Origin of the sequence: Pseudomonas syringae, from assembly GCF_002157375.1 — a bacterium.
GTDB lineage: Bacteria > Pseudomonadota > Gammaproteobacteria > Pseudomonadales > Pseudomonadaceae > Aquipseudomonas > Aquipseudomonas syringae_T.
Map to the genome: position 1 here is coordinate 1 of NZ_MTSA01000003.1, position 57,671 is coordinate 57,671.

General features: G+C 62.0%; 17 protein-coding genes (1 of these 17 running past the window's edge). 8 read left to right on the plus strand and 9 right to left on the minus strand.

Annotated elements, in window-relative coordinates; genetic code table 11:
* On the minus strand, positions 1 to 8,041 hold an 8,041-nt coding region (locus tag BW686_RS03805), incomplete at its 3' end, for a non-ribosomal peptide synthetase (RefSeq protein ID WP_143514144.1).
* A 462-nt stretch (positions 8,042 to 8,503) separates the two neighbouring features.
* Between BW686_RS03805 and BW686_RS03810 the strand changes: the two genes are divergently transcribed.
* Positions 8,504 to 8,716 (plus strand): hypothetical protein, encoded by a 213-nt coding sequence (locus BW686_RS03810; RefSeq protein ID WP_084914338.1) that lies wholly within the window; start codon positions 8,504 to 8,506, stop codon positions 8,714 to 8,716.
* A 326-nt stretch (positions 8,717 to 9,042) separates the two neighbouring features.
* Here the strand turns inward: BW686_RS03810 and BW686_RS03815 are convergent, their stop codons facing one another.
* From BW686_RS03815 to BW686_RS03830, 4 genes are read right to left on the minus strand one after another with little or no spacing between them, the layout of a single operon-like run.
* Positions 9,043 to 9,645 (minus strand): LysE family translocator, encoded by a 603-nt coding sequence (locus BW686_RS03815; protein WP_084914341.1) that lies wholly within the window; start codon positions 9,643 to 9,645, stop codon positions 9,043 to 9,045.
* A gap of 50 nt (positions 9,646 to 9,695) precedes the next feature.
* Positions 9,696 to 12,758, minus strand: coding sequence for an efflux RND transporter permease subunit (locus BW686_RS03820; RefSeq protein ID WP_084914343.1), 3,063 nt, complete (start codon positions 12,756 to 12,758; stop codon positions 9,696 to 9,698).
* Positions 12,755 to 13,867 (minus strand): efflux RND transporter periplasmic adaptor subunit, encoded by a 1,113-nt coding sequence (locus BW686_RS03825; RefSeq protein WP_256898125.1) that lies wholly within the window; start codon positions 13,865 to 13,867, stop codon positions 12,755 to 12,757. Before BW686_RS03825 ends, BW686_RS03820 begins: the two co-directional genes overlap by 4 nt.
* Positions 13,864 to 15,297, minus strand: coding sequence for an efflux transporter outer membrane subunit (locus BW686_RS03830; protein ID WP_084914348.1), 1,434 nt, complete (start codon positions 15,295 to 15,297; stop codon positions 13,864 to 13,866). Before BW686_RS03830 ends, BW686_RS03825 begins: the two co-directional genes overlap by 4 nt.
* A gap of 221 nt (positions 15,298 to 15,518) precedes the next feature.
* Between BW686_RS03830 and BW686_RS03835 the strand changes: the two genes are divergently transcribed.
* Complete coding sequence (locus BW686_RS03835) at positions 15,519 to 16,835, plus strand: diaminobutyrate--2-oxoglutarate transaminase family protein (RefSeq protein WP_084914350.1); 1,317 nt, start codon at positions 15,519 to 15,521, stop codon at positions 16,833 to 16,835.
* Positions 16,836 to 17,246: 411 nt separating this feature from the next.
* Here BW686_RS03835 and BW686_RS03840 read toward each other — a convergent pair whose 3' ends face one another.
* Together BW686_RS03840 and BW686_RS03845 are read right to left on the minus strand one after the other, a co-directional pair.
* Positions 17,247 to 18,941 carry a cyclic peptide export ABC transporter gene (locus BW686_RS03840; RefSeq protein WP_084914353.1) on the minus strand — a complete coding sequence of 565 codons (1,695 nt, stop codon included), beginning with the start codon at positions 18,939 to 18,941 and terminating at the stop codon, positions 17,247 to 17,249.
* Positions 18,942 to 19,120: 179 nt separating this feature from the next.
* Positions 19,121 to 20,182 carry a TauD/TfdA family dioxygenase gene (locus tag BW686_RS03845; RefSeq protein ID WP_084914356.1) on the minus strand — a complete coding sequence of 354 codons (1,062 nt, stop codon included), beginning with the start codon at positions 20,180 to 20,182 and terminating at the stop codon, positions 19,121 to 19,123.
* Positions 20,183 to 20,538: 356 nt separating this feature from the next.
* Between BW686_RS03845 and BW686_RS03850 the strand changes: the two genes are divergently transcribed.
* From BW686_RS03850 to BW686_RS03860, 3 genes are read left to right on the plus strand one after another with little or no spacing between them, the layout of a single operon-like run.
* The gene (locus tag BW686_RS03850) at positions 20,539 to 22,389 is read left to right on the plus strand and encodes an amino acid adenylation domain-containing protein (protein ID WP_084914359.1); all 1,851 of its coding nucleotides are present in this window, start codon (positions 20,539 to 20,541) and stop codon (positions 22,387 to 22,389) included.
* Positions 22,390 to 22,406: 17 nt separating this feature from the next.
* The gene (syrB2, locus tag BW686_RS03855; RefSeq protein WP_084914363.1) at positions 22,407 to 23,348 is read left to right on the plus strand and encodes a syringomycin E biosynthesis L-threonyl-[L-threonyl-carrier protein] 4-chlorinase SyrB2; all 942 of its coding nucleotides are present in this window, start codon (positions 22,407 to 22,409) and stop codon (positions 23,346 to 23,348) included.
* A gap of 46 nt (positions 23,349 to 23,394) precedes the next feature.
* On the plus strand, positions 23,395 to 24,603 hold the full coding sequence (locus BW686_RS03860; protein ID WP_084914368.1) for an alpha/beta fold hydrolase: 1,209 nt from the start codon (positions 23,395 to 23,397) through the stop codon (positions 24,601 to 24,603).
* A gap of 87 nt (positions 24,604 to 24,690) precedes the next feature.
* Here the strand turns inward: BW686_RS03860 and BW686_RS03865 are convergent, their stop codons facing one another.
* On the minus strand, positions 24,691 to 25,308 hold the full coding sequence (locus BW686_RS03865) for an aspartyl/asparaginyl beta-hydroxylase domain-containing protein (protein WP_084914370.1): 618 nt from the start codon (positions 25,306 to 25,308) through the stop codon (positions 24,691 to 24,693).
* Positions 25,309 to 25,746: 438 nt separating this feature from the next.
* On the opposite strand from BW686_RS03865, the gene BW686_RS03870 reads away from it, so the two are divergent.
* The 3 genes from BW686_RS03870 (at position 25,747) to BW686_RS03880 (ending at position 56,907) form a co-directional block, all read left to right on the plus strand.
* The gene (locus tag BW686_RS03870) at positions 25,747 to 41,919 is read left to right on the plus strand and encodes a non-ribosomal peptide synthetase (protein WP_084914372.1); all 16,173 of its coding nucleotides are present in this window, start codon (positions 25,747 to 25,749) and stop codon (positions 41,917 to 41,919) included.
* Positions 41,912 to 55,528, plus strand: coding sequence for an amino acid adenylation domain-containing protein (locus BW686_RS03875; RefSeq protein WP_444860433.1), 13,617 nt, complete (start codon positions 41,912 to 41,914; stop codon positions 55,526 to 55,528). Before BW686_RS03870 ends, BW686_RS03875 begins: the two co-directional genes overlap by 8 nt.
* 254 nt (positions 55,529 to 55,782) lie before the next feature.
* Positions 55,783 to 56,907 carry a metallophosphoesterase gene (locus BW686_RS03880; protein ID WP_084914378.1) on the plus strand — a complete coding sequence of 375 codons (1,125 nt, stop codon included), beginning with the start codon at positions 55,783 to 55,785 and terminating at the stop codon, positions 56,905 to 56,907.
* A 317-nt stretch (positions 56,908 to 57,224) separates the two neighbouring features.
* Here BW686_RS03880 and BW686_RS03885 read toward each other — a convergent pair whose 3' ends face one another.
* Positions 57,225 to 57,671: the end of a zinc-dependent alcohol dehydrogenase family protein gene (locus tag BW686_RS03885; protein ID WP_084914381.1), read on the minus strand. Its footprint extends 576 nt past the window's final position; only the last 447 of its 1,023 coding nucleotides appear in the window; the start codon falls outside the window, past its right edge; the stop codon is at positions 57,225 to 57,227.

Below are 57,671 nucleotides of genomic sequence, written 5' to 3' on the forward strand. Positions count from 1 at the left end.
TCAGGCGTTCAGTGCCGTGGATCAACGCCAAGGCTTCAGGCGTGCGCTCGACCTGGGCTTCGAACAGGCCGTGAACGGTTTGCTCGAGCGGATACGGGGCCTGCGTGGCGTTGAAGCCCGAGAGCACCTCGTCCCGTTCGCTGGCGGGCAGAATGGCCAGGTGGTGCAGCGGACGGTCCGGTGCCGACTCCAGCGCATCAACCAGGCTTTCCAGTACGGTGTTCATGTAGCCGACCACGCGTTGCGGGGCAATCGCGGACACGGTCTGCACGCTGAGCAGGAAACCTTCGCCCAGATCGTCAACCGACAGCATGAACGGGTAGTTGGTCCGCTCCATCACTTCCAGTACTTCGGCCCCGCCCCAACGCTCTACGTGATCGTCGTTCTGGATCGGGCTGTGGCGGTAATTGAGCAGTGCGCTGAACAACGGCATCGAAGCCGGTACGCCGCTGCAACGCTGCGCCAGTGCCAGCGAGGCGTGTTCGTGGCCCAGCAACGCGGTGAGCCGCGCGTGGGTCTGGCGCACACCCTGACGAACACTCACCTCACCCAGCGTCACCCGCAACGGCAAGGTGTTGATGAACATGCCCAGTGCGCGTTCGGCGCCCGCGCCACTCTGCATACGGCCCAGCAGTACGGTGCCGAACACCACGTCGTGGCGTCCGGACAGGCTGCCCACGACCTGAGCCCACGCCAGGTGATGCATACTCGCCGGGCTGACGCCCAGTTGCCGCGACAGCACGCGCAGGCGGTTACTCAGCGCCGGGTCGAGCTGGAATTTGCATTCCTCGACGCCGCTACCGTCGCCCTGCACTTCCTTGAGGCCCAGCGGTAATGTCGGTTCTTCGACGTCGCCAAGCATGTCGCGGAAAAAGCCTTCGTGTTGTGTCTGGCTGACGGCCAGTCGTGCCTGGGCCACGTAGCGACGATAAGGCATTGGCGCTTCCAGCCCGGCAAACTCGCCGCGCAGGTACGACTGCATTTCGTGCTGCATCACTTCCAGCGCGGTGTGGTCGAGTGCGATGTGATGGAAAAGCAGGATCGCCACCCAGCGCTGCCGGGTCGTGTCCTCGGCGCAGGCCATGTGCATCAGCGGAGCGCGGTGCAAGTCCAGGCGGCAGTTACGCGGGTCATACAAAGCCTGCAACTGATGGGCAACATCGCCCTGCGTGGCATCCAGTTCGAGGGTTTCGACGTTCAGTCGGGCCTGACGCAGCACCACTTGCAGCGGCTGCTCCAGCCCTTCCCATACCAGCGCTGTGCGCAGAACGTCATGGCGATCGATGACGCCTTGCAGCGCGGCCACGAATGCGTCGAGCTGTTCACGGCTGTCCATCGCGAACGCAGCCTGAAGCAGGTACGGATCACCCTGCTCGGCGGCCATGTGGTGATAGAGAATGCCTTCCTGCAACGGCGCCAGCGGATAGATATCCTGCACATTGGCTGCCCCGCCCGGTACATCGGCGACGATCCGGTCAATGACCGGCTGCTGCAAGTCCACCAGCGTGAGCATGGCCGATGTGATGTGTTCGCAGCCCTCGGGGATCCCGTTGTCCGGAACATGCAGGTCCTGGGGTTCTCCACCGACAGCGGCTGCCAGCGCAGACAGCGTCGGCTGGCTGAACAACACCCGAACGTCGGCATTCAGGTCAAGCTGACGCATGCGTTCGATCAGCTTGACTGCCAGCAGCGAATGGCCGCCCAGTTCGAAAAAGTGATCATGCCGCCCGACCTGAGCGACGCCCAGCACTTGCGACCAGAGGCTGGCCAGGGTGATTTCCACCGGCCCTCTCGGCGCTTCATACGCTTGACTGGCGTAGGCCTGGGCATCCGGTGCCGGCAATGCGCGGCGGTCCAGCTTGCCGTTGGCCGAGACCGGCATCTTCTCCAGTTCGACATAGGCTGCCGGGATCATGTAATCCGGCAACAGCGCCTGCAAGTGCGAGCGCAGCATGTCTGCGGACGTCGACACCTGGCCGGCCTGAGGGGTGAAGTACGCCACCAGGCGCTTGTCACCCGGGCTGTCTTCGCGTGCCACAACGGCCGCGTCGCGTACCGCTGCGTGCTCCGCCAGCCGCGCTTCGATTTCACCCAGTTCGACCCGGAAACCGCGGATCTTGATCTGATCATCGTTACGGCCCAGGTACTCGATGACGCCGTCTGCGTCGTAGCGCCCCAGGTCACCGGTCTTGTACAGGCGCGCCGCACCTTCCATGACAAACGGGTCGCGCAGAAAGCGTTCGGCCGTCAGTTCGTCGCGGTTCAGGTAGCCCCGTGCGACGCAGGCACCGCCAATATAAATTTCCCCGGCAACGCCCACCGGTACCGGTTGCAGTTGCGCGTCCAGCAAGTAAATGCGGGTGTTGGCGACCGGACGGCCGATGGGCGGCAGGATCGGCCACTCGCAGACCCGCTCCGGCAAGGTGAACGAGGTGGTGACGTGCGACTCGGTCGGGCCGTAGTGGTTGTGCAGCCGGCAATCGCTCAAGTGTTCGAACAGCGCGCGAATGGGCGCAGTGATACGCAGCTGTTCACCCGCTGTGATGACCTCGCGCAGTGCGCAGGTCCGTTCGCGCAGGCTGGTATCCTCAAGCACGGCCTCGGCAAGGGCTTGCAAGGCAATGCACGGCAGATAAAGACGCTCGATGCGTGCGTCGCAGAGATGCAGGTACAGTTTGCGCAGGTCGAGTCGGGTATCGGCATGAATCAGCGACAGTGGCGCGCCGGCACACAACGTGCTGAAGACCTCCTGAAACGCCACGTCAAAGCCCAGCGCAGCGAATTGCAGGGTCGCCGGGGCCGGATGACCGCTGTTCACCCCTTCATCGAGCTGCCATTGCATCAGGTTGACCAGCGGCCCGTGAGGCATTGCCACCCCTTTGGGCTGGCCGGTGGAGCCGGAGGTGTAAATCAGGTAAGCCAGATGCGACGGCTGATGCCCTTGGGTGATCAAATCCGGATTGTGCGTCGCTTGAAGGCTGAGCTCATCCGTTTGCAGACCGTCGAGCATTACGCGCGGGACGTGGGAGTCGCCGAACACTGTCGCCAGCCCTGTCTGGGTCAGCAACACTTTCGGGGCGCTGTCTTCGAGCATATAGCTCAGGCGTTCTTCAGGGTAATCCGGGTCAAGCGGGACGTAGCCGGCACCCGCCTTGAGGATGCCCAGCAGCCCGGCAATCATCTCTGGACTACGGCGGCAGCAGATCGCGACACGATCATCGATCTTCACACCCAGTTCCAGCAGGCGATGAGCAATCTGGTTGGCCTGACGATTCAGTTCGCCGTAGCTCAGGTGTTGATCTTCATACGAGACCGCTCGCGCTTCAGGCTGGGCGTGAGCGCGTGCTTCGAACAACTGATGCACCAGCAGGCCGGGTTCGAATGCCTTTTCACAGGCATTGAAGCGGTGCAGCAGATGGTCGCGTTCTGCGTCCGGCATGAACGCCAGGTCTTGCAGCGCTACGTCCAGGTCCTGATCCAGCGCATCAGCCAGTTGCGCGAGCATCGCGTGCATGTAACCCACCACGCGTTGCGCACCGATACCCGGCGAGACTTGCACGGTGAGGCCGAAGTCGGTTCCAAGGTCATCGACCGAGAGGGACAGCGGGTAGTTGGTGCGCTCTTCACCGCCGAGCAGTTCGAAACCCGCCCAGCGCAGCCCAGCGTCGCTGCCTTGGCCTGGCTGCGCGGCGACGGCGGCATGCCGGTAATTGAGCAGCGCGCTGAACAACGGGGTTGGCGGTGCCACGCCGCTGCAGCGCTGGGCCAGTGACAGCGGAGCATGCTCGTGCCCGAGCAAGGCGGCCAGCCGGTCGTGGGTCTGCCGCGCCGCCGCTTTGACGCTCGGCCCGTGGGCGGCGACACGCAGCGGCAAGGTGTTGATGAACATGCCCAGCGCCCGCTCGGCATCCTGGCCGCCTTGCAGACGGCCCATCAGCACCGTGCCGAAGACCGCTTCTTCACGGCCGGACAAACGTGCGACCACCTGGCCCCAGGCCAGGTGATGCAGGCTGGCATTGCTGACGCCCAGGCGTCTGGCATGGGCGCGCAGCCGTTCGCACAGCGCTGTTTCCAGCGCGGCACTGGCTTCTTCGATAGCAGTACCGTCGCCCTGCACGTCCTGCAGGCCGAACGGCAACGTCGGTTCGTTCACGTCGCCCAAGGCGGTCTGGAAAAACGCCTCGTGCTCTTCGCGGCTGATGCCCAGACGCGACTGTGCAACGTAATTGCGGTACGGCACGGAAGCGGGAAGCTGTGCGGCGCGGCCCTCGACATGTGCCTGAATCTCGCGCCCCAGAATACCCAGCGAGGTGGCGTCGTCGATCAGGTGATGGAACAGCAGCACCGCGACCCAGCCGCCGTGGACACTGTCTTCGGCCAGGTGCAGTTCCATCAATGGCGCCTGGCGCAGATCGAAGCGCACGCGACGAGGATCGGCCAGCGCCTGCAACTGATCGGCGATGTCGCCCTTTTCGGGCAGAAGTGCATGCTCTTGGGTGCGCAGTGACGCTTGGCGCCAAACCACCTGAACCGGCTCGTCAAGGTTCTCCCAGGCAACCGACGTGCGCAGGATGTCATGCCGATCAATCACGGCCTGCAGTGCCTCAATGAAGACCTCGACGTGTGCCCGGCTCTCCATGCGCAGCGTGCCTTGCAGCAGGTAGGGGTCGCCCTCAGGATTCGCAAGGTGGTGATAAAGAATCCCCTCCTGCAACGGCACCAGCGCGTAGATGTCCTGAACGTTGGCCAGACCGCCGGGGATGGTCGCCACCAGCGTGTCAATCTGCTCCTGGTTCAAAGACGCCAGGGGCAGCATCTGCGGGGTGACGCGCGTCACGCACGGCTCGATGAGGTTGGCCGGAATCAGCACGTCCCTGCCAGCGCCGGCCGTCTTGGCCAGCGCCAGGAGTGTGGGCTGGCCGAACAACACGCGCACGTCGACTTTAAGCCCGGTATCACGCATACGTTCGATCAGTTTGACCGCCAGCAGAGAGTCGCCGCCCAGTTCAAAGAACTGGTCATGCCGACTGATGCGCTCTATGCCCAGCAGCTCGCTCCACAAACCGGCCAGGATCGGTTCCACCGGCCCTTGTGGTGCTTCATATTCTCGCCGCGCATAGGCGCTCGCATCGGGCGCTGGCAGTGCCTTGCGGTCGAGCTTGCCGTTGGTGGTCAGTGGCAGCGCCGACAGCAGCACGAAGGCGCTTGGCACCATGTAGTCGGCCAGATGTTCAAGCAATGTGGCGCGCAGATCGGCCGCGTCCGGGGACATGCCTGGCTGGGGCAGCACATAACCCACCAGCCGTTTTTCGCCCGGCTCGTCTTCACGCGCAATCACCACGGCTTCACGGACACCGGCGCAGGCGCTCAAACGGCTTTCGATTTCACCGAGTTCGATACGGAAACCACGGATCTTCACCTGATCATCGTTACGGCCCAGATAATGCAGACTGCCGTCGATTGTCCAGCGCGCCAGGTCGCCGGTTCGATACATCCGGGCATCTGGCGTCGGGGCAAACGGGTCGCTCAGAAAGCGTTCGGCGTTCAGCTCTGCACGGTTCAGATAACCCCGCGCCACGCCGGCACCGCCGACGTACAGCTCGCCGGTCACTCCCGGTGGCACCGGCTGCCCGTAGGCATCCAGCACGTAAAGGCGCAAATCCGGAATACGCTTACCAATCGGGCTGACGCCGCCGTTGACGTCGGCTTCGCTCAACGGGTAGCACGTAACGTGTACGGTGGTTTCAGTAATGCCGTACATGTTGAACAGTTGGGTGCCGGCATTGAGCTGGCGTGCATACCAGGGCTTGAGGATGCTGGTGTCCAGTGCTTCGCCACCGAAGATCACCTGGCGCAAGGCATGCGGGCGCGGGTTTTCGCCCTGGGCGTTGATCAGCTGGCGGAATGCGCTGGGAGTCTGGTTCAGTACCGTGACGCCGCTTTCACACAGCAGCTCGTAGCAGGCCTGGGGCGAGCGTGTTACGAGTTGCGGCACCAGCAGCAGCGTACCGCCGTGCAGCAAGGCGCCCCAGATTTCCCAGACGGAGAAGTCGAACGCGAAAGAGTGAAACAAGGCCCAGACGTCATCGGCACCGAACTCAAACCACTCACGGGTCGAGGCAAACAGCCGGGTGACGTTACCGTGTTCGACCATCACGCCTTTGGGCAGCCCGGTGGAACCGGAGGTGTAGATGATGTACGCCAGATGATGTGGCGAAAGCCCCGGGACTTCCGGGTTATCCGTGGGCTGTGCGCTGAAGCCCGCAACATCGGGCTGATCCAGAAGCAGAACCGGAATGTTCTCAACCGCCAAGTGCTGTACCTGCCCGGCTTGAGTGAGTAACGCCCGCGGAGCGCTGTCCTGCAGCATGAACGCCAGGCGCTCTTGTGGCGAAGCCGGGTCCATTGGCACGTAGCCGGCACCGGCCTTGAGGATACCCAGCAACCCGACGATCATGTGCGGGCCGCGCTCGACGCAGATGGCAACGCGGTCATCCGGCCCAATGCCCAGTTCGCGCAGGCGGTGCGCGACCTGATTGGCCTGTGCATTCAGTTGCGCGTAAGTAAGGCCTTGCCCGTCGTGCAGCAGTGCCACGGCCTCAGGCCGAGCCTGCGCCTGGGCCTCGAAGGCTGCGTGAAGGGTGCGGGTTGCCAGGGTTTCAGGCTGTGCGTCATTCCAGGACTCGAGCAACCGGGCCTCTGCCGGGGTTGTCAGGGTGAAACCGTTCAAGGGCAATGACGGGTCTTGCAACCCTTGCTCCAGCACATTGACGAAACGATCGGCCAGGCTGTGCATCTCGGCAGCGCTGAAGAACGTCTCGTTGTAGATGTAATGCAACCAGGCTTCATCGGTGTGCGGGTTGGCACGGATGTACATCGACAGCGGCATCTGCTCGTAACCGTTGGAGCATTTGACGGTGTAGGCAGGCGCTTCGCCAAACATCATGCGGTGGTCGGTCAGCTCATAAGACACCGACAGGTCGAACAACTGGTCGCGGCCATCACGCATGAGGCCAAGGGAGCGGTTCATGTCGCTCAGCGGGAAACGCTGGTTGCGGTAATCCTGTTTCAGGTTGCGCGCGACATTGGCCACCAGGTCGCTGAACGTCAGATCGGCATCGAACGCCATGCGCACGGCACTGACCTGGGTGAACAGGCCGAACGTGTTGCGAAAGCCCGCATTGGAACGGTTCAGAACCGGCAGGCCGATGACCAGGTCCTGATGATGGGTGGTGCGCATCAGGCAGACATAAAGTGCCGCCACCATCACCGGGAAACGCGACACCTGCAGGGCGTCGGCCACGCTGCCGACGCGCTCGAGCAGCTCAGGCGAATAGCGCTTGAACACATGACCGGCCACCGCACCGGATTCCGACCTCCCGTCACGATGGCGAGGCTCGAACAACGGGGCCGGGACGTTCTGATACTTCTCCAGCCAATAGCGCTGATCGCGCTCGTAACGTGCCGAACTTCTGTAGGCGATGTCGTCGTGAATGTATTTCACGTAGGACGGTGCCTCGATGTGTACGGCCGTTTCGTCGTCAGCTGTGTACAGATCACCCAATTCCGTGAACATGATGTTGATGGACCAGCCATCGATCAGAATGTGGTGAGCCTGCATGCTCACATAGCAAAGGTGTTCGCTGACGTGCATCAATTGCAGGCGGATCAGCGGAGCGCCGTCGAAGGTGAACGGGACCTTGTTCAGGGCTTCGACGAACGCCTGCGCCGAGGCTTCCGGATCGTGCCCGGCGGAAAAATCGTGGACCGCCAGCGTCAGCCGCAGATCATCGACAAATGCCTGCGCAGGCATCCCGCCCTCGCCTTGCCCTGGCAGCAGCACTGTGCGCAGTCCTGCGTGCCTGCTGAACAGGATGTCGATTGCCCGTTGCAGGCGTTCAGCGTCGATGCTGCCCTCGACAACGGTGTAGCCCCCGATGTTGTAAACCGGCACATCGCCGCGAACGATCTGATCCAGCCAGATATCGCGCTGTGCAGCGGTCAGAGGGTAACGGCTGGACTCAGGCAGGGACGGGTTCATGCGAATACTCCTTGGATAACGCAAGCAGTCGATAACCGGGCAATACCCTTTGCGTTCTGTAACGCTGCACACACCGTATTCGCGACACACGTGACCATCGTATTTTCAGCAAACTGTTTCATTCGTTCTGTCTCGATAGTTGAACAGCGACGCCATGACGGGGCCGCTTATGCGAATACGGGTGGCGCACGTTCACAAGGCCGTAAAGCGACAATCTGAAACGTGCAGGGTTATCGCCCTCGCCGCTGTTAACGCGATTTGGCAGATATGGAGGGGACTTTAATCAGCTCGCCGGTAGGGTGTATGTCACTTGAAAGAGGGACAAGAAACAGGACGTGCCGGGTCAACCGTCGACATAATGTATTTGTCCCTCTTATTCACCACAGACACGCGAGTAACCGAATGTTCGAATGCACATGTGGAAGTAGCGTCCGAACAGTCCGACTCGACAGAGGTAACCACATGAACAGCTTCGAACCCGGTGAATACGTGCGCTTGCGCTCAGGTGGACGGAAGATGCAGGTGATCAAGGACAGCGCCACGGAGACACTGGTGCCGACGTCTCTGATTGCGTGCGAATACCTGGCCAAACATCGAAGAGTCCTGGGCTTTTATGCCGCGCACTCCTTGATCAGCATTCAACGCCCTGATGATCAAACGCCCTTGGAACAATAAGTTGTTAATGCGTTAACTGCTCACGTTTCGCTGATTTGATCCGACGGGCATTGCGTGACCACGCGGTGCCTGTGTTCAAGTGTTCGTTCATTATTAATTGCCGTGTGGCAGGCCTGTTAGTCACCGCCTGTTTCGACTCTTCTTCTGAAGCGTCTTAGGTAATAACCAACTTCCCCACCCTCCCTCGCCGGCGTTTTCTCTTGCAGAAAACAACGCGCCGGTTATTGCCCGCCCGTCAACGTTTACTTATTTAGCAGGTGCCGCCCGAGCCTGGCGCTGGACGGACCTCGATAACCCGCTCGATAACCCAGTGACTGATACCGTTTTCAAACATGAAATGTATGAGACGCCAGGTTGTACAGCAGCCCGGTGGCGAACAGCCCGATGACCATCGAGACGCCCTTGTTCAGCAGGCGTGAGGATCGCGGTGAGGTCATGCGGCTGCCAAAGCAGGCACCGAACATGACCCACGCAGTGCCCACCGGCAGCACCACACAGGTGAACGCGAACATGAACGCCAGGTAATCACTCGAACTCAGGAACGTCCCGGCCGGGGCGATGAAGGACGCAAAGAACAGGCCTTTGGGGTTGCTCAGTGTCGCAATGAACAGCCCTTTTGCAGACAGTCCCGGCGCAGTGTCGTGCCCGGCGCCGTGCGCCATCGACCACAGTTTCAGCGAGATGTAGAACAGAAAGCACACAGCGAAGGCCTTGCTGAGTGTCGCCACCCACGGGAAATCACGCGCGATCCAGTCCAGGGTCAGCCCCCAAGCGGTGATCTGCACCACATAGGCCAGCCACTCTGCCCCGACCCATTGCAACGACCGTGCGTTGATGCCCCGGTTGACGCCGGTCTGAAACAACAGAGAATTGGTCGGGCCGGGAACGGCGAGCACGCCCAGCAGCGCTAAAAACAGGGATCCACTCATGTCATTTCCTCACTGGAGGTTTGCGCATCGGTTGATTGAAACAGCACGCTTCAGGGTGACCCTGACGTGTTATGTGCCAGGGATTTTGTGAAACGCTTGAAGAGCTGCAGCAAATCGTCCACGTAGGTAAAAATGACCGGGACCACCAGCAGGCTGAGCAGTGTCGAGGTAATCAGCCCCCCGATCACCACCACGGCCATCGGCTGCCTGAACCCCGGATCGGCACCCACTCCGATCGCGGTCGGCAGCATACCGGCGCCCATCGCGATGGTGGTCATCAGAATCGGCCGCGCCCGTTTGTGGCAGGCGTCGACCACGGCCTGATAGCGGTTCATGCCCAGGTCGCGGCGCGCAAGAATGGCGTAATCCACCAGCAGAATCGAGTTTTTGGTCACGATGCCCATCAACATCAGCAGGCCGATGATCGATGACAGCGAGAAACTCAAATCACAGGCCAGCAGCGCCAGCAAGGCGCCCCCCAGCGAAAGCGGCAGTGCCGAGAGAATGGTCGCCGGTTGCAGGAAGTCGTGAAACAGCAGAACCAGCACGGCATAAATGCAAAATACGCCGATGGCCATGGTCAGGCCAAAACTGCCAAACAGCTCGCTCATCAACTGCACTTCACCCTGCTCGACCAGCTTGACTCCCGCCGGCAGATGCGCAATGCCGGGCAATCGGCGAACCTGATCCATCACCTCCCCCAGGCTGCGCCCGTTGAGTTCGATAGACAGCGTGACATTACGCTGGCGGTCCAGCCGGTCGATCTGTGCCGGCCCGCTGCCCATGCTCAGTTCGCCCAGCGAGGCGAGTGCGACCTGACCGTCGCTGCCTTTTACGCGCAACTGGGCGATGCGCTCCATGTCGCTGCGCAGGCCCGGCTCCATGCGCACCCGCAGGTCCACCTGGCGCTGCGAAAGGTTGATCTTGCCCAGCGCCGACGAATAATTGCCATAAGTGGCCAGGCGCAATGTGTCGGCAATCTGCTGGCTGGTGATGCCCAACTGCGCGGCCCGCACATAGTCCGGCGTGAGCTGCACTTCCGGTGTCTGCAAGGCCGCGCTGGAGGCAATATTGCCCACACCGTTCAATTGCCGCAGTTGCGGCTCGATGTCCAGAGCGGTCCGCTCAAGCAGCGCACCGTCTTCGCTGGCGAGAACGATGTCGAGCTTTTCTCCGTTGCCATCACCGCCCACACTGATTCGTGCGCCCGGTAACGAACGCAGCGCCTCGCGCATGCGGGCTTCCAGGGCCGTCTGGCTTACATCGCGTTCCTGGCGCCTGACCAGCTCGACCGTCAGCGTTGCCTTATTGAGTGCAGCGCCTTCCCCGCCCTCGCTGCCCGCCGAGCCCACCACTGCAAAGACATGCCGGACGCCTTGCAGCGGACGAACCCGATCGCTGGCCTGACGCGCCAGGTCAGCGGTCTGTTGCAGCGCAGTGCCTGGTGGCAACTCCAGCGTGATGGTCGACCGGGCGATGTCCTGGGCCGGAAGAAAGCTGGTGGGCAGAAAACCGATCAGTGCCAGCGACCCGGCAAAGAACAGTGCGGCCAGCGCCATGCTGGTCTTGCGCCATTCCAGGCTGCGGTGAATCCACACCAGATAGCGCTGCATCAGCCAGCCGTCGCGCTCGACGTGGTTGACGGGTTTCAGAAACACTGCGGCCATCATGGGCGTCAGCAAGCGAGCCACCAGCAATGAAAAGAGCAAGGCTGCTGACGCCGTGACGCCAAACTGCACGAACAGCCGGCCCGCGACGCCACCCATGAACGCGGTGGGCAGGAACACGGCCACCAGCGTCACGGTGGTGGCAATGACGGCCAGGCCGATTTCGTCAGCGGCTTCCATCGCGGCCTGTCGTGGGCTTTTGCCCATGCGCAGATGGCGAGCGATGTTCTCCACCTCGACAATGGCGTCGTCCACCAGAATGCCGATGATCAGCGCCAGTGCCAGCAGCGACACGGTATTCAGGGTAAAGCCGGCGAAGTACATCAGGCCGAAGGTAGGAATGATCGACAGCGGCAACGCGGTGGCCACGATCAGCATGGCGCGCAGATCGCGCAGGAACCACCAGACCACCAGGACCGCCAGCAGAATCCCCTCGTACAGCAGGTTCATCGAGTCGTGATAGTTTTCCAGGATCGGCGCGGAACTGTCGCTGACTTCTGTCAGGCGGATGCCTGGCTGACTGCTGACGAACGCGGCGACTGCCTTGCGCACTTCGGCAGCCATGCTGACGTCCGAAAACCCAAGGGAGCGGATCACCTGAACACCGGTGACCGGGCGACCGTCGAGAAAGGCCATTGACTGACGTTCAGCGTGGTGATCGCGAATCGTCGCCAGTTGGTGCAGGGCAAACGAACGCCCGTCACCGACCGGCACGTCGATGGCACCGAGCGCTTGAGGGTCGTCGATCCGGCCCAGCGTGCGTACCGCCATCCGGCCACTGCCCAGGGTTGCCAGCCCCCCCGAATTGTCGATCTGCATCGCTTTTAGCGGCGTTTCGATGTCCGCCACGCTCAGCCCCAACCCGGCCATCATTGCCGGGTTCAGGTCGACCTGAACCTCACGTTCGACCCCGCCGACGCGAACCACCTGTGCGACACCCTTGACCTTCAACAGGTGCTTGCTCAGCTCGTTGTCGACAAACCAGGACAGCGCCTCTTCGTCCATGCCCGGCGCATCGATGAAATACGTCAGGACCGGCGTGTCATGGACGGTCAGCCTGGACACACTGGGCGTGTCCAGGCTGGCGGGCAGCTCGGCCATTGCGCTGTCAACGGCATTGCGGACCTCGTTGAGGGCTTCATTGCCATCCTTTTCAATGGCAAAACTCACATTGATCTCGACACTGCCGGAGGTGATGGTCGTGCTCACATGCTTGAGCAACCGAAGCGACGACAGGCGATCTTCCAGCTTGCGCGCCACCTCGGTTTCCAGCTGCTCGGGGGCCGCGCCTTCCAGCGACGCACTGATCGTGACCGTGGGCAGATCGACATCCGGAAAGTCCTGGATTCCCAGCCGTTGCAATCCGATACACCCCAGCACGCCCAGCAGAATGAACAGCATGATCGCCGGGACAGGGTAACGAATCGACAGCGACGACAGCGTCATGGTTGTGTCGCTCGCGAAGCCACGGGCGTGACCTGCGCACCGTCACTCAGAAACGCACCGCCGGACAATACAAGGGTCTGTTGCTGATCCACGCCGGAGACAATCTCCAGCGCATTGTCGCGGCGGCGGCCCACGTCCACGCGCCGCTGGGTCACGCGATTGTCTGCCCCCACGACAAACACCCACGAACGACCGTCACGCAAAATGACCGCGCTGTCCGGCACCGTCAGGGCAGGCGCTGATGCCAGCTCGATATGGCCACTGGCGTACATGCCGGAACGCGCGCCAGTGTCAGGGGGAAGCGCCACGTACACAAGCGCTCTGCCTGTGGTTCTGTCGAGAATCGGCGAGACCAGACGCACCTGCCCGGCCACCGACTGGCCACCCGGCAGGGTCAGGCGAGCCTGTTGCCCGGGGCGAACGCTGATCAACTGCCGGGCGTCCAGCTCGGCCTGCCATTCAATGCGGCTACCGCGCTCAAGACGGAACATTTCGGTGCCCGCGTCGACTACGCTGCCCAGCAAGGCGCTGCGCGATGACACTGTTCCGTCATCGACCGCCACGATGCGCGTCTGCCCCAACCGGATGCGAATACTCTGCATGTCAGCCCTGGCCGCCGCCAGCTCGGCTTTGGCGGTGTCCACGGCGATTCGGTATTGCTCGCTTTGCTGGCTTGAAAGCACACCGGTGGTGCCGACCACCTCGGCACGCCGGAGGTCCGATTGTGCCTTGCGAAGGTTTGCCTGCGCCTGATCGACAGTCGCCTGCTGTTTGCTCTGTTCGGCCAGCAGGCTGTCCTGCGACAGCGTTGCCAGCAGTTGACCCTTGCTGACCTTGTCACCGATATCGGCATGAAGGCTGGCGATCCGCAAACTGCCGGTTTCAGCACTGATCACGGCCTCCTGCCAGGGCAGCAAACGCCCGCTGGCAGTGACTTCGTTGGGCCAGACCTGCTTTTGCGCCTGAGTGGTTTCGACACTCAGGCTGCTGGTGTCGCTCACGGTTTCGGGGGCGGAAGAATCTGAGCGATGCCAGATCAAAACGCCGAACAACAGAACCACCCCCAGCGTCAGCAGGCTCCAGGCCCGTTTGCGGCGATCAAGTCTCAAGACCTTTCTCCGCGCGAAGCCTGCGCCACTGGAAGGTGCGCAGCGTCGGCCTGCCATCCGCCGCCCAACGCCTTGTAAAGCGCGATCCAGTAGCTCACCTGTTCCTGTTGCAAGGTGATCAGTTCGATTTGTGCATCAAGTGCCGAGCGTCTGGCCACTTCGCGGTCCAGCACGCTCACGCCACCCGCCTGCCAGGACTTGTCCACGGCCTGAAAATAGTTGCGATAGCCTTCAGTGGCGCGTTCGACATCGCCTTCACGACGCCGTGCTGCGTCCAGCCGGACCAGCGCCTGCTCGACTTCGCCGACAGCGTTGCGCAAGGTTTGTCTGTAATCGGCAAGCGCCGAGTCGTAGGCGGCTTCGGCACTGTTTACCGTGGCCCGACCTCGTCCGCCGTCCAGTAACGGCAGTGAAAGCAAGGGTGCCATCGTCCAGCCCCTTAGTAGTTGGCCACTTTGGGTGCCGACCTGAAAAGATCCGGAAAGGCTCAGGGTGGGCCAGCGCTGAGCCTTGGCGACGCCGATGTCAGCGCTGGCGGCGGCCAGATCGCGCTCACGTGAGGCCAGATCAGGTCGCTGGCGTACCAGATCGGCCGGAATGCTCGTGACCGCCAACTGCGCGGGCGTTGGCAGAACGGCCGGTGCGCGCTCAAGTAATGTGCGCACTCGGGTCTCGTCGCTGCCGGTCAGTTGGGTGAGGGTCTTGATCAGCAGGTCGCATTCACTTTGCTGATCGATCAGGGTCGACTGGCTGCTGGCCGCCGATGCCTGGGTCAGGGACAGGTCGGCAGGTGCCGTGAAGCCCGCCTTGAGAGACAGGTCGGTCAGCTCAGCGGTTTGCCGCTGCGATTCAAGCTGCTCCTGGTAGGCCTGCACCCGCTTTTGGCAGCCCCGGTATTGAACGTAGTCATCCGCGACTTCGGCGGCCAATGACACGCGTGCGTCATGCCAGTCATCGATGCGTGCCTGAATACGATTGCCTGCGGCTTCGCGGCTTCGTCGAAACTCACCGAACAGGTCGATTTCCCAGGACGCATCCAGCCGGGCCGAGGACGACGAATACACCTCCCCTGTGCCGGCTTCGCGTTCGCCAGTCCGGCTGCGGGTCAATTGGCCCTGTAGCTTCGGCGCTGCATCCGACTGGCTGATATCCAGTGTCGCCCTGGCCTGAAGAATGCTGGCCCGCGCCTGATCGAGTGTCGGGCTGTCCGCCTCGGCCCAGGCGAGTAATTGTTCAAGTGGTGCGTCGTTGAATTGCTGCCACCAGCCGGACAGCGCTTTGACGCTGGCGCCATGCGGCAGCGGCGCCTGCCATCCGGCAGGTAACGGTATTGCCGGGGGCTGGTAGTCAGGCCCCAGCACACACCCGCTGATGATCAGGGCGCAGAACACCGGCAGCGCTCGATGCGCTGCCGCTTTGAAGTTATTCATGGCGTCCTCTTGAAGCCCGGACACAGGGTCAGGCGCTCGACTGCATTTCACGGCGCTATTGAAGCGTTTGCCACCGGTACTGTCTGGCGAGGAAAGCGGGGACATTGGCGCTCTTGAAATTGTCGCTGCCGGGCCTGTGCAGCAGAATCGAAGAACATCACGCGAGCGGTAAAGACGACTCGCAATCGATGCCCTTCCTCAAGGCAAGCGAGTGACTGAATATGCAAGAGTTGAGCTATCTGAATAACGTCGAATCCAATGCAAGAACCTACGCCGCGACCTTCCAGCGTCTGTTCGTGAGTGGTAACGGCTCCCGTATCAAGGACGACCAGGGTCAGGAATACCTCGACTGTCTGGCCAATGCGGGCACCCTTGCACTGGGCCACAATAACGAGACCGTGCGCGAAGCGGTGCTGGGCTTTCTCGGCACTGACCAGTTGCAACAGGGACTGGACCTGGCGACGCCGGCCAAGCACGAGTTCGTGCAGACCCTGTTTTCGACGTTGCCGGAGCCGATGCGCCACAACAGCAAGATTCTGTTTTGTGGCCCGAGCGGATCGGACGCGGTGGAAGCGGCCATCAAGCTGGCGCGCCATTACACCCAGCGCTCGACGCTGATGGCGTTCCACGGCGGCTATCACGGCATGACCGCCGGGGCGCTGTCGGCAATGGGCAACCTCAAGCCCAAGATGAACGTCGGTGCGGTCAACCCTGGCACCCACTTCCTGCCCTTCCCCTACACCCTGCGCTGCCCGTTCGGCACCGACGGTAAACTCACCGATCAGTTGTCCATCGAATACATCCGCACTGTGCTCACCGACCCCGAAGGCGGCGTGCAAAAACCTGCGGCGGTGATTGTCGAGGTGGTCCAGGGCGAAGGTGGCTGCATTCCTGCGTCGGCGACCTGGCTGCGCGAGCTGCGTGAAATCACCCGGGAACAGGAAATCCTGCTGATCATCGACGAAGTGCAGACCGGCCTGGGCCGTACCGGCAGCACCTTCGCGATTGACCATTCAGGCGTGGTGCCGGACATTCTGGTGCTGTCCAAGGCCATCGGCGGCGGCTACCCGCTGTCTGTGATCGTCTTCGCCGAACACCTCGACACCTGGGGCGCCGGCATGCACGCGGGGACGTTCCGCGGCAACCAGATCGCAATGGTGGCGGGTGCGGCAACGATCGGCTACGTGCAGAAGAACAACCTGGCGGCACAGGCTCAGGCCAAAGGCGAGATACTGGCCAGCGGGCTGAAGACCATTGCGCAACGTTACCCGGCACTGGTCGACGTGCGGGGTCGCGGGCTGATGCTGGGGGTGGAGATCGCGCACCCGGGCAAGCAAGGACGCACCGGGCCTGGCAACTCGCAACTGGCACGTGCCATCAAGCTCAACTGCTTTGAAAACGGCCTGATCATCGAGACCGGTGGCCGTCACAGTTCGGTGCTGCGCTTCCTGCCGGCGCTGACGATCAGCGAACAGGAAGTCGGCATGGTGCTGGAACGTTTCGAAGACTCCGTCGCAGCGGCCAGCAAGGCACGCTGAACCCCCTTCGCCGCCCTGCGGGGCGGCACCTTCTGTAGACCCTCCCTCCCGCGCTACCCTCCTGCATGCCCCGGTAGTCTTTCAACCTGCGTGCGTCTATTCACGGCTGTTTCGCGAGCGAGCTTGCGTCCGTCGGCGCCGGGTGCTGCTTTTTGCGGTTGCAGGCTCTGCACGTAAAGTGGCTGCGCTCGGTGATGCTGCGTTAAAAACAGGGTCGGATGCGAGTCCAGTCGGAATGCTCATTGACAACCGGTAGACGCCGCTTACTCGCCTGCTTTTGCCTTGCCTGACCTTCGCTCGCCGACTTTTCGTACAGAGTCTGAAAACCATCAGGATGAACGGGCGGTGTTTATGACAGGCAAAAAAAACCCGACCCCTATATGAAAGGGCCGGGCTGCAGGGTCAAGCGTTTCAGGCTTGCTTGTCGCGGATCGCGCAGTTGATGTCGGAGACGATCTGGCCGTCGGCCAGCTTGATGATGCGGTCGGCCAGCTGGAAGTACTGGTCGTCGTGGGTAATGATCAGGATGGTCTTGCCACGGCGTTTCAGGTCCGGGAGCAGTTCTTCATAGAAGAACCGTTTGAACGGTGGGTCCTGATCCGCAGCCCACTCATCCAGCACGTAGACCGGACGGTCTTCCAGGTAGGCACAGACCAGCGCCAGACGCTTCTGCTGGCCATAGGAGAGTGCTTTCAGGGTCGAATAACCGTGCCCTTCGATTTTGATCTTGTCTGCCAGACCCAGGGTCGTCAGGTACTTTTGCGCAAGGGCCGAACTCGCTTCCTTCTCGTCAGGTCCGATCAGGCGATTGAACAGGTGGAAGTCCGAGAACACCGCCGAGAACAGGTCCCGGTATTCGCTGCGGTTCTTGTCGCTGATGTCCATGCCATCGAGCTGAACATGCCCCTGTCGCGGGATATAAAGACCGCACAGCACTTTGGCCAGGGTACTTTTGCCGCAACCGTTGCCGCCGACGATATAGATCAACTCACCCGAGCGAATCTCCAGATCGACAGGCCCCAAGGCGAACGAGGAGTCGGTATCGGCGCCCTGATAGTCCATTTTCACGCCCTTGAGCGATATTTTGGCCCAAGGTTTTTGAGGGAAGTGCAGCAGCTTGGGCGTCTCGACGTCCACGATGGCCGGGTGCTTGTCGTTGATGCCGAACCCGAACTCTGCCAGCCGGCTGCTGGCAACACGGCCCTGAGCCAGAATCGGCATGGCGGACACCAGCAGCGACAACGGCCCCATGATGTAAAGCACGGCCAGCACGCTGGCGGTCAGGATGGCCGGGTCAAGCGCGGCGAACCGTGGGGCCACGAACAGCAGGCAGCCCAGCAACACCGAAAGCGTCAGTTGCCCGACATTGTCGCCGGCGCTGAACCACAGCCGTTCGATGAAATTGAAGCGTGCCACCCGGGTGGACGATGCGTCGATGGCCGAACGGCTGAACCAGTCACGGCGGATACCGTTGAGCTTGAGTTCCTTGAGACCGAACACCAGCGCATGGGTGTATTCATTGAACGAGGTGAATTCGTCACGCACCCGGTTCGAGACCATCACACCGCTGGTGAAGAAGAACAGATAAAGCACCACACCCAGCAACATCAACGACAGGGTAACGGCAAATACCACCCATGACAGATAAGCCAGGTAGGCGATGCCGAACAGAAAGACTGCCGATTCGACCAGCACGGTCGGTATGACGATCAGTGTGGTGTTGAGCTGAGGAATGTCGTTGGTCAGCATGGTCAGCACGTTGGCAGGCCCGCGTCTGTCCACCTCCTCCAGCGGCGTGCCGAGAATCTTGCGGCACAGGGCAATGCGCAGCCGCGTCATGATGCGCATGCTTGCATAGGCTGGAAAGAATGCTGCGCAGTTGCGGAAGATCAAGGCCACGATGCTCAACCCGATGAACCAGTACAGCGCATTGAGCCTGGAGCCTTCCGTGTGGATGGCGTCGTTGATTACATTGATGACTGCAATGGAAGCGACGCCGCTGATGATCCCGGTCAACAGGGTAAGCAGGGTCAGCCAGGGATGGCTGCGCCATAACAGCTTTATGATGGAACCCGGTCCGGGCTTTGTCTGTTGCTCGCTGCTCATTGATCAATATCCTTGAAATGGACGGGCCAGATGGCGGTACTGTGCGCTGCCCGCAGGCCGCCGGGGGCTTGTCGAAGCGCACGCGGGAAGTGCTGATGAATGCTGGAAAAACAGTGTACGGAAGACGTGCGCCGTGGCTGTCCCGGACTCCGAGTACAAGCCCTGAAAAGCACACCCCTTCACTGGGCAGGCCACACCGCATCGCGAGGGGTCATTTCCCCCATGGCGACTGCGATGAGGCGAGGCTCTTCATAAGGGTCCCGGGCATGCGCGACGAGCATGTTGTCGAGCATGATCAGGTCACCTTTCTGCCACTGGAATCTGACGGCGCAGGCCTCGTAGGCTTCACCGACCAGCGCCATGACGTGATCCTCGACAGGCGTGCCGTCGCCATAGCTGACCATGCGCGGCATGCGGTCTTCGCCGAACATGTCGAACAGGTCCTCGCGCATTTCTTCGCCCAGGCAGAACGGGTGATGCAGCTGGACCTGATTGAAAAAAGCTGCCTGGCCGGTCACCGGATGGCGAATCACCGCCGGGCAGCGCGTATGAATTTGCAGGGTGTCGGCGTCCAGCCACTCGAACGCCGTACCCTGCTCTCGGCACCTGGCCTCGACCACCTCGGGCCGGTCGGTGCCGAAAAAATCCTGCCAGCCTGGTTCTACGCCCGCCGTGAAGGTACGGCTGTAGCGCAGCGCCTTGCGCTCGAAGGTTTCAACCACCTCAGCGGGCAGTTGTAACAGCATCTGCCGAATATCCACCAGCGGTGTGGCGCCGCCGACTTTCGAGGGCAGTTCACAGTAGAACCACTGCTTGCGTGGCCAGCTTTCCAGGTGTGAGCTTTCGTTGTGATAGAGGATCATTTCCCGTTCCGGATACGGCGTGGAACGGTACACCCGACGGCCGCCTTCCTTTTTCGGCAGATCGCCGTACCCCCCGTAAAGACCGGGCGACAGCGCCTCCGCGAAATTCTCGAACAGCGCCACTGAGTCCAGGCCAAAACCGCGGAACAGGATCGCTCCGTGGCGGCACAGCAGTGACTCGATGGGCGCGCGATGTTCGCTGGCCCAGGCCAGCCCATCCAGTCCGGCGTCGGCCGGCTCGATGACAACCGGCAGGCTGCTGGTCGGATCCAGCAGTGACAGGCGCACCTTGGCATCGAGATGGCCGTCGGGCCAGTGTACAGATTCGTCCTTGCTCGCCTGTCCGCAGACGGCTGAGGCGGTGGTGTCGAGGTTCATGCGTAACTCCCGGGCGATGGGTATCGAGGGGTGCGCCTGATCGAGAACCCTCCCGTACCAGCACGCAGCAACGCGAGCATGTAATCACCGCCTCAACGCCCTGTATGTCACTGCAATTGGGGACATCCGGACTCCCCGCACGTACCGGCCGCCAGCAGGCGCGCTGTCATGCACGCGTGCTTGAAGTGTCCCTATTTCCCTCGACAGACGCCGTTCGGGAATCGGTGCTGAAATGCGTTCGCTGCGCAGACAAGAGCCATTCTCAAGCCCCTCACACACTTCGATACGGGTTGCGGAATGTGGTTATCGGATGCGTCGCGCGCACTGCAACCAGCGATTGAACAGGAGCGTTATTCATGTCGAAAACCCACACCGGGGGACGAGAGAACACCTCGTCCAGCCCATTGCGATCCGGCACCTTGCTGCACGAACTATTCAGCGCACGGGCCAGCGAATTTCCCGAGCGGACCGCGGTGTCCGATGAAGCGCGAGCCGTCAGCTACGCCGAACTCGAAACAGCCTCCTCCAGCCTGGCGGCCAGCCTGCGCAAGCGCGGCGTCAAGGATGGCAGCCTGGTCGGCATGTGCCTTGACCGCGACGTCGATCTGGTGACGTGCCTGCTGGGTATTCTCAAGGCAGGCGGCGCGTATGTGCCGATTGATCCGGCTTACCCGGCCAAACGCATCGAGCACATCGTTCAGGACAGCGGACTGCAACTGGTCATCACGTCCCGGGACCTGTGCAGCCTTCCGAAAACACCGTCGCTCACCGTGCTGCCACTCAACGAGTTGCTGGCCGAAAAAGAGCCCGCCAATGTTTCGGCCAGCAGTGCCGATGCGACGCAAGCCCCGGCCTACGTGATTTACACCTCAGGCTCGACAGGCGAACCAAAAGGCGTACTGGTCACCCATGCCAACGTGAGCAGCCTGCTGGAAAGCACGCAGCGCGTGTTCAACTTCTCGCACACCGATGTGTGGTCAATGTTCCACTCCATCGGTTTTGACTTTTCGGTCTGGGAAGTCTGGGGTGCCCTTGCTCACGGTGGTCAGGTTGCCGTGGTGCCTTACGAGATTTCCCGCTCGCCTGAAACGTTCAGGCAGTGGCTGTCGACCAATCAGGTCACCGTGTTGAGCCAGACGCCGTCTGCCTTCCGCGGCCTCGATGAAGCTGATCGTCAGGCGCAGTCTCGTCTGGCGCTGCGTTACGTGGTGTTTGGCGGCGAAGCCTTGCCTGCGACAGTCTTGCGCCCTTGGGTGGAGCGTCATGGCGACGAGCTTCCTGCGCTCGTCAACATGTACGGCATCACCGAAGCCACAGTGCATACCACGCACAAGCGAGTACGTGGACAGGACCTCGAAACCTCGGCCATCGTCTCTGTCGGTGCGCCACTGGATGGCTGGAAACTGCACCTGCTCGACGAGCAGCAACAGCCTGTTACCGGCCAGGCCACCGGTGAACTGTACATCGAAGGCGCAGGCCTGACCCTCGGTTACCTTAACCGTGAAGAACTCACCGCCGAACGATTCCTGACACTGCCGGACAGCGGCGTTCGGGTCTACCGCAGCGGCGATCTGATGAAGCGCGACATCAGCGGTGAATACCACTATGCCGGTCGCAGCGATCAACAGCTCAAAGTGCGTGGTTTCCGGATCGAAGCCGGTGAAGTCGAAGCCTGCCTGCAACTGAGCAGCCACGTCAGCGACAGCCATGTCATTGCGCACGATTACGGTCAAGGCGACCTGCGTCTGGTGGCGTACGTAGTGACCGGTGACGGCGAAGCCGGCGTGACCCCTGCCCTGCGCAGCGAACTGTCGGCGCTGGCCGCACAGCACTTGCCCGATTACATGCGTCCGTCAACCTACATCGCCCTGTCAGCGCTGCCGGTCACGGCCCACGGCAAGATCGACCGACAGCAGCTGCCTTGCCCGACCGAGGTCGGCAATACCGAACAGGCCGCCGAACAAAGCGGGTTGTCGGAGCCGGAGCGTCATGTGCTCAAGGTCTGGTCGGATGACATCGGCCTCAAGGGCATTGGCCTGAACGATGACTTCTTCGATCACGGCGGCACTTCGCTGGCGTTGATCCGTTCGCTGTCGCTGCTCAAGTCTCACTATCGAATCGATCTCAATCCAGGCGTTCTCGCTAACGGTGCCACCGCCAAGGTGCTTGCCGATTGCATTCAGACCTCCATCGCCAACGCGCATTGATCAAAAGGAACATCATCATGACTGAAGTTGCAGTCAAGCAGTTTCACCTCACCAAAGAAGAGCGTGAGACGTTCGAAAAAAATGGTTTCATCGGCCCGTTCACGGCTTACGACCAGGACGAAATGAAAGAAATCTGGAAGCGCACACGCCTGCGCCTGCTGGACCGCAGCCATGCGGCCTATCAGGACCTGGACGCGATTTCCGGTGCCACCAACATCGCCAACTATGACCGTCACCTGGACGACGAATTCCTGGCCGATCACATCTGTCGTGCCGAGATCTGCGACCGGGTGCAAAGCATTCTGGGGCCGGATGTACTGTGCTGGCGCACCGAGTTCTTCCCGAAATACCCGGGCGATGAAGGCACCGACTGGCACCAGGCCGACACCTTTGCCAACGCGTCGGGCAAGCCGCAGATCATCTGGCCGGAAAACGAAGACTTCGGTGGCACCATCACCGTCTGGACGGCCTTCACCGACGTCAACATCGCCAACGGCTGCCTGCAATTCATTCCAGGCACGCAGAACAGCATGAATTACGACGAAACCAAACGCATGAGCTATTCGCCCGAGTCTTCCAACTCGGTGGTGAAAGACGGCGTGCGCCGTGGTTTCTTCGGCTATGACTATCGCCAGTTGCAGATTGACGAAGACTGGAAACCGGACGAAGCCAGCGCCGTGCCGATCCAGATGAAAGCCGGCCAGTTCGTGATTTTCTGGTCGACCCTGATGCACGCATCCTACCCGCACAGCGGCGAATCCCAGGACATGCGCATGGGCTTCGCCTCCCGCTATGTACCGTCATTCGTCAAGATCTACCCGGATTCCGATCACATCGAGGAATACGGCGGCAAGATCAGCCTGGAAAAGTACGGCGCAGTGCAGGTCATCGGCGACACCACACCTGACTACAACCGTCTGGTCACCGAGACCACGCGTGGCAAGAAATTCAGGGAATAACTTCCCCGGCGGAAGGTCGCCGGGATGATTTGAAAGGAGCTCTACCATGTCCAAATCCACTGACGCGGCAACGCGATTGTGCGAGGCGGTCAGGATGCTTCGGCACCTGGCGATCAACCTCCCTGAACCGGTCCGGATCAGTTTTCTGGGGGCAGACGATGATCAGGCGATCACCGCCTGCCCTGCTACAACGGCCACCCAGCAAGCGGTGAGCCGTGCTTTCGAGCGTATCGGTGTGTCCCTGCCGGACTATCGGCACGATGCCAGAGAGCAGTTGTCATCCTTCGAGTTGTTCATCAGCAGAACGATCAGTGCAGCGCTGGCATTCGACTATGGCCTGTTCGGCAATGACGGTCCCGACGAAGCGTCCAGCGCCGTGATTCAGCAGTTCGACTTCAGTGCTGCGCCGCGAGGTATTGCGACGTCGAGCCTGATCACCCGCGACGGGGTGCTGCTGAACACCTATGCCAGCGCCAATCGGCGGCTGCCTCCCATCGTCCTGGCCCTGCCCTGCGGTTTGCCGTTCGAGCTTTGCCAGGAATGGTTCCAGTTGCTGGGCGAGCGCTATTTCGTCATGGCCTGGGAAACCCGGGGACTGTTCGGTGCGTGCATCGATTTTGATCGACTTGCCGTAGACACTGAGGCCCAGGTGGCCGATCTGTTCGCGGTGATGGATCACTTTGGCCACGCCAGCGCGCACCTGATGGGCATTTGCGGCGGTGCCGTCATCGCGCTGTGTGCGGCGGCAACGCATACTGAACGGGTTCGCTCGCTGAGCCTCTGGCACGGCGATTACAGCCTGGCGGATGACGCCTTGCGTACGCCCCATCAGCGCAACTTCGAATGGCTGATGGAGGCTGCTGCAACGGATCGCGATGAAGCACGCGACCTGCAGACACTGTTCGTCGATCAGGCCACGCTGGTCACCACGCCACAGGCGATTGCTCACGTGGCGCTCTATCCCTACGTCAATGCAGAACTGTTTTATCGCTATGCACGGCTCAACGACGCACTGAACAAGACCGCATTGCTCTCGATTCTGGGGCAGGTCTCGGTACCGACACTGGTGGTCGCCGGCGACAGTGATCAGACCACCCACATTGACGGTTCGCGTCATGTGGCCCAGGCCATCGAGGGTGCGCACCTGCACATCGAAGAGAACGGCTCACACCTGGCGTTCTTCGAACACGCGTCACGGTCGTGCGCCACCGCCTTTCGCTTTATGGATTCAGTGCTGGAACCCGCGCTGGTCTGACGTCAGGCTTATCCCAAAAAAGGCTCCAGGCGGAGGATGATCGCCTGGAGCCTTTTCTTGAGGTGCGTTTATTCCGGACAGCTGGAATCAGGCGTGGCCAACCATGTGTTGTTCACGTTCGAATTCCATGTACATCACGGTCCTGACCGACGTTGAGGCATTGACCGCAAAGTGGTCAAGCGAGCCGTCGAAGATCATCAGGTTGCCGTTGTTGCTCTGCTGGAACTCACCGTTGACGTTCAGGTAGTTGTAATTGTTCTGCTCGGGGGCATCGATGGTCAGTTGCATGTGCAGAATGCCCTCTGCCCACGTGTCGCCGTGCGAGTGAGTGCCCAGAAACACATTGGGTTCCAGTCGCAACAACGCACACAGCTTGATGCCCGGCGTCTTGCTCAACAATTCGAGCGTGCGCGGCATGGCGGCCTGAGCGTAAGGGATGGCCTGATCGTAGGCCACCAGCGCGTACTGGGTCCATTTGGTGATCAACTGGTCGTTGTCCCCCCATCCCCACAACCAGCCGTATTCGCCGCCCTCATTGATATGAGCGGTCATTTCTTCGACAAGCTCGGTGATGGACTTGTTGACGCGGTTGATTTCGAGTGTGGGGGCGTTGAGGGCGAGAAACTCCTCACGAATGACCTCCCAATGATTGGCCAGCTCTGCAAGTTGCGGAAAACGGCTGGGTTCATAGAACGACGGGCGCATGGCACCTCCTTCATCAGCATTGGAGTCAACGACCTTCCTGCGCAGAGAGGTCGCCGGAATCGCGACGCACCTGCGCAGCGATCAGGCTATTTGACCTGCGCCAACTGAGGCTGTCTGCCATAGGAATTGGTTACAACGCCCGCCTTGTACCCACGCGATACGCCTTGAGTTTGTCCCTGCTTCCGACGACAGACAGTCCCCGGGTGATCCTCTAATTTTCAGTCATTGCTTGCCGGTCGCGCCCGGGATTCGAGAACGAGGGAACTGCACAGTCACGCATGTTCCGTCCGCTTCAACGGATCACTGACTGCAACCGCCGAAACGATTTTTGATTGACCTTCATGATTCGTCGCGTTCATGGGCACAGCCCGCATTGCAGCCGGCCGGCCCACCGGACGAGACGAGCCTTCACTGACTGCGCGATACAGGTGATCCCAAATGGACTCGTCCTCCTCCCAGATGCTTGAACAAGACTCTCCGGTTTACGGGCTTGCATCCGTCCAGCAAGGTATCTGGCTCGATCAGATGGCGCATCCCGAGTTGCCTTACTACAACATCGGGATGGCCCTCGAGATTCGCGGTGAGGTCAATGTTCCATTGCTTGAGAAAGCCATCCAGCTGGTGGCTGAGCGTCACGATTCCCTGCGCCTGAGTTTCGGCGTTCAGGACGGTGTCGCCTGCCAGCGCGTATTGCCCCATGTCGATGTGAAGCTGGAAGTGGTGGACGTTTCCGCTGAACAGGACCCGGCGCAAGTGGCCAGAGATTACCTGCGCGAGGCGTTTCGCCGCCCCTTCCCTTCGTTGCTCGGCGTGCTCTGGGAGACTCGTCTGGTGCGCTGCGGGCCTGAGCTGTATTACTTGCTCAACCGTTATCACCACCTCATGACCGATGGGATCAGCGTTGCGCTGATGGGGCACGCCGTCGAGCACGCTTACAACGGCCTGCTCAACGGGGACAACAACCCGCCAGAGGGGCATTCGTACCTGGCGTTTCTGGAAGAGGACCGGGCGTACCTGGAATCCAGCCGGTTCGAGCGCGACCGTGCGTTCTGGCAGGAGGTGTTCGCCGAATTGCCACCGCCGCTGCTGCAGCAGCGCTTTGCCGTGCCGGGCAGCGGTGTTGCACCGAGTGCCCAGGCGCAAATGATGATGCCCCGCCAGTTGTTCAACGACCTGGCCGAGTTTGCCACCAGCAAGGGGTTCTCGCTGGCGCACGTGTTCATGGCCGTCATCAGCACCTATTTCTGCCGAACCACAGGCGTCGATTCAATCGTCATCGGCATGCCGGTCCATAACCGCACCAATGCGCGGCAAAAGGCAACGGTCGGCATGTTTTCGTCGGTAAGCCCCATTCGCCTGGAAGTCGATACTCAGGCGTCGCTGATGGACCTGATGCAGGTCACGGCCGGTCAGTTGCGGCGTTGCTACAGGCACCAGCGTTTTCCGATTGCCGAGCTCAATCGCACCCTGAAGCTGGCTCAGGAAGGCCGCAGGCAGTTGTTCGACGTGTCGCTGTCGTTCGAAAGCCTCAACGGTGACGCCCTGTTCGGCGGCCAGGAAACCGAAGTCTTCACTCAGGACAACGGCTACGAACGCCTGCCACTGGCGATCTTCGTGCGCGACTACCACCCGTTCGATGACGTCTATCTGGACTTCAACTTCAACACGGCGTTTTTCACCCTCGATGAAGTGCAGGTGATCCAGAAGCGCATCGTGTCGATGTTCGAGGCCATTATCGAACACCATGACCTTCCGGTTGCCGGCTTCCCCATCATGCCGCAGGCCGAGCGGGATCGTGTGATGCACACGTTCAACGCGACGCACCATGATTACCCCCGCGACGAGCTGATTCACGCATTGGTCGAGCAACAGGTCGAGCGCACGCCGCTGGCCTGCGCAGTCACTGATCACAGTGGCCGGATGCTGAGTTATGACGCGTTGAATCGCCAGGCAAACCGGCTGGCCCACCAACTGATCGACGCCGGGGTGAAGCCAGACACCCGAGTCGCAGTGGCCCTGCGCCGCAGCAACGAGATGGTGGTGGCCCTGCTCGCCATTCTGAAAGCAGGCGGCGCCTACGTTCCGGTCGACCCGGACCTGCCGGCCAATCGTCGCGAATACATGCTCGACGACAGCCAGCCTGTGGTGTTGCTCACGTCTCAGGCACTCCAGGAAACCGTCAGCCGACCGGATGTCATCACGTTGGTCATGGATGGCGATACGCCCGGCCTTGAGCGGTTTCCGGACACCAACCCGGACGCGGCCAGCCTCGGGCTACAGGCCACGCACCTGGCCTACGTGCTTTACACCTCCGGTTCGACCGGCATGCCCAAAGGCGTGATGAACGAGCATCGGGGTGTGGTCAATCGGCTGCTCTGGGCCAGGGATGCATATCAGGTCGACGCCACCGACCGGGTGTTGCAAAAGACGCCCTACGGGTTCGACGTCTCGGTGTGGGAGTTCTTCCTGCCGCTGCTGGCGGGTGCGCAACTGCACATGGCCCGTCCGGGCGGTCATCAGGACCCGGCGTACCTGGCCGAGGTGATGCGTGACCAGCGCATCACGCTGTTGCACTTTGTGCCGTCGATGCTCGAAGTCTTCATCGACCATGACGACCGCCAGGGCTTCAGCGCGTTGCGCAAAGTACTGTGCAGCGGCGAAGCCCTGCCCCGCAGCTTGCAGAAACGCTTCGAAGACCAGTTGGCCCCCGCGCAGCTGCATAACCTCTACGGCCCGACCGAGGCCGCGATCGACGTCACCGCCTGGCACTGCCAGCCTTCAGATGCTGGCGACAGCGTGCCCATCGGCAGACCGATTGCCAACATTCATCTCTATATTCTCGACCCCCATGGCCAACCCACGCCGGTGGGCGTTGCCGGGGAGATCCATATCGGCGGCGTCGGTGTCGCTCGTGGCTACCTGAACCTGCCTGAACTGAGCGCAGAGCGGTTCATCCCCGACCCGTTTGACCAAGACCCGGCGGCACGGGTCTACAAAACCGGCGATCTGGGCCGCTGGCTGGACAATGGCGCAGTCGAATACCTGGGCCGCAATGACTTCCAGGTGAAGATTCGCGGTCAGCGTATCGAACTGGGCGAGATCGAAGCCAAACTGGCGCTGCACGACGCGGTCAAGGAATCGGTCGTGCTGGCCCGCGACGATGCCTCCGGCGAAAAACGCCTGGTGGCGTACTTCACGCCAGGCGCCGATTCGCCGATAGACATCAAAGTGCTGTTCGATCACCTGCACGCTCAATTGCCCAGCTACATGGTGCCTTCCACCTACGTTGCGCTGCAGACCCTGCCCCTCACAGCCAATGGCAAGCTGGACCGCGCGCAACTTCCGGAGCCGCAAGCCAGTGATCTCATCAGTCGCCGCTACGAGGCGCCGCAGGGCGAGCTGGAAACAGCCCTTGCCAGCCTGTGGCAGACCTTGCTGAACGTCCCGCAGGTGGGTCGCGAAGATCAGTTTTTCGAGTTGGGCGGGCATTCGTTGCTGGCCATTCAACTGGTTTCCCTGATCCGCAAGCAACTGTCCATCGAGCTGGACCTGGCACAACTGTTCGCGCATCCGACACTGGCCGACATGGCAAAAGTCGCGGCACTGGCCGGCAAAAGCAGCCTGCCGGACATCACGCCGGTGGACCGTGGTTCAGACCTGCCCCTGTCTTTCGCTCAGCAGCGGTTGTGGTTTCTGGCGCAGATGGACGGCGCCAGCACGGCGTACCACATGCCTGCTGGGTTGCGTTTGCACGGCCTGCTTGACCGCTCGGCATTGCAGGGCGCACTTGACCAGGTGGTGGCTCGTCACGAGGCGTTGCGCACTCGCTTCGTACGGCATGCGCACTTGCACGCCGTGCAACATATCGATGCTCAGGACATCGGTTTCAGCCTGAGGCACGTCGACCTGCAGGACCAGGCTGAGGCCGGGCAGCAACTTCAGGCGCTGTTGCGCGAAGAAGCGCAGGCCCCCTTCGATCTGGCGCAGGGTCCGCTGGCACGCGGCACGCTGATCCGTCTGGGGGAAACCGAACACGTCTTGCTGGTGACGCTGCACCACATCATCTCGGACGGCTGGTCAATCGGCGTGCTGACCCGTGAAGTTGCAGCGCTGTACGAGGCGTTCAGCCAAGGCCTCGCCGACCCGTTGCCGCCGCTGACCCTGCAATATGCCGACTACGCCGCCTGGCAAAGACACTGGCTCAACGGCGACGTACTGGATAAACAGAGCCGTTACTGGCAAGCGACGCTGGCAGACGCGCCGGCACAGCTGGACCTGCCCACCGACCGCCCGCGCCCGGCCGAACAGGATTACCGCGGTGCCACCCTGCCGGTGGCGTTCGACGAAGACCTGACCCGAGACCTCAAGGCCTTGGCCAAGCGGCACGGGGTCACGCTGTACATGACCGTGCTCAGCGCCTGGGCCGCGCTGCTCAGCCGTCTTTCCGGTCAGCAGGACGTGGTGATCGGCTCGCCTATGGCCAACCGCACGCGTAGCGAAGTCGAGCCCCTGATCGGCTTCTTCGTCAACACGCTGGCGATCCGCATCGACACCTCGGCGCAGCCCAGCGTCGAAACACTGCTGAGCCGGGTCAAGGCGCAAGTGCTCGCCGCGCAGGCGCATCAGGATCTGCCGTTCGAACAGGTCGTCGAAATCGTCAATCCGCAGCGCAGTCTGTCCCACAGCCCGCTGTTCCAGGCCGTACTCAGTTGGCAGGACGCGGGAATCAGCCAGGCGGCGCTGGGCGCTCTGACGCTGGAAGACCTTCATGTTCTGAACGACATCTCCAAATTCGATGTGTCGTTGAATCTGGGGGAGGCGCAGGGCCGTTTGCTGGGCAGCCTCGAATACGCCACGGCGCTGTTCGACGAAGCCACGGCGCAACGTTACCTCGGCTACCTGGAACGCATCCTGCGGGCCATGACCGCCGATGAACAGTGCGTGCTGGACGGCATCGAGCTGCTCGACTCCAGCGAGCGCCAGCGTTTGCTGCAGGATCTGAATGAAACGCGCGAGCCCTACCCTCATGGCCTGACTATTCATCAGTTATTCGAGCACCAGGCCGGCATTCGTGGTCACGCGCTGGCCCTGGCGTTCGAAGATCAGCGCCTGAGTTACAGCGAACTGAACCGCCAGGCCAACCGCCTTGCGCATTACCTGATCGGTCTCGGCGTACAACCCGATGACAAGGTCGCGATCTGCGCAGAACGCAGCACCGACATGGTGGTGGGCCTGTTGGCCATCCTCAAAGCGGGCGCGGGCTACGTGCCCGTGGACCCGGCGTACCCGGCCGAGCGCATCGCTTACCTGCTCGAAGACAGCGCGCCTGCCGTGGTTCTGGCGCAAGACGCCACCTTGGCAGTGCTGTCGGCGGTCTCGGCACCGCTGGTCAACCTGGATCAGCCTGTGTGGCAGGACCAATCCGACCTGAATCCTCAACGAGAGGCCTTGAATTCGGGCCATCTGGCGTACGTGATCTACACCTCCGGTTCCACCGGGCTGCCCAAAGGCGTGATGATCGAACACGGTAACGTCACCCGGCTGTTTGCCTCGACCCGTGAATGGTTCGAGTTCGGTGCCGATGACGTCTGGGCCTTGTTTCACTCTTTCGCGTTCGACTTCTCCGTCTGGGAAATCTGGGGCGCCTTGCTGCACGGCGGTACGCTGCTGCTGGTGCCGCAACTCGTAACACGCTCGCCCCAGGCCTGCTATGAGTTGCTGTGTGAAAGCGGCGTCACGGTACTGAACCAGACCCCCAGCGCGTTCCGCCAACTGATCAACGCCCAAGGCGAAAACCCGCGCCCGCATGCTTTACGTCAGGTGATCTTCGGCGGTGAAGCGCTGGACACCCGCATCCTCAAACCGTGGTATGCACGCCCGCTCAATGCCGACACCCAACTGTTCAACATGTACGGCATTACTGAGACCACCGTACACGTTACGTGCTACCCGTTGAGCGAAACCGACGTCAACGGCGGCGTCAGCCCGATTGGTAAGCGTATTCCGGATTTGCGCCTTTACGTGCTGGATGCCTACGGGCAGCCGGTGCCACCGGGAGTGACCGGCGAGCTGTACGTCGGCGGTGCCGGCGTGGCGCGGGGTTATCTGAACCGTGCAGAGCTGAACGCCGAACGCTTTTTGAGCGACCCGTTTGCCCCGACGCCAGATGCCCGGATGTACCGCACCGGCGACCTGGCGCGCTGGACCAGCGACGACAGCCTGATTTACCTGGGCCGTAACGATGATCAGGTGAAGATCCGCGGCTTCCGCATCGAACTGGGCGAGATCGAGGCCAAGCTGGCCAGTCACGCCTCTGTCCATGACGTGGTGGTGATACCTCGCGAGGACGCACCCGGTGACCAGCGTTTGGTGGCGTACTTCACCGCCGCAGACGCGCCGGTGGATATCGAATCGCTGCGCGCGCATCTGCAAAGCCTGTTGCCGGACTACATGGTCCCGGCCGCTTACGTGCATCTGGCTGCACTGCCGCTGACAGCAAACGGCAAACTTGACCGTCAGGCACTGCCCAAACCCACCGCCGAGGCCTTTGCCCACCGGCTGCACGAGCCAGCGCAAGGCCCTACCGAAAACCTGCTTGCACACATCTGGCAAGCCCTGCTGGGTATTGAAAACATTGGCCGCAACGACCACTTCTTTGCCTTGGGCGGTCATTCTCTGCTGGCCGTGAGCCTGATCGAACGCCTGCGCGAGCACAACGTGGCGGCAGATGTCCGTGCGGTGTTCTCGGCGCCGATCCTGCGTGACATGGCCGTCGCCATTGACGCTGGCGCGCGCTCACTGTTCATCGCGCCCGAAAACCTGATTGCCGAAGACTGCGATGCAATCACCCCGGACATGCTGCCGCTGGTGCAATTGAGTCAGGCGCAGATCGACAGGCTGACCGAACAGGTCCCTGGCGGCGCCGCCAATATTCAGGACATCTACCCGCTGGCACTTTTGCAACAGGGCATTCTCTACCATCATTTGCTCGGCCACGAAGGCGACGCCTACCTAGTGCGCTCGCTGATCGAGTTCGACAGCCGCACACGTCTGGATGCCTTTCTTGACGCCCTGCAGCAGGTGATCGACCGTCACGATATCCTGCGCAGCGCCGTGCAATGGAGCGGTTTGCCGCAGCCGGTGCAGATCGTCCAGCGCCAGGCAGTCCTGCCGGTACACACGCTGGACGTGAACAGCGCGTCCTCGACACTCGATCAACTGCAGCAGGCCAGCGATCCACGCTACCTGCGCATGGACCTGACCAAAGCGCCGCTGTTCAAGGCAACCATCGCCCAGGACCCGGAAACCAGGTGCTGGCAGTTGGCGTTGCTGAACCATCACTTGATCAGCGACCACGTCAGCCTTTCGATCATTCTCGACGAGATTCTGACGATCATGCAGGGCCAGGGCGATAGCCTGTCCCGCCCCTTGCCGTTCCGTGATTTTGTCGCCCAGACACTGGCCAGCCCGCCCGAGGTTCACGAAGCCTATTTCAAAGAACGCCTGAGCGGCATCGAAACACCGACGGCACCGTTCGACCGGCTGGATCTGCAGGGCGACGGCACGCACTTCACCGAAGCCAGCCAGCATGTCGATCCGGCACTGGCGCTGGCCATTCGCAAACAGGCGCGCCGTTACGGCATCAGCCCGGCGGTGCTGTTTCACAGTGCCTGGGCCCAGGTGCTCGCACGTTGCACAGGCCAGAAGCAGGTGGTGTTCGGCACGGTGCTGATGGGCCGCCTGCAAGGTTCTGCCGGTGCCGACAAAGCCCTCGGTGTGTTCATCAACACGTTGCCGATCCGCATCGACGTAGACACGCAAAGTGTGCTTGAGCTGATCACCGAAACCGCCGCGGACCTCGGCCAGTTGCTGGGCCACGAGCAAGCCCCGCTGGCCCTGGCGCAGCGTTGCAGCAGTGTGCCGGCGTCTTCGCCGCTGTTTACCACGCTGCTTAACTATCGCCATCAGACCGACGGTGCGTCACTGGCCAACAAGGACGCGGTACTGGAATGGGACGGTGTGCGCTTCCTGAGCAACGAAGAAAGCACCCTCTACCCCATCGACGTTGCCGTTGCCGATGACGGGCAGGGTTTTTCGCTGACCACTCAGGTGACCGGCGACATCGACCCGCACCGTATTGCCGGCTATCTGCTCCAGTCGATAGCGGCGCTCGTTCAGGCGCTCGATATCGACCCGCAGCACCAGGCCGCAGACCTCGACGTGCTGCCTGACGCCGAGCATGCGCGGCTTGTCGACGGCCTCAATCAGACCGCTTATGACTTCGGCGGTGCGCAATTGCTGCATGAGCGCTTCGAAGCGCAAGTGACGCTCGCACCCGATGCCCTCGCCGTGATTGCCGGTGCGGAGCGTCTGACCTACCGCGAAGTGAATGAACGCGCCAATCGCCTTGCCCATTACCTGCGCCAACAAGGTGTTGTGCCGGATGCGCGAGTCGCCATCTGCGTCAATCGCAGCGCCGACATGGTGGTCAGTCTGCTTGCGATCCTGAAAGCCGGGGGCGCTTACCTGCCGCTTGATCCGGCCTACCCCGCCGAGCGCATCAGCCACATGCTGACTGACAGCGCCCCGGTGGCGGTATTGGCCCAGGCAGCGACGCTGGCAGTGCTGCCACCGGTTTCGGTGCCAGTGATCGATCTGGATCAAATCGACCTCAACGGCCTGCCGGACAGCAACCTTGAACGGCATGCGCTGACCCCGGCGAATCTGGCCTATGTGATCTATACCTCCGGCTCAACAGGGCTTCCCAAAGGCGTGATGATCGAACACCGCAGCCTGGTCAATTACGCACTGGATGCCGCACGCCTGTTCGAACTGAAGCCCGGTGACGTGGTGCTGCAACAAAACTCGCTGAACTTCGATCTGTCGGTCGAAGAGATGTTTCCGGCGCTGCTGGCCGGTGCCACCCTGCTGCCGAGCCAGGCCATTTTCGGCGTCGACGGGCTGGCAGGCGACATCAGCCCCAACGTGCTGCACATGACGTCCGCGCACTGGCACAGCCTGGTCGGCAGTTGGCATCAGCAGCCGGCGCTGGCCAGCCAAAGCCTCAACGACGTGCGGCTGATAAACGTCACTGGCGATGCCCTGTCAGGGCAAAAACTGGAGCAGTGGGCACGCATCCGTCCTGCGCACACACGACTGGTCAACACTTACGGGCCGACTGAAGCCACGGTGTCCTGCACCGCCGCCTATGTCGGTGAAGGCGCAGGCGCTTCGCACGTCGGTTCCGCAGTGACCATCGGCAAGCCGATGGCCAATACGCGTATCTACTTGCTCGACTCGCACCTGCGCCCGGTGCCGTTTGGCGCTGCGGGTGAAATGTACATCGGCGGCCAGGGTGTCGCGCGCGGCTATCTTAATCTGGAAGCGGTCAATGCCGAGCGCTTCCTGGCGGATCCGTTCAGCCAGGAGCCTGACGCACGGATGTACAAGACCGGCGACCTGGCCCTCCATTTGGCCGACGGCAGCCTGGAGTTCATGGGGCGCAACGACTTCCAGGTCAAAGTGCGCGGGTTCCGTATCGAACTGGGTGAGATCGAGTCGAAACTCGCACGCCATGAAGCACTGCGTGAAGCGGTGGTGATCGCTCGTGAGGACGTACCGGGCCAGAAGCGTCTGGTGGCGTATTTCACGGCGTCCGACGCAACGGTAGAGACCGAGTCGTTGCGCGCCCATCTGCAAGACCAGCTTCCTGAATACATGATCCCGGCCGCCTACGTGCAGCTGGACGCCCTGCCCCGGACCCCCAATGGCAAGCTGGACCGCAGCGCCTTGCCCGCGCCGGACTTGCAGGCCCTGAACATCGGCGGTTACGAAGCACCGCAGGGTGACGTCGAGACCGCGCTGGCACAGATATGGGCCGAGATCCTGCACGTCGAGCGTGTCGGTCGCCATGACGGCTTTCTCGAGCTGGGTGGGCATTCACTGCTGAGCGTTCAGCTTCAATCGCGCCTGCACACCGAGCTTGGCGTCGAAATCGATCTGCGCACCCTGTTTGCCCAGTCTTCGTTGAAAGGCATGGCTGAATACGTAGCGCAAGCCAGTCCGTCACGTTCGCAACCGATCACCCTGGCCGACCGGCATCAGCCACTGCCTGTGTCGCTCGCTCAACAGCGCCTGTGGTTTCTCGACCAACTGGACCACAACGCCAGCGTCGCGTACCACATCCCTGCACTGTTGCGCCTGACCGGCACGCTGGACCGTGATGCTCTGCAACGGGCGCTGACACGTATTCTCGAACGTCATGAAAGCCTGCGTACCACCTTCGAACGTCAGGGCGCGCAGGTCCGGCAGTGCATTGCCGCGCCAGACATCGGCATGTCCATCAGCGAAACCACGCTGACCGGAGCGGTTGACACCGATACGTTGCAGCAACTGGCTGAACGAGAGGTGGCCAGGCCTTTCGACTTGAGCAAAGGCCCGTTGATCCGGGCGCACCTGGTCAGCCTCGGTGACACCGAGCATCGCCTGTGGGTGACGATGCACCACATCGTGTCCGACGGTGCATCACTTGATGTGCTGACCCACGAATTCGCCGTGCTTTACAGTGCCTTTGTCAACGGCGAGGCCGATCCGCTGCCTGCGCTGCCGATCCAGTACGTCGATCACGCCGTCTGGCAGCGCCAATGGCTGGCCGGTCCGCGCTTGCAGGCCCAGAAGGATTATTGGCAAGGTCATCTGCACGGTGCGCCAGCGCTGCTTGAGCTGCCGACCGACCGCCCTCGCCCTCTGGTCCAGAGCCATGCCGGCGGACAGTACGACATCGCGCTGCCGACCGACGTGACGTCCGGGCTGCGCGCCTTGAGCCGCCGTCACGGCAACACGCTGTTCATGACACTGATGGCAGGCTGGGCAACCTTGCTGTCGCGTCTGAGCGGCCAGACCGATGTGGTCATCGGCACCCCGGTCGCCAATCGGCAGCGTCAGGAACTCGAGCCTCTGGTGGGTTTCTTCGTTAACACCCTGGCAATACGGGTGCGTCTGGATGACCAACCGACCGTTACCCAACTGCTGAATCAGGTCAGAGCCAGTGCCTTGGGCGCATTCAGCCATCAGGAATTGCCGTTCGAGCATGTGGTGGAAGCCCTCAACCCGGCCCGCAGCCTGAGCCACAGCCCCGTCTTCCAGAGCATGCTCGCGCTGCAGAATGCCGATAACACCCGTTCGATAGCGCTTCCCGGTTTGACACTGACCCCCGAGGAATACCGGAACAACAGTACCCAGTTCGACCTGTCGCTGTCCCTGAACGATGACGGCAGGGACCTGACCGGCAGTGTGGAATACGCCAGCGATCTGTTCGACGAGCGTACGATTGCGCGCTTCGTGGGGCATTTCCAGACCTTGCTGTCGGGCCTTGTTGCCCACGAACACTGCCCGGTGAGCGAGCTGCCACTGCTTGCCGACGCTGAGCGCGAGCACCTGTTGCATGGCTGGAACGACACGAATCGCGCGCTGCCGGACCTGTGTGTCCACCAGTTGTTCGAACGTCAGGTACAGCGTCAGCCCGAGGCCAGCGCACTGGTGTTCGAGGGCGAAAGCCTGAGCTATGCCGGGCTGAACAGCGAGGCCAACCGACTGGCCCGTTACCTGCTCGCTTCTGGCATCAAGCCTGAAGACCGCGTGGCGATTGCACTGGATCGAGGCCCGCGGCTGATCGTGGCCATACTCGCGACGCTCAAGGCGGGTGCCGCTTATGTGCCGCTGGACCCGGCCTATCCTTCGGAGCGCCTGGCGTTCATGTTGCAGGACAGCGCCCCCAAGGCCTTGCTGTGCGAACAATGGGCGCTGCCGCGTCTGGGCGATCTGCCAGAGAACCTGCACGTGATGACCCTGGACGGCGCGTTCCAGCCCTGGTCGACGCTGGATGCTCAGAACATCGACGCCGATGCACTGGGCTTGACCCCACATCACCTTGCCTATGTGATTTACACCTCGGGTTCCACCGGCACACCGAAGGGCGTGATGCTGGAGCACGCCGGCCTGTGCAACGAAGTCACCGCCATCTGCAACCTGACCGGTTTGAAAGCAGGTGAACGCTCGCTGCAGTTTGCCTCGGTCAACTTCGATGCCTCCATCGAGGAGATCTTCGGCGCACTGGTCACCGGTGCCACGCTGGTGCTGCGCAGCAAGGCCTGGCTGACCCACGCCCTCGAATTCTGGTCGCTGTGTGCCGTCAACGAGCTCAACGTGGTGAGCCTGCCGACGCGCTTCTGGCAGCAACTGGCGCAACATCCGCAGGTGGACATTCCGGAATGCGTCCGGGTGGTGGTCATCGGTGGCGAAGAGGTCAGCATGGACGCCGTGCAGCAGTGGTTCGCACGCAGCGGCCATACGCCAAGGCTGTTGAACACTTACGGACCTACCGAGGCGACCATCGTCGCCACCGCGGTGGAAGTCCAGCCGCACGGCACACCCGTCCACTGCATCGGCCGTCCGCTGGACAACACGCGTGTCTACGTGCTGGACAACCACCGCCAGCCTGTACCGATCGGTGTCTCCGGTGAACTGTACATTGCCGGCATCGGGGTTGCCCGGGGCTACCTCAATCAGCCGCAACTGAGCGCCGAGCGCTTCCCGGTCTGCCCGTTCGGCAATGACCGGCAGCGGATGTACCGCACGGGCGATCTGGGTCGCTGGTTGCCGGACGGCACGCTGCAATTTCTTGGGCGCAATGACGATCAGGTCAAGATTCGTGGCTTGCGCATCGAACTGGGCGAAATCGAAAACGCCCTCGCCGCCTGCCCGGGCGTCCGTCAGGCCGTGGTGCTGGCCAGAGATGACAGCGCCGGGCAAACGGAAGGTCAGCGACTGGTGGCCTACCTGTGCGGCGAACCGGTCAGTGTCGAGCAACTGCGCGCCCATTTACTTGAGCGCCTGCCTGACTTCATGGTGCCCAGCGCCTTCGTCCAGCTCGATGCCCTGCCCCTGACCCCCAACGGCAAGCTGGATCGCCGCGCACTTCCGGCGCCCAGCCCCGAATCCTTCGCCAGCCGACGCTACGAAGCGCCGCAGGGGCAGACCGAGATCGCACTGGCGACGCTCTGGGCAGAGCTGCTCGGGCTTGAGAAAGTGGGTCGTCATGACCGCTTCTTCGAACTGGGCGGCCACTCGCTGATGGCGGTGACGCTGATCGAGCGCCTGCGTCATCTGGGCCTCAGTGCCGATGTGCGCACGGTGTTCACTGCGCCGAGCCTGCACGAGCTGGCGGCCGCGTTGAAGCACGGCAATGAACAGCAATTCGAAACGCCTGCCAACCTGATAGGTGCTGACTGCACCGAACTGACCCCGGACCTGCTGCCGCTGGTGGAACTCAGCCAGTCGCACATCGACCGTATCGTCAATCAGGTACCGGGAGGCGCAGCCAATATTCAGGACATCTACCCGCTGGTGCCTTTGCAACAGGGGATTCTGTTCCATCACCTGCTGGACCATCAGGGCGATGCCTATCTGGGCAGCACGATCATCGAGTTCAAGGAGCACGCCAGGCTCGACGCGTTCCTGAGCGCCTTGCAGCAAGTGATCGACAGACACGACAGCCTGCGCACCTCCGTGTACTGGAACGGGCTGCCGCAACCGGTACAGGTGGTGCAGCGCAAGGCCCGTCTGAGCGTGAACACTCTGGACTTCAGCGGCGCACCGGACATCCGCGGGCAACTGGAGCGCAGCACCGACCCGACCCTGCACCGTATCGACCTGGGCAAGGCACCGCTCTTGCGCGCTCATGTCACCCATGATCCAGAGGCCGGGACCTGGCTGCTGGCCTTGCTCGATCACCACATCATCAATGACAACATCAGCCTGATGATCGTGCTCGAAGAGATCCACCGGATCATCAACGGCGAAGCGGCCGACTTGCCGGCGCCTCAGCCGTACCGGGATTTCGTGGCGCAAACCCTGGCCAGCCCGATCGAGATACATGAGGCGTACTTCCAGCGTCGCCTGGCCGATGTCGAAAGCCCCACCTCGCCGTTCGACGTACTGGATGTACAGAACGACGGCAGCAACTTCCAGAATCACAGTCTGGTCCTCGATGAGGCTTTCACCCGCCAACTGCGCGCGCTCGCCAGGCGCCAGGCGGTTCTCCCGGCCACCCTCCTGCACGCTGCATGGGCAATGGTTCTGGCACGCTGCACATCCCGCGACGACGTGGTGTTCGGCACCGTCGTCTCCGGTCGTCTGCAGGGCGGGTCCGAAAGCGCGGTGGGCATGTTCATCAATACGCTGCCGGTGCGCGTGCAACTGGCCGGACACAGCGCGCAGACACTGATCGCCGAAACGCATCGCGACCTGAGCGAACTGCTGAGCCACGAACAGACCCCGCTGACCACCGCGCAACGTTGCAGTGGCATCGACAGCAGCGTGCCGCTGTTCACCAGCCTGCTCAACTACCGCCTACACACCCAGTCGGGCGAAGGACTGGCAGCCTGGCCAGACGTCAGAATCCAGACCAGCGCCGACAACGGTAACTACCCGCTGTCGTTGTCGGTCGATGATTATCCCGAGCACATGGTCCTCGCCATTCAGAGCGTGCCGGTCATGGACGCCCCACGCATCGCGGCCATGACCCGGCAGGCGCTGGACCTGCTGACATCGGCGCTGGCTGACAGCCCGGACACAGCCGTCGCGACCTTTGATCTGTTGACGGATGACGAGCGCCAGCGTGTTCTGGTCGACCTTAACCAGACCCGGACACCGTACCCGCAGGACACGCTGATCCATCAGCTTTTCGAAGCACAGGTACAGCAACAGCCTGAAACACTTGCCGTGCAGTCCGAAGGTCTGAACCTGACTTACCTGGAACTCAATCGCCAGGCCAATCGGGTCGCGCATCAACTGCTGGCACTGGGCATTCAGGCCAATGATCGGGTCGCCCTGCTGACCGAGCGTGGACCGGAGTTGCTCATCGGCATGCTGGCCATTCTCAAGGCTGGCGGTGCCTACGTGCCGCTTGACCCCAACTACCCGGCCGAGCGTCTGCAACACATGCTCATCGACAGCGCACCGAAAGTGTTGCTCAGCCAGGGTGATCTGCCTGAGTCGTTGCCGGCACTGCCGATTCCGGTCTTGCTGATCGATGTCGCCGCCGCTGACGACACACTGGCGCAAGCGGATCAGAACCCGGACAGCGCGGCGCTGGGGCTCGATTCGACGAACCTTGCCTACGTGATCTACACCTCCGGTTCCACCGGGAAGCCGAAAGGCGTGATGATCGAACACCGCAGCCTGGTCAATTACAGCCTGGACGCTGCACGTCTGTTCGGGCTGGCGCCTGGAGACGTGGTGCTGCAACAGAACTCGCCAAACTTCGACCTGTCGGTCGAAGAGATCTTCCCGGCCCTGCTGGCGGGCGCGACGCTGCTGACGACACAGGCCATCTTCGGCGTCGAGGGGCTGGCGGTCGACACCAGGCCTTCGGTGCTGCACATGACCTCCGCGCACTGGCACAGCCTGGTCGGCAGCTGGCATCAGCAGCCTGAGCGAGCGAGCAATTGCCTGAGCAGCGTGCGCCTGATCAACGTGACCGGGGACGCCCTGTCGGCACAGAAGCTTGAACAGTGGGCGCAAGTGCGTCCGGGTCACACCCGACTGGTCAACACTTACGGACCGACCGAAACCACGGTTTCCTGTACGGCGGCTTATGTCGGTGACCTGCCTGACGATCCGCAGGGCAGCGCTACCGTGACCATCGGCAAGCCGATGGCCAACACGCGTATCTACCTGCTGGACAGCCACCTGCGGCCCGTGCCGTTCGGGGTCGCGGGCGAAATGTACATCGGGGGTCACGGGGTCGCGCGCGGTTACCTGAACCTGGACGCCGTCAACGCCGAGCGGTTCCTCGATGACCCGTTCAGCGACGAAGCGGATGCGCGCCTGTACAAGACCGGCGATCTGGCCCGTTATCGGGCTGATGGCAGCCTTGAGTTCATGGGGCGCAATGACTTCCAGGTCAAGGTCCGGGGTTTCCGGATCGAGCTGGGAGAAATCGAGTCCCGCCTGAGCAACTGCACCGGCGTCAAGGAAGCCGCTGTGATCGCCCGCGAAGACGTCCCCGGCGAAAAACGACTGGTGGCGTATGTCGTGCCGCAGACGGGCCATTCGCTCAATGCCCTCGCCTTGCGCGAAGAACTGACGCCGTTACTGGCTGAATACATGTTGCCTGGGGCCTTCGTGATCATCGACGCGATGCCGCTCACCCCCAACGGCAAGCTCGACCGCAAACAGCTACCGGCTCCGGATCAGCAGGCGTTTGCGCAACGCGCCTTCGAAGCGCCGAGCGGCGAGACCGAGCAACTGCTGGCCAGCCTCTGGGCTGACCTGCTGGGCCTCGAGCGCGTCGGCCGCAACGACTCGTTCTTCGAACTGGGCGGGCATTCACTGACCGCCGTGCAACTGACCCTGCGTATCCGCGAGGAGACCGGGGTGGACATTCCTCTCAGGTCCCTCTTCGAGCAGAACTCGCTGATGGCCCTGGCCGACCACATCAACACCTTGCAACTGGCGCTGTACGACGCCGACGACCTGCTCGCGCTCGAACAGGAACTGGCTTCGCTCTCGGAAAGCGATTTGCTCGCTATTGTCTCTAAGGATGCCTGAATTGAACGACCGTAACGTTAGCCTCGAACAGCTCAAACGCGCCGCCCTGCTGCGCCTCCTCCAACAGCGTGGCGCAGCGAAGGCCGAGCAGGCTCCGCTCGATGTGATCGAACCGGCGGATCGCAGCGCCCCGCTACCGTTGTCGTTCTCGCAGCAGCGGCTGTGGTTTCTCGATCAACTGGACCCGACTGCCAGCGCGGCCTACCACATTCCTGCTGCGCTACGCCTCACAGGCGAGCTGAACAAGCCCGCATTGCAGGCCGCACTCGATCAACTGGTGGCCAGGCACGAAAGCCTGCGCACCACCTTCGAACGCCACGGCGAACAGCCGGTGCAGGTCATTGCCCCGGCGGACTGCGGTTTTGCACTGATCGAGGAAGACCTGCGCGCGCTTTCGCCGGAACAGGCCCGATTGAGCGCCACCCGGATCAGCGACGCCGAAGCGGCCGCCCCGTTCGACCTGCTCAAAGGACCGCTGATACGTGGCCGCATGTTGCAGTTGGGCGATGAAGAACACCTGCTGTTGATCACCCAGCATCACATCATCTCCGACGGTTGGTCCATCGAAGTGCTGGTCAAGGAGTTTTCGGCGCTGTATCAGGCCCATGTCGAACTTCAGCCGAATCCATTGCCGCCCCTGCCGGTCCAGTACGCCGACTATGCCGCCTGGCAGCGTCAGCGCATGGACGGTGAGCGACTGACGCCACACATCGAATTCTGGCGTGACCATCTGAGCGGCGCCCCTGCACTGCTGAACATGCCGACCGACAGGCCTCGTCCGCCCGTACAGAGTTACGAAGGCAGCACCCTGACGTTCAGCCTGCCCCTGGATCTGTCCCGGGCCATCTCGACGTTCGCCCGGTTGCGGGCAGCCACCCCGTTCATGACCCTGATGGCCGCCTGGGCCGTGTTGTTGACGCGCATCAGTGGTCAGCAGGACGTGGTGATCGGCACCGTGGCCGCGAACCGTGACAGGCAAGACGTGCAGGCACTGATCGGCTTCTTCGCCAACACCCTGGCCTTGCGCGTCAGGCTCGACGCCGACCCGACGCTGGATGAGGTCATGGCTCAGGTGCGCAACCTGATGCTGGAGTCTTCACGCTATCAGGACACGCCCTTCGACCTGGTGGTCGAAGCCCTCAAGCCGCCACGCAGCGCCAGCCACAGTCCGGTCTTTCAGACCATGCTCTACACCAACGCCGGTGGCGATGCCGAGGCACTTCAGTTGCCGGGCCTGGCCCTGGAGTTTCTGTCATCACGCCAGGAAGACACCCAGCACGACCTGTCGCTGCATATCGGTGACAACGACGAGCAACTGGTGTGCAGCCTGTCTTATTCCACCGCGCTGTTCGACACCTCGACCATCGAGCGGCTTGCCCAGCGCTTCGAGCGCGTGCTGCGGCATTTCACCGACGCACCGCAAACCCGGATCGGCGAGCTTGACCTGGACCCCGGCCTTGCACTGCCTGCGGTGCAGCCGGTAGAGCAACATCCTGTTGATACACCGCTGTCCTTCCACCAGGAGCGTATCTGGTTCGTCGACACCTTTGAAACCGGTTACCTGTACGACGCCAACCCGATCTATCACAACGTGCCGCTGTTGCTGGAACTCAGCGGGAAAATTGATCAGCAGGCATTGCAGACCGCACTTGACGGCCTGCTGGTGCGTCATGAAATCCTTCGCTGCCGGGTGTTGAGCGATGGCGCTCGTGCCTGGCAACGTTTCGAACCAGCTGCCGAGTGGCCCCTGAATCTGTTGCGCGCAGCCGCTGGCCAACGCACCGCCGTGGCGCTGGAAGATGCCCGCCAGCCACTGCCTATGGACGGTGGCAGTCTGATCAGGGCAACGCTGGTGCAGGATGACAGCCAGGACGCCGTGCTGGCCATTACCGTTCACCACTTGCTGGCCGACCGCGCTTCGATGCAGCTCATCCGACGCGATCTGCTGGAGCTGTATGAAGCGGCCTGCCAGGCTCGTCCGCCGCAGCTTCCGGAACTGACGGTGGCTTACCGCGACTTCGCGCAATGGCAACGTCAATTGCCCGCTGCCGCACGGGAAACATTGCGCTCATTCTGGGCCTACCAGTTGCGCGGCAAGCTGCAACCTATGGAAATGCCGCTGAACCGCCCTCGTGCGGCGGTTCACGTGTTCACGCCAGCCACCCATTCGTTTGCCCTTACCGAGCAACAGGTTCAACGGATCGAGCAGGCGGCCCGGCGTGCCGGCATTACCGGCGAAGGGCTGGCATTGAGCGCGTTCATGGCCCTGCTGCGTCGCTACACCGGGCATGAGGAACTGGTGGTCGGCACCGCCGCAGCCTGCCGTGAAGCGCCTGAACTGCAAGACATTGTCGGGCCGGTGAGCAACCTGCTGGTGCTGCGCGGTGCCTGTGACGAGGCAACGTCGCTGCAGGCGTTACTGGCACAGACCGCAGGCCGACTGGCGCAGGCTTACAAACATCGCTTCATGCAGTTCGACCAGTTGGTGCTGGCGCTCAACCCCGCCAAGGACATGAGCCGCACCGCCCTGTTTGATGTGCTGTTCAATTTCGAGCGCGTTCAGGACACTTCCGTGAACGTCGCCGACCTGACCGTGCGCACGCTGGAAACCAACCTGGGCTATGGCAAGAACGACTTGCACCTGTTGATGGCCGCGGGCGAACGTCAATGGCAAGGTCACATGACCTATAACGCCGATATGTTCGATGAAAGCTTTATCGCCCAGCTGATGCAGCATTACCTGCGCCTGCTCGAGGCGTTCGCCGACGCCCCGGAACAGCGAGTGGACGACGTCGCGCTGCTGAGCGAAGAAGAGCAACGTGTTCAGACCCTCGACTGGAACGACACCGAAGCGGCTTACCCGGAAAACGCAACGCTGCAACACCTGTTCGAGAATCAGGTACAGGCCACACCGGACCGGATTGCGGTCAACAGCGAATCGGGCAGCCTGACCTATCAGGAACTCAACCGTCGCGCCAACCAGCTTGCACATCGCTTGCGCGCTGCAGGTGTCGCGCCGCAAGAATTGATCGCGATCCTGCTGGACCGTTCGCTGGACATGATCGTCAGCACCCTCGCCGTGCTCAAGGCCGGTGCGGCATATGTGCCGATCGACCCGTCCTCGCCCGCAGAACGTATCGCCTACGTGTTGAGCGACAGCGGCGCGCGCAAGGTGATTACCCGCGCGCCATTTGCCGAACAGATCGCCGACAGCGCCGTCGCTATTTTCGACCCGGTCACGCCAAGCGATGATGCGCCGCAGAACCCGGACAACCTCACGCACCCTGACCACCTGTGCTACGTGATTTACACCTCCGGCTCCACCGGGCAGCCGAAAGGTACGCTGCTGGAGCACCGCAACGTGGTTCGCCTGTTGCACAACAGCCGCACCCCGTTTGCATTCGGGCCGGATGACGTGTGGACGCTGTTCCACTCCAACGCGTTCGACTTCTCGGTCTGGGAAATGTTTGGCGCGCTGCTGCATGGCGCACGCCTGACCCTGGTGCCTGACGCCGAGCGCCGCGATCCCGCGCTGTTTCTCGACTTCCTGGAGCGCGAGCAGGTCACCGTCCTCAACCAGACACCGTCGGCCTTCCTGCCGCTGGCCGATACCGCCGTCTCCCGTGCCGGGACCACAGCGGGTGCGTTGAAATACGTGATTTTCGGTGGCGAAAGCCTCGAACCGGGGCGACTGGCCGCGTTCCACAACGCCTTCCCCGAGGTGGCGCTGGTCAACATGTATGGCATTACCGAAACCTGCGTCCACGTGACCTGGAAACACCTGACCAAAGTCGACATCGACGCTGGCATATCCAACGTCGGACGCCCCATCCCCACCACCGTGACCTACATCATGGACGCTCGTCAGCGTTTGCTGCCGGTGGGCGTGCCGGGGGAAATCTGCGTGGGCGGGCTGGGTGTGGGACGGGGCTACCTGAACCGTCCTGAACTGACGGCGGAGCGCTTCATCGCCGATCCACTGCGTCAGGGGGGTCAGTTGTACCGTTCCGGCGACCTGGGCAAGTTATTGAGCAACGGCGAGATCGTGCATCTGGGTCGAATGGATGCACAGGTCAAAATCCGTGGATTCCGTATCGAACTGGGCGAGATCGAGGCCAAACTGCTGGCGTGCGAAGGCGTACATGAGGTCCGCGTGCTGGCCCGTGACGACGCGCATCAGGGCAAACGCCTGATCGCTTACCTGATCCCGGAGTCAGGTGCGGTCATCGAAGTGGCGCACCTGCGTAAACAACTGGGCGCCACACTGCCCGACTACATGGTGCCCAGCGCCTTTGTCAGCCTGAATGCCTACCCGCTGACCGGCAACGGCAAACTGGATCAGGATGCGCTTCCGGCACCCGGCACAGACGCCATGGCCGGGCACGACTATGAAGCGCCGCAAGGCCCTGTCGAAGAAGCTCTGGCACAGATTTTCAGCGAATTGCTGGGCGTTGAACGCGTGGGACGTCGTGACGGTTTCTTCGAACTGGGCGGCCACTCGCTACTGGCCGCGCAGCTGGTTTCAAGGGTGCGTCAGGTGCTGGGCGGCGAACTGATGCTCAGAGAGCTGTTCAGCCACCCCACGGTCGAAGAGCTGGCGAGAGTCATCGGTACGCTGGAGCAGGTGCAGACCGCCAGCATCGCGCAGGCCGATCGAAATGCACCGCTGGTGCTGTCGTTCTCGCAACAACGCCTGTGGTTTCTCGATCAACTGGACCCCAACGCCAGCATTGCCTACCACATGCCGGCATCGCTTCAGTTGAAGGGCGATCTGGACGTTCAGGCCCTGAAACAGGCACTCGATCATCTGGTGGCGCGTCATGAAAGCCTGCGCACCACCTTTCAGCGCCTCGGCGAGCAGCCGGTTCAGGTGATTGCGCCCCAGGACAGCGGGTTTACGCTGGTCGAGCATGACTTGCGCACCCTGCCCTTCGACCTGGCGCAGACCAGCGCCGCGCGCATTGCCCAGAGCGAAGTGGCGGCGCCGTTCGACCTGCAAAAAGGTCCGCTGATTCGCGGGCGTCTGCTGCGGCTGGCCGATGACGACTACCGACTGCACATTACCCAGCACCACATCATTTCCGATGGCTGGTCCGTGGGCGTGCTGGTCAGGGAATTTGCCGAACTGTATGCCGCGCTCAGCCAAGGGGCTGCGCCGTCCTTGCCTCCGCTGTCCATTCAGTACGCCGATTACGCCGCCTGGCAGCGCCAGACCCTGTCCGGCCCGCATCTGGCCCGGCAGCTGGATCAATGGCGCATGCACCTGACGGGCGCTCCGACACTGTTGACGCTGCCCACCGACAGGCCGCGCCCGCCGCTGCAAAGCTACCGGGGCGGTGATGTGCCTGTCGAGCTGAGCCCGCAACTGCTCGCCAAAGTGGAACAGTGCTGCAAACAGCACGACGTCACGCTGTTCATGGTCTTGCTCGGTGCCTGGTCGGTGCTGATGGCACGGCTTGGCAACGAGCGCGATGTGGTCATCGGCGTGCCCAGTGCCAACCGTGGGCACACTCAGGTCGAATCGTTGATCGGGTTCTTCGTCAATACCTTGCCGGTGCGTGTGCAGCTTCAGGACAGTCCGACCGTGACGCAGTTGCTGGCGCAGGTCAGGGACACGTTGCTGGCCGTGCATGAGCGCCAGGAAGTGCCGTTCGAGCATGTCATCGAAGCGCTTCAACCGCCCCGCTCGCTGAGCCACAACCCGCTGTGCCAGGTGGCCCTGTCGCTCAACAACACCCCGGACGACGGTTCCCTGAACCTGCCGGGGCTGACGCTTTCGGCATTGCACGAGATTCAGGAAACCTCCCAGTTTGACCTGATGCTCTCGCTGGCCGAAGCCGACGGAGCCCTGAGCGGTGTGATCCAGTACGCGTCCGACCTGTTCGACCGCTCGACCGTCGAGCGTTTTGCCCAGTCGTTTCAGGTGGTACTGGAGGCATTGGTCAGTCAAGCCGATCAACCGGTCATGGCCCTGCCGCTGCTGACGTCCGCCCAACAGCAGGCACACCCGGCCCTGCAACCGCCGGTCGCCAGCTTTGCCACGGACACGCTGATCCATCAGCGCTTCGAGCACTTTGCAGCGCAACAACCGACCGCCACGGCGCTGGCCTTCGACGATCAGCACATCAGTTATCAGACGCTGAACCGCCGGGCGAACCGCATCGCCAGGCAACTGCTGGCACTCAATGTTGCACCGGATGACCGAGTGGGTATTCTCGCCGAGCGCAGCGTCGATATGCTGTGCGCAGTCATCGGCGTGCTCAAAGCAGGGGCAGCCTATGTGCCGCTGGACCCGGCCTACCCACAAGCGCGTCTTGCCTATCTGCTGCAAGACAGCCAGCCCGTCGCGTTGCTGGCGCAGCCTGCATGCCTCGATGCGCTGGCCAGTCAGCCAGACATCCCGGTCATAGACCTGCTTTCCGATGCGGATGGGCCAGCAGGCCAGAACGACGCACTGGACGCGGCCTTCGACCAGAACCCGAGCGTCGAACTTACACCGCAGAACCTCGCCTACGTGATTTACACATCAGGCTCCACCGGATTGCCCAAAGGCGTGCTGGTCGAACACGGCAACGTGGCGCGGCTGTTCGACGCCACAGCAGACAATTTTCAGTTCGATTCGAATGACGTCTGGACGCTGTTCCACTCCTTCGCGTTCGATTTCTCGGTCTGGGAAATCTGGGGTGCCTTGAGCTACGGCGGCCGACTGGTGATCGTGCCCACCGAACTGGCCCGCTCGCCAGACGATTTCCACGCGTTGGTGTGCCGTGAACAGGTCACGGTGCTGAACCAGACCCCGAGTGCTTTCCGGCAGTTCATCGAGGCCGCCGGTCGCAGTGATGAGGCGCATGGCCTGAAAGAAGTGATTTTCGGTGGCGAAGCGCTGGATGTCCGCACCCTGCGGCCCTGGACATCGAAAACACCGCTGTCTGCCACGCGACTGGTCAATATGTACGGCATTACCGAAATTACCGTCCATGCCACCTTTCATGCCATCAGTCAGGCTCAAATCGATGCCGGTGACACCGGGCTGATCGGTCAGCCCCTGTCTGACCTGTGCCTGCGCATTCTGGATCAGTACCAGCAGCCGGTGCCTGTCGGCGTGGAAGGTGAAATTCATATCGGCGGTGCCGGCGTCGCTCGTCACTACCTGAATCGTCCCGAGCTGAACGCCGAACGCTTCATTGCCGACCCGTTCAGCAGCGTTCCCGGTGCGCGCCTCTACTGCACCGGCGACGTCGCCCGCTATCGCCCTGACGGCGAAATCGTCTACGTCGGGCGCAACGATTCGCAGATCAAGATTCGTGGCTTCCGCATAGAGCCGGGCGAGATAGAAGCGCGTCTCCAGGCCTGCGCCGGGGTGCGTGAAGCGCTGGTGATGGTGCGCGAAGACACGCCGGGCGACAAACGTCTGGTGGCGTACCTGATTGCTCATCCGGACGCGTCGCCAGACTCGGCGACGCTGCGTTCCGAGCTGGCCCAGGTGCTGGCCGAGCATATGATCCCCGGCGCCTTTGTGACGCTCTCGCAATGGCCCTTGACCACCAACGGCAAGCTGGACCGCAAGGCATTGCCGGCACCGGACGGCTCGGCCACGGCAACCCGCGAGTATCAGGCGCCACAGGGCGAGATGGAGGTGTCGCTGGCGAAGGCCTGGCAAGAGTTGCTGGGTATCGAGCGGGTGGGTCGCGACGATCACTTCTTCGAACTGGGCGGGCACTCGTTTCTGGTCATCAGCCTGATCGAGCGTCTGCGTCAGGGCGGCATGCTGTTGAATGTGCGCAGTGTATTTGCGGCGCCAACCCTCAAGGCGATGGCGGCCCTGCTGTCCACCGACCTGAGTCAGGAAGGCGCGCACATTCCACCCAACCTGATTCCGGAAAACTGTACGCACATCACCCCTGAAATGCTGCCGCTGGTGACACTCACCGCGTCGGAAATCGAGCAGATCGTTGCGGAGGTTCCCGGCGGCGTCAGCAATGTGCAGGACATCTACCCGCTTTCGTCCTTGCAGGAAGGCATTCTGTTTCACCACTTGCTGCAAGGTCAGGGCGATGCCTACCTGATGCGCACGGTCCTGAAATTCAAACAGCGCGAGCGCATGGACGAGTTTCTGACGGCGCTGCAAAGCGTGATCGACCGTCACGACATCCTGCGCACAGCCTTGCGTTGGTCGGGCCTGCCGGCGCCGGTGCAGATCGTCCAGCGCAAGGCCGTGCTGCCGGTGACACTGATCGACAGCAGCGGACATGCCGATCCCTTGCAGATGCTGCACGAACACACCGACACCCAGGTGCTGAGTCTGGACCTGCAAAAGGCTCCGCTGATTGCCGCGTACATGACCTGGGACCGTCATTCCGAGCAATGGCTGCTGGCAATGCTGGATCACCACCTGATCAGCGATAACGTCACGCTGCGCCTGATCATGTCGGAGATTCATGCCATCGTGCATGGCGAAGGCCATCGCCTGCCGCCTTCTCACCCCTATCGCAACTTCATTGCCCAGGCGGCAACGGTGTCACGCGAGGAACATGAAGCCTACTTCCGCACCTTGCTCGGTGATGTCCATGAAACCACTGCGCCTTACGGCGTGCTGGATGTCCAGGGCAACGGTGCCGGCAACACCAAGGCCGTTCGCTACCTGAGCGATGACGTCAGTGCAGCGGTCCACCGCGTGGCCAAGGCCCGCGGCGTGCCCAATTCGGTCCTGTTTCACGCCGCATGGGGGCTGGTGGTCGCCGCCACCAGCGGCCGCGACGACGTGGTGTTCGGCACCGTGCTGTCGGGACGCTCTCAAGGTGCCAGCGGCGCTGACAAGGCACTGGGGATGTTCATCAATACCTTGCCGATGCGGATTCGTCTGGACGAGACCAGCGTCAGCGATATCGTTCAGGACGCCTATCGCCAGTTGGGCGAGTTGCTCACCCATGAACAGGCGTCCTTGGCCTTGGCTCAGCGGTGCAGCGCGGTAGACCCGTCGATGCCGCTGTTCACGGTCATTCTCAACTGCCGTCATGGCGAGATGGTCACAGCCGACGGCAGCAGTATCGATGAAATGGAACAGTGGGACGGCATCGAGTTCGTGGCCTCCGAAACCCACACCAACTACCCGATCGAGATCGCCGTGGCGGTCGAAGGCAGCGCCATTTCGCTAACCTCCCAGACCGTTGTCGGCATTGATCCGCAACGTATTGCAGACTACCTCGCCCAGGCAGTTACCGAGTTGGTCGCAGCGCTGGAACAGGCCCCGGAGCGTCGTGCCGACAGCCTCAACGTGCTGCCACCTGCGGAGCGCCAGCAGGTGCTGAGCGACTTCAATCAGACAACGGCTGATTTTGGCACGCCGAAGCCGCTGCATGTGCTGTTCGAAGACCAGGTCCGCGCACGTCCCGACGCCATTGCACTGGTCCATGACGACCGCTCGCTGACCTACGCACAGCTCAACCGCCGAGCCAATCAACTCGCTCAGCGCTTGCTGATGCACGGTCTGGAACCCGAGCAGTGCGTGGCCATCTGCGCCGAACGGGGCAGCGACATGATCGTAGGGCTGCTGGCCGTGCTCAAGGCCGGCGGCGCGTATGTGCCGATCGACCCTGATCATCCGACCGACCGTATCGCCTTCATTCTCAAGAACAGCGCAGCGCGACTGCTGCTCTGCCAGCGCGCCCTCGTCCCGCACATGCCTGCCGCCCGGTACTGCCCGGCGACGCTGCTGCTGGATGAGCAGCCACCGGAGGTGTTCGAACAGGACCCGCAATACGACGAAAACTTCGACGCCGAAGCGCTGGGCCTGAGCGCCGACCATCTGGCCTATATCATTTACACCTCAGGCTCCACCGGGCAGTCCAAAGGCGTGATGGTCGAGCACCGTTCGGTGTTCAACTTCTGTCAGGTCATGGCGCGCACCACGCACAGCCAGTGTCCGGCCGGGGCCACTGTGGCACTCAACGCCGGGTTCTATTTCGACATGTCGATCAAGGGCATTGCGCAGCTGTTCTTCGGTCATCGACTGGTCATCATCCCGCCGCTGATCCGCGCCAGCGGCAGCGACTTGCTGGATTTCCTCGAACGCCACCAAGTGCATGCCTTCGACTCGACGCCCTCACAGCTTGATGCCTTGTTGGCGGCCGGGCTGCTGGAGCGCCGCAGCTACCGGCCGGTCAGTGTCCTGCTGGGTGGCGAAGCGATCAATGCCGCCACTTGGGAGCGTTTGCAGCAATGCCCGGATATCCACTTCTACAACATGTATGGCCCTACGGAATGCACGGTTGACGCCACGCTAGGGCTGATTCGCGACTTGGGCGAGCGGCCGAGTATCGGTCGGCCGCTGGCCAACATGCAGGTGCTGGTGCTGGACCGTCGCGGGCAGCCGGCGCCGGTCGGTGTCACCGGAGAAATCCACATCGGGGGTGCCGGTGTCGCCCGTGGTTACCTGCACAACCCGCAACTGACCGCAGAACGTTTTGTGGTCAACCCGTTTTCCAGTGACCCTCAGGCACGCCTGTACAAGACCGGCGACCTGGGCCGCTGGATGGCCGACGGGCGTCTGGAATACGCAGGGCGCAATGACTTCCAGGTCAAGATTCGTGGCTTCCGAATCGAACTGGGAGAAATCGAAAACGCGCTGCTGGCCTGTCCCGGCCTGCGTGAAGCCGTGGTCATTGCCCGTGAGGACAACCCCGGCGAAGCGAGCAGCACGCGTCTGGTGGCGTATGTCTGCGGTGCCGCCACCTCGGCCGAAGCCTTGCGGGAACAACTGCTCAAGCGGCTGCCCGAGTACATGGTGCCCAGCGCTTTCGTGCAACTGGACGCCATGCCGCTGACCGCCAACGGCAAGCTGGATCGCCGCGCCCTGCCCGCTCCGGGTCAGGATGCGCTGGCCAGCCGTGCCTATGAAGCGCCTCAGGGCGAGGTGGAAATCGCCATCGCCGATATCTGGCAAAACCTGCTGCATGTCGAGCGAGTCGGTCGTAACGACGGCTTCCTGGAGCTGGGCGGCCACTCGTTGCTGGCCGTGCAACTGCTGTCACGTCTGCGTCGCAAGCTTGGAACGCGCCTCACCCTGCGCGAGCTGTTCGATGCACCTACCGTGCGCGGCCTTGCTGCGCGGGTGGATGCGGCGTCGCCTGCGCAGAATCAGGCCATCCCCCTCGCCGACCGCAAAGGCAAGCTTGCGCTTTCGTTCTCGCAGCAACGCCTGTGGTTCCTCGATCACCTGGACCCGGCAGCCGGTGCGGCCTACCACTTGCCCGTGGCCTTGCGCCTGAAAGGCGCGCTGGACCGTGAAGCCTTGCAGGCGGCCCTGGATCGCCTGCTGGTGCGCCATGAAATCCTGCGCACCTCATTCGCGCTGAACGACGGCCAACCGGAGCAGAAAATCGCGCCGGCAGACACGCGTTTCAGCCTGGCCCATCACGATGTGAGCGATCTGCCAGCACAGGATCATCCGGCCGCCATCGAGCAGTTGGGCGAAGCCTGCGCAAGCACCCTGTTCGACCTCAATCGCGGGCCTCTGGTCAGGGGCGCTCTGGTCCATGTAAGTGATACCGAGCACGTGCTGTTCATCACGCTGCATCACATTATCTCGGATGGGTGGTCCAACAGTGTTCTGGCCCACGAGCTGACGGTGCTCTACGGTGCCTACAGCCAGGGCGAAAAAGATCCGTTGCCAGCGTTGCCGCTGCAATACGCGGATTACGCCGTGTGGCAGCGGCAGTGGTTGCAAGGCGCGGCACTTGAAGCGCAAACCGAATTCTGGCGCAGCCATTTGCAGGGCGCACCGACGCTGCTGAACCTGCCGCTGGATCGACCTCGTCCAGAGGTGCAGAGCTACGCTGGCGGCATTGTCGACTTCTCGCTACCGGACGGTTTGAGCGAGCAACTGCGAGCGTTCAGCCAGGCTCAGGGCGCAACCCTGTTCATGACCCTGCTCGCCGGCTGGTCGAGCCTCATGACTTACCTCAGCGGGCAGAACGATGTGGTCGTGGGCACGCCTGTTGCCAATCGGCAGCGTACGGAACTGGAGCCTCTGATCGGCTTCTTCGCCAACACACTGGCGTTGCGCATCAACAGTGAACAGGAAGCGAGCATTGCCCGGCTGCTGGTCAATATCAAAGACCTGACCCTTGCGGCGTTCAATCACCAGGACTTGCCGTTCGAACAGGTGGTCAGCACCCTTCAACCTACCCGGAGCATGAGTCACAGCCCGTTGTTTCAGGTCATGCTCAGCCTGAATAACACCCCGGACGCCCCCCTGACCCTGCCGGGCCTGGACATCGAAGCGCTGGAAAGCGCTCACCATACGACCCAGTTCGATCTGTCGCTGTCGTTGACCGAGGATCGCGGCACCCTGTTCGGCAGTCTGCAATACGCCAGTGACCTGTTCGACCTCGCCACGGTTGAGAGCATTCTGGAGCTGTTCACCCTCAACCTGCAGCATCTGGTGGCCGACGCACAGCAGCCGGTCCGTGAACTGCTGGCGCAGTTGCCGCCGCTGGTTCGCTCGGTCTCGGCACCTTATCAGCAGACGGTCGCGCAGGTTGAAGACCAAGCGCCACTGCCTTATGAAGCGCCTCAGGGTGATACCGAACTGGCGATAGCGCGGCTTTGGCAAGAGCTGTTCAAGACCGAGCAGATCAGTCGTCACGATGATTTCTTCAAACTCGGTGGTATATCGCTCATGGCCGTGCAGATGGCCTCCAGGCTGCGCAAGGCGCTGGGCAAGCCCATTGCGGTCCGCGATCTGTTCGTCGAGCCGACCGTTGCCGGCTTTGCCCGGACGCTGGACTTGCAGTCCCGGCCCCAGGCGCAGAGCAATCTGGTTCCGGTGCGCCGCAGCGGGCGTCAGCGTCCGTTGTTCCTGGTCCACCCGTTGGGTGGCGAGGTGCAATACGCAAGAAACCTGGCGTCATCACTGGACACCGACGTGCCGGTTTACGGGCTGGCCGCCAGCGGCTTTGTCGCGGGCGAAAAGACCCCGAATACCGTGCCTGACCTCGCGGCCCAGTACCTGAAGGCTATTCGTGACGTGCAACCGCAAGGTCCTTACCGGATCGCAGGCTGGTCGGCGGGCGGCCTGATCGCCCATGAAATGGCCCATCAAGCCATTGCTCAGGGCGAATCCGTAGAGTTCCTCGGGATTATCGACACGTCGGTTCAACGGGTAGCGCCTGGCGTCGAGCCTCTCAGCGAAGCGCAATTTCTGCTGGAGTGGCTGCCGGACGCACTCGCCCCGGACCTGAAGGCATCGCTGGAGACGCTGGCGGCCGACAACCGGATCGAGTCCATGCTGGACGTGTGTCTGGCCAATCGACTGCTGCCGCAAGAGCTGGGCCAGGATCTCGATTCGATGACGCTACGCACCCACCTGAAAGTCGCCTACGCCATCCGGCAGGCAGTGGATGCCTACGTCAGCCCGGTCACACCCGTCACGGTGTCGCTGTTCACCGCCAAGGACCAGCCACGCAACGAGGCCACACTGGGCTGGACCGAGTTGCAAGGGGAGCGCCTGCACGTGACGGCACTGGCGGGTGATCACAACACCCTTGTTCAATCCCCGTTTGCCGGCGCACTGGGAGACGCCATTTCGCAGGCATTGAAGGGGCTGTAACGCAACCGACGACAGGCAACCGGCCTCATGGCGGGTTGCCTGTCATGAGGCTGCGGGCATTGCGTATCCCAAACAACTGTATCGAGATATGTTTTACCTTGTGAGTCTGGTCTTTATATGGCGTGATCGCATCTCGCTATCTACTGAGAGACATGGCTAATGCATGACAGGCAATCGGGTAAGCACGCACGACAACAAGTCCCGAACAACGGAACCGTGGATCAGCAAGCCGTCATGACCAAGGGACTCAATTGATGTTCCATGTCATGTTCAGCCTGCCTTGCCTGTACGTCATCGTGCGCTATCTGTGGCCAATGCCGTGGACGCTCTCGGCTAGAATGGCCGTCGCCGGGCTGCTTGTCCTCGCCTCGCAATATCATCTGTATTGCCGGTTTTCCTCTGGCAGCGTGTTCTCGCCGGAGTTTCCTCGCGGTATCGTGATGCTCTTCAATTGGGCGTTTGGCGCGATCCTGTTGCTTGCCGTGCTGCAAATCATTGTCGATCTGGGCACCGTGCTGACGATGTTGATTCGGCGGCGATGGCTGACCGTTCCAGCGAAGTTGCGTTACAGCATCGGCATCGCGGCACTCTTGCTTGCTGCAATCGGTGTTCAGCAGGCCATGCGCGTACCGCCCGTGAAGGATATCGAGATTGCAGTCAAAAACCTGCCTCCGTCCTTCGAGGGTTATAAGGTCTTGCAGCTGACGGATATGCACATCAGTCGCCTGTTTGATGCACCGTGGACGCAGGCGGTGGTGAAAGAATCCAATGCCCTGGGGGTCGATCTGATCGTTATTACGGGTGACCTGATCGATGGTTCACTCAGCGACCGGAAGCAGGACATCGATGCCTTACGCGATCTGCGTGCGCCGGACGGCGTTTATGTCATACCCGGTAACCACGAGTATTTCTTTGACAATACAGCGTGGATGCAGCACTTCGTTTCGTTGGGCATGGTGCCGCTCGCGAACAGCCACACGCTGATCACGCGTGACGGCGCACAGATAGCACTGGCTGGCGTCACGGATGTGACGGCCCCGAAAACAGGGTTTCCCGCCCCAGACGTTCAAAAGGCGATATCGGGCATAGCAACGGGCATGCCGATCATTTTGCTCGACCATCAACCCAGGAACGCCCGTGACGCAGCGGCCAAAGGCGTTGCCTTGCAACTCTCCGGCCATACTCACGGTGGAATGATCTTTGGCCTTCACCGATTGCTCGCTCTGGCAAACGGCGGATTCGTGTCGGGGCTTTATGACGTCGACGGCATGCAACTGTACGTCAACAACGGCACCGCACTCTGGCCCGGGTTCGCCATCCGTCTTGGCAAACCGTCGGAACTGACACGCATCACGCTTCGAAGAGCGCCGGACGCGTAATGCCCGGATAAACCAATAACCATTGGCGAGTGCGATCAGCCTGATACCCGAACGGGAGTTCATCGCTGGCGTGCTCGTTAACCTATAAATGCACGCACATAAAAAAACCCGCCGAAGCGGGTCGTTTTTCTATCAAAACCATTCCAACATCCTGTCGGTAGCCATCCCGGCAATGGTGATCGTCCTTAATCTCCGAAGCACTTCCTGCGCAACGGTTGATGGCTATAGATTGCTACGTTGCGAGGGGGCCGTACAGGGTGGATCTACCCCGGCGCGTGTAAGCCTTTCGCTATATCGCAGGTATCTGCGCCCCGCCTTCAGCCTCGTTCAAACTCGATCAGCACCTTGCCTACGTGGCCCGCCTCTGCGAAATAAGCGTAGGCGGAGGGTGCGTCGTCGAACGTGAAGGTCCTGGCAACCACGGTTTCGATCGTGTTCGCTTCAATTGCGCGAATCAGGTCGATGAACATTTTGCGGCTGCCATTGGCAATGCCCCGGATGGTCACGTTCTTGATGATGAGGGACAAGTAGTCGGGAATCGGCGAGTGCTGGCCGGGTGTCACACCGATCACGACAATTCGCCCGTTGACCGCGGCGGCAGCGATGGACTGGCCCAGCGTGTCCTGGCCTCCGGTTTCGAGAATGATGTCGGCTCCGGCGTTATTGCTGAGCGCCATGATCTGCGCGGCCCAGTCAGGGTGCTTGCGGTAATTGACGGTGATGTCCGCACCCAACTGCCGGGCAATCTCCAGTTTCTCGTCACT

What these genes read in the sequence shown, in the direction of transcription:
- BW686_RS03870 (WP_084914372.1), top strand. Translation starts at nt 25,747, where the DNA reads ATGGACTCGTCCTCCTCCCAGATGCTTGAACAAGACTCTCCGGTTTAC.
- BW686_RS03815 (WP_084914341.1), bottom strand. Translation starts at nt 9,645, where the DNA reads ATGAGTGGATCCCTGTTTTTAGCGCTGCTGGGCGTGCTCGCCGTTCCC.
- BW686_RS03850 (WP_084914359.1), top strand. Translation starts at nt 20,539, where the DNA reads ATGTCGAAAACCCACACCGGGGGACGAGAGAACACCTCGTCCAGCCCA.
- BW686_RS03865 (WP_084914370.1), bottom strand. Translation starts at nt 25,308, where the DNA reads ATGCGCCCGTCGTTCTATGAACCCAGCCGTTTTCCGCAACTTGCAGAG.
- BW686_RS03830 (WP_084914348.1), bottom strand. Translation starts at nt 15,297, where the DNA reads ATGAATAACTTCAAAGCGGCAGCGCATCGAGCGCTGCCGGTGTTCTGC.
- BW686_RS03860 (WP_084914368.1), top strand. Translation starts at nt 23,395, where the DNA reads ATGTCCAAATCCACTGACGCGGCAACGCGATTGTGCGAGGCGGTCAGG.
- BW686_RS03845 (WP_084914356.1), bottom strand. Translation starts at nt 20,182, where the DNA reads ATGAACCTCGACACCACCGCCTCAGCCGTCTGCGGACAGGCGAGCAAG.
- BW686_RS03880 (WP_084914378.1), top strand. Translation starts at nt 55,783, where the DNA reads ATGTTCCATGTCATGTTCAGCCTGCCTTGCCTGTACGTCATCGTGCGC.
- BW686_RS03810 (WP_084914338.1), top strand. Translation starts at nt 8,504, where the DNA reads ATGAACAGCTTCGAACCCGGTGAATACGTGCGCTTGCGCTCAGGTGGA.
- BW686_RS03820 (WP_084914343.1), bottom strand. Translation starts at nt 12,758, where the DNA reads ATGACGCTGTCGTCGCTGTCGATTCGTTACCCTGTCCCGGCGATCATG.
- BW686_RS03835 (WP_084914350.1), top strand. Translation starts at nt 15,519, where the DNA reads ATGCAAGAGTTGAGCTATCTGAATAACGTCGAATCCAATGCAAGAACC.
- BW686_RS03875 (WP_444860433.1), top strand. Translation starts at nt 41,912, where the DNA reads ATGCCTGAATTGAACGACCGTAACGTTAGCCTCGAACAGCTCAAACGC.
- BW686_RS03840 (WP_084914353.1), bottom strand. Translation starts at nt 18,941, where the DNA reads ATGAGCAGCGAGCAACAGACAAAGCCCGGACCGGGTTCCATCATAAAG.
- syrB2 (WP_084914363.1), top strand. Translation starts at nt 22,407, where the DNA reads ATGACTGAAGTTGCAGTCAAGCAGTTTCACCTCACCAAAGAAGAGCGT.